General features: G+C 50.5%; 58 protein-coding genes, 2 tRNA genes and 1 pseudogene (2 of these 61 only partly in view). 27 read left to right on the top strand and 34 right to left on the bottom strand.

What is annotated here, in order from left to right; translation table 11 throughout:
• From dapD to prmB, 6 genes are all read left to right on the top strand, one after another.
• A protein-coding gene (dapD, locus tag ACFQ1T_RS07875) for a 2,3,4,5-tetrahydropyridine-2,6-dicarboxylate N-succinyltransferase (RefSeq protein WP_194748213.1) crosses the window boundary here: on the top strand, window positions 1-257 show its 3' end. Its footprint begins 571 nt before the window's first position; only the last 257 of its 828 coding nucleotides appear in the window; its start codon lies beyond the left edge, outside the window; the stop codon is at window positions 255-257.
• 269 nt (window positions 258-526) lie between these two features.
• Window positions 527-2,599 (top strand): bifunctional diguanylate cyclase/phosphodiesterase, encoded by a 2,073-nt coding sequence (locus ACFQ1T_RS07870; RefSeq protein WP_379075474.1) that lies wholly within the window; start codon window positions 527-529, stop codon window positions 2,597-2,599.
• A gap of 79 nt (window positions 2,600-2,678) precedes the next feature.
• Window positions 2,679-3,032 (top strand): ArsC family reductase, encoded by a 354-nt coding sequence (locus ACFQ1T_RS07865; protein ID WP_194748214.1) that lies wholly within the window; start codon window positions 2,679-2,681, stop codon window positions 3,030-3,032.
• A 5-nt stretch (window positions 3,033-3,037) separates the two neighbouring features.
• The gene (dapE, locus tag ACFQ1T_RS07860; RefSeq protein WP_379075471.1) at window positions 3,038-4,180 is read left to right on the top strand and encodes a succinyl-diaminopimelate desuccinylase; all 1,143 of its coding nucleotides are present in this window, start codon (window positions 3,038-3,040) and stop codon (window positions 4,178-4,180) included.
• A gap of 21 nt (window positions 4,181-4,201) precedes the next feature.
• A complete protein-coding gene (locus tag ACFQ1T_RS07855) occupies window positions 4,202-4,591 on the top strand; it encodes a GxxExxY protein (RefSeq protein ID WP_275355863.1) in 390 nt (129 codons plus the stop codon).
• A 56-nt stretch (window positions 4,592-4,647) separates the two neighbouring features.
• Window positions 4,648-5,550: a 50S ribosomal protein L3 N(5)-glutamine methyltransferase gene (prmB, locus tag ACFQ1T_RS07850; protein ID WP_379075468.1), complete on the top strand. Its 903-nt coding sequence runs from the start codon at window positions 4,648-4,650 to the stop codon at window positions 5,548-5,550.
• 72 nt (window positions 5,551-5,622) lie between these two features.
• On the opposite strand, the gene thiD is transcribed toward prmB, so the two are convergent.
• A complete protein-coding gene (gene thiD / locus ACFQ1T_RS07845; RefSeq protein WP_228518763.1) occupies window positions 5,623-6,495 on the bottom strand; it encodes a bifunctional hydroxymethylpyrimidine kinase/phosphomethylpyrimidine kinase in 873 nt (290 codons plus the stop codon).
• Window positions 6,496-6,530: 35 nt separating this feature from the next.
• Window positions 6,531-7,637 carry a 23S rRNA pseudouridine(2605) synthase RluB gene (gene rluB / locus ACFQ1T_RS07840; RefSeq protein WP_313988459.1) on the bottom strand — a complete coding sequence of 369 codons (1,107 nt, stop codon included), beginning with the start codon at window positions 7,635-7,637 and terminating at the stop codon, window positions 6,531-6,533.
• A gap of 495 nt (window positions 7,638-8,132) precedes the next feature.
• Here rluB and ACFQ1T_RS07835 point away from each other — a divergent pair, with 495 nt between their 5' ends.
• Window positions 8,133-8,999 carry an AraC family transcriptional regulator gene (locus ACFQ1T_RS07835; protein WP_379075464.1) on the top strand — a complete coding sequence of 289 codons (867 nt, stop codon included), beginning with the start codon at window positions 8,133-8,135 and terminating at the stop codon, window positions 8,997-8,999.
• Between the two features lie 180 nt (window positions 9,000-9,179).
• Here the strand turns inward: ACFQ1T_RS07835 and recJ are convergent, their stop codons facing one another.
• Window positions 9,180-10,862, bottom strand: coding sequence for a single-stranded-DNA-specific exonuclease RecJ (gene recJ, locus ACFQ1T_RS07830; protein ID WP_379075461.1), 1,683 nt, complete (start codon window positions 10,860-10,862; stop codon window positions 9,180-9,182).
• On the bottom strand, window positions 10,859-11,854 hold the full coding sequence (locus ACFQ1T_RS07825) for a hypothetical protein (protein WP_379075458.1): 996 nt from the start codon (window positions 11,852-11,854) through the stop codon (window positions 10,859-10,861). The genes recJ and ACFQ1T_RS07825 overlap by 4 nt, the downstream gene beginning before the upstream one ends.
• A gap of 219 nt (window positions 11,855-12,073) precedes the next feature.
• Here ACFQ1T_RS07825 and ACFQ1T_RS07820 point away from each other — a divergent pair, with 219 nt between their 5' ends.
• Window positions 12,074-14,176, top strand: coding sequence for a bifunctional diguanylate cyclase/phosphodiesterase (locus ACFQ1T_RS07820; RefSeq protein WP_379075455.1), 2,103 nt, complete (start codon window positions 12,074-12,076; stop codon window positions 14,174-14,176).
• Window positions 14,177-14,788: 612 nt separating this feature from the next.
• Here ACFQ1T_RS07820 and ACFQ1T_RS07815 read toward each other — a convergent pair.
• The 10 genes from ACFQ1T_RS07815 to ACFQ1T_RS07770 form a co-directional block, all read right to left on the bottom strand.
• Window positions 14,789-14,865: transfer RNA gene (locus ACFQ1T_RS07815), tRNA-Pro, on the bottom strand.
• A 109-nt stretch (window positions 14,866-14,974) separates the two neighbouring features.
• The gene (locus ACFQ1T_RS07810) at window positions 14,975-15,403 is read right to left on the bottom strand and encodes a MerR family transcriptional regulator (protein ID WP_194748228.1); all 429 of its coding nucleotides are present in this window, start codon (window positions 15,401-15,403) and stop codon (window positions 14,975-14,977) included.
• Window positions 15,404-15,417: 14 nt separating this feature from the next.
• Complete coding sequence (locus ACFQ1T_RS07805; RefSeq protein ID WP_194748229.1) at window positions 15,418-15,732, bottom strand: integration host factor subunit alpha; 315 nt, start codon at window positions 15,730-15,732, stop codon at window positions 15,418-15,420.
• A gap of 137 nt (window positions 15,733-15,869) precedes the next feature.
• Entirely contained in the window at window positions 15,870-18,236 is a 2,367-nt protein-coding gene (gene pheT, locus ACFQ1T_RS07800; protein WP_379075452.1) for a phenylalanine--tRNA ligase subunit beta, read from the bottom strand.
• A 52-nt stretch (window positions 18,237-18,288) separates the two neighbouring features.
• Window positions 18,289-19,290, bottom strand: coding sequence for a phenylalanine--tRNA ligase subunit alpha (gene pheS / locus ACFQ1T_RS07795; protein ID WP_194748231.1), 1,002 nt, complete (start codon window positions 19,288-19,290; stop codon window positions 18,289-18,291).
• Between the two features lie 76 nt (window positions 19,291-19,366).
• Window positions 19,367-19,726: a 50S ribosomal protein L20 gene (gene rplT / locus ACFQ1T_RS07790; RefSeq protein WP_194748232.1), complete on the bottom strand. Its 360-nt coding sequence runs from the start codon at window positions 19,724-19,726 to the stop codon at window positions 19,367-19,369.
• 10 nt (window positions 19,727-19,736) lie between these two features.
• Window positions 19,737-19,934 (bottom strand): 50S ribosomal protein L35, encoded by a 198-nt coding sequence (gene rpmI / locus ACFQ1T_RS07785; RefSeq protein ID WP_018985786.1) that lies wholly within the window; start codon window positions 19,932-19,934, stop codon window positions 19,737-19,739.
• Window positions 19,935-20,002: 68 nt separating this feature from the next.
• Window positions 20,003-20,557, bottom strand: coding sequence for a translation initiation factor IF-3 (infC, locus tag ACFQ1T_RS07780; protein ID WP_275356385.1), 555 nt, complete (start codon window positions 20,555-20,557; stop codon window positions 20,003-20,005).
• Window positions 20,558-20,601: 44 nt separating this feature from the next.
• On the bottom strand, window positions 20,602-22,524 hold the full coding sequence (gene thrS, locus ACFQ1T_RS07775; RefSeq protein ID WP_379075448.1) for a threonine--tRNA ligase: 1,923 nt from the start codon (window positions 22,522-22,524) through the stop codon (window positions 20,602-20,604).
• Between the two features lie 103 nt (window positions 22,525-22,627).
• Window positions 22,628-22,704: transfer RNA gene (locus ACFQ1T_RS07770), tRNA-Val, on the bottom strand.
• Between the two features lie 96 nt (window positions 22,705-22,800).
• Here ACFQ1T_RS07770 and ACFQ1T_RS07765 point away from each other — a divergent pair.
• The gene (locus ACFQ1T_RS07765; RefSeq protein ID WP_379075445.1) at window positions 22,801-23,469 is read left to right on the top strand and encodes a 2OG-Fe(II) oxygenase; all 669 of its coding nucleotides are present in this window, start codon (window positions 22,801-22,803) and stop codon (window positions 23,467-23,469) included.
• A 1-nt stretch (window position 23,470) separates the two neighbouring features.
• Here the strand turns inward: ACFQ1T_RS07765 and ACFQ1T_RS07760 are convergent, their stop codons facing one another.
• From ACFQ1T_RS07760 to ypfJ, 4 genes are read right to left on the bottom strand one after another with little or no spacing between them, the layout of a single operon-like run.
• Window positions 23,471-24,694 (bottom strand): lytic murein transglycosylase, encoded by a 1,224-nt coding sequence (locus ACFQ1T_RS07760; protein ID WP_379075442.1) that lies wholly within the window; start codon window positions 24,692-24,694, stop codon window positions 23,471-23,473.
• A complete protein-coding gene (locus ACFQ1T_RS07755) occupies window positions 24,687-25,523 on the bottom strand; it encodes an NAD-dependent epimerase/dehydratase family protein (protein ID WP_379075439.1) in 837 nt (278 codons plus the stop codon). Before ACFQ1T_RS07755 ends, ACFQ1T_RS07760 begins: the two co-directional genes overlap by 8 nt.
• A gap of 9 nt (window positions 25,524-25,532) precedes the next feature.
• Window positions 25,533-26,123 carry an NUDIX domain-containing protein gene (locus tag ACFQ1T_RS07750; RefSeq protein WP_379075436.1) on the bottom strand — a complete coding sequence of 197 codons (591 nt, stop codon included), beginning with the start codon at window positions 26,121-26,123 and terminating at the stop codon, window positions 25,533-25,535.
• 51 nt (window positions 26,124-26,174) lie between these two features.
• Window positions 26,175-27,011 carry a KPN_02809 family neutral zinc metallopeptidase gene (gene ypfJ, locus ACFQ1T_RS07745; RefSeq protein WP_194748238.1) on the bottom strand — a complete coding sequence of 279 codons (837 nt, stop codon included), beginning with the start codon at window positions 27,009-27,011 and terminating at the stop codon, window positions 26,175-26,177.
• 79 nt (window positions 27,012-27,090) lie between these two features.
• Here ypfJ and ACFQ1T_RS07740 point away from each other — a divergent pair, with 79 nt between their 5' ends.
• From ACFQ1T_RS07740 to ACFQ1T_RS07710, 7 genes are read left to right on the top strand one after another with little or no spacing between them, the layout of a single operon-like run.
• Window positions 27,091-27,684: a riboflavin synthase gene (locus ACFQ1T_RS07740; RefSeq protein ID WP_379075433.1), complete on the top strand. Its 594-nt coding sequence runs from the start codon at window positions 27,091-27,093 to the stop codon at window positions 27,682-27,684.
• The gene (ribBA, locus tag ACFQ1T_RS07735; RefSeq protein WP_194748240.1) at window positions 27,684-28,790 is read left to right on the top strand and encodes a bifunctional 3,4-dihydroxy-2-butanone-4-phosphate synthase/GTP cyclohydrolase II; all 1,107 of its coding nucleotides are present in this window, start codon (window positions 27,684-27,686) and stop codon (window positions 28,788-28,790) included. The genes ACFQ1T_RS07740 and ribBA overlap by 1 nt, the downstream gene beginning before the upstream one ends.
• A gap of 25 nt (window positions 28,791-28,815) precedes the next feature.
• Window positions 28,816-29,421: a YqgE/AlgH family protein gene (locus tag ACFQ1T_RS07730; RefSeq protein WP_379075430.1), complete on the top strand. Its 606-nt coding sequence runs from the start codon at window positions 28,816-28,818 to the stop codon at window positions 29,419-29,421.
• Entirely contained in the window at window positions 29,414-29,917 is a 504-nt protein-coding gene (ruvX, locus tag ACFQ1T_RS07725; RefSeq protein WP_379075427.1) for a Holliday junction resolvase RuvX, read from the top strand. Before ACFQ1T_RS07730 ends, ruvX begins: the two co-directional genes overlap by 8 nt.
• A gap of 12 nt (window positions 29,918-29,929) precedes the next feature.
• On the top strand, window positions 29,930-30,463 hold the full coding sequence (gene pyrR, locus ACFQ1T_RS07720) for a bifunctional pyr operon transcriptional regulator/uracil phosphoribosyltransferase PyrR (RefSeq protein WP_194748243.1): 534 nt from the start codon (window positions 29,930-29,932) through the stop codon (window positions 30,461-30,463).
• Entirely contained in the window at window positions 30,456-31,412 is a 957-nt protein-coding gene (locus tag ACFQ1T_RS07715; protein WP_194748244.1) for an aspartate carbamoyltransferase catalytic subunit, read from the top strand. The genes pyrR and ACFQ1T_RS07715 overlap by 8 nt, the downstream gene beginning before the upstream one ends.
• Window positions 31,409-32,701, top strand: a complete 1,293-nt coding sequence (locus ACFQ1T_RS07710; protein WP_379075423.1) for a dihydroorotase — start codon at window positions 31,409-31,411, stop codon at window positions 32,699-32,701. The genes ACFQ1T_RS07715 and ACFQ1T_RS07710 overlap by 4 nt, the downstream gene beginning before the upstream one ends.
• A gap of 67 nt (window positions 32,702-32,768) precedes the next feature.
• Here ACFQ1T_RS07710 and ACFQ1T_RS07705 read toward each other — a convergent pair whose 3' ends face one another.
• The 10 genes from ACFQ1T_RS07705 to ACFQ1T_RS07660 form a co-directional block, all read right to left on the bottom strand.
• Window positions 32,769-33,581, bottom strand: a complete 813-nt coding sequence (locus ACFQ1T_RS07705) for a hypothetical protein (RefSeq protein ID WP_379075420.1) — start codon at window positions 33,579-33,581, stop codon at window positions 32,769-32,771.
• 2 nt (window positions 33,582-33,583) lie between these two features.
• A complete protein-coding gene (gene lpoB, locus ACFQ1T_RS07700) occupies window positions 33,584-34,153 on the bottom strand; it encodes a penicillin-binding protein activator LpoB (protein ID WP_379075417.1) in 570 nt (189 codons plus the stop codon).
• A gap of 13 nt (window positions 34,154-34,166) precedes the next feature.
• Window positions 34,167-34,547, bottom strand: a complete 381-nt coding sequence (locus ACFQ1T_RS07695; RefSeq protein ID WP_379075414.1) for a YcfL family protein — start codon at window positions 34,545-34,547, stop codon at window positions 34,167-34,169.
• 12 nt (window positions 34,548-34,559) lie between these two features.
• Window positions 34,560-35,969, bottom strand: coding sequence for a hypothetical protein (locus ACFQ1T_RS07690; RefSeq protein WP_379075411.1), 1,410 nt, complete (start codon window positions 35,967-35,969; stop codon window positions 34,560-34,562).
• Window positions 35,970-36,074: 105 nt separating this feature from the next.
• Window positions 36,075-36,632 carry a hypothetical protein gene (locus ACFQ1T_RS07685; RefSeq protein ID WP_379075408.1) on the bottom strand — a complete coding sequence of 186 codons (558 nt, stop codon included), beginning with the start codon at window positions 36,630-36,632 and terminating at the stop codon, window positions 36,075-36,077.
• Window positions 36,633-36,708: 76 nt separating this feature from the next.
• Window positions 36,709-37,350 carry a PEP-CTERM sorting domain-containing protein gene (locus ACFQ1T_RS07680; protein WP_379075405.1) on the bottom strand — a complete coding sequence of 214 codons (642 nt, stop codon included), beginning with the start codon at window positions 37,348-37,350 and terminating at the stop codon, window positions 36,709-36,711.
• 60 nt (window positions 37,351-37,410) lie between these two features.
• The gene (locus tag ACFQ1T_RS07675) at window positions 37,411-38,295 is read right to left on the bottom strand and encodes a PEP-CTERM sorting domain-containing protein (protein ID WP_379075402.1); all 885 of its coding nucleotides are present in this window, start codon (window positions 38,293-38,295) and stop codon (window positions 37,411-37,413) included.
• Window positions 38,296-38,499: 204 nt separating this feature from the next.
• Complete coding sequence (locus ACFQ1T_RS07670) at window positions 38,500-39,246, bottom strand: Lcl domain-containing protein (protein ID WP_379075399.1); 747 nt, start codon at window positions 39,244-39,246, stop codon at window positions 38,500-38,502.
• Between the two features lie 294 nt (window positions 39,247-39,540).
• Window positions 39,541-40,695, bottom strand: coding sequence for a helix-turn-helix transcriptional regulator (locus ACFQ1T_RS07665; RefSeq protein WP_379075396.1), 1,155 nt, complete (start codon window positions 40,693-40,695; stop codon window positions 39,541-39,543).
• A 31-nt stretch (window positions 40,696-40,726) separates the two neighbouring features.
• Window positions 40,727-41,647 (bottom strand): helix-turn-helix transcriptional regulator, encoded by a 921-nt coding sequence (locus ACFQ1T_RS07660; RefSeq protein ID WP_379075393.1) that lies wholly within the window; start codon window positions 41,645-41,647, stop codon window positions 40,727-40,729.
• Window positions 41,648-41,825: 178 nt separating this feature from the next.
• Here ACFQ1T_RS07660 and ACFQ1T_RS07655 point away from each other — a divergent pair, with 178 nt between their 5' ends.
• Window positions 41,826-42,449, top strand: coding sequence for a helix-turn-helix transcriptional regulator (locus tag ACFQ1T_RS07655; protein WP_379075390.1), 624 nt, complete (start codon window positions 41,826-41,828; stop codon window positions 42,447-42,449).
• A gap of 57 nt (window positions 42,450-42,506) precedes the next feature.
• Here ACFQ1T_RS07655 and ACFQ1T_RS07650 read toward each other — a convergent pair whose 3' ends face one another.
• Together ACFQ1T_RS07650 and ACFQ1T_RS07645 are read right to left on the bottom strand one after the other, a co-directional pair.
• Complete coding sequence (locus ACFQ1T_RS07650) at window positions 42,507-43,670, bottom strand: PilT/PilU family type 4a pilus ATPase (protein ID WP_379075387.1); 1,164 nt, start codon at window positions 43,668-43,670, stop codon at window positions 42,507-42,509.
• Between the two features lie 9 nt (window positions 43,671-43,679).
• Window positions 43,680-44,723 (bottom strand): type IV pilus twitching motility protein PilT, encoded by a 1,044-nt coding sequence (locus ACFQ1T_RS07645; RefSeq protein WP_194748247.1) that lies wholly within the window; start codon window positions 44,721-44,723, stop codon window positions 43,680-43,682.
• 65 nt (window positions 44,724-44,788) lie between these two features.
• On the opposite strand from ACFQ1T_RS07645, the gene ACFQ1T_RS07640 reads away from it, so the two are divergent.
• The 3 genes from ACFQ1T_RS07640 to ACFQ1T_RS07630 are packed head-to-tail and all read left to right on the top strand — an operon-like array spanning window position 44,789 to window position 46,889.
• Entirely contained in the window at window positions 44,789-45,505 is a 717-nt protein-coding gene (locus tag ACFQ1T_RS07640; protein WP_379076895.1) for a YggS family pyridoxal phosphate-dependent enzyme, read from the top strand.
• Window positions 45,506-45,510: 5 nt separating this feature from the next.
• Window positions 45,511-46,341 carry a pyrroline-5-carboxylate reductase gene (gene proC / locus ACFQ1T_RS07635; protein WP_379075384.1) on the top strand — a complete coding sequence of 277 codons (831 nt, stop codon included), beginning with the start codon at window positions 45,511-45,513 and terminating at the stop codon, window positions 46,339-46,341.
• An 11-nt stretch (window positions 46,342-46,352) separates the two neighbouring features.
• A complete protein-coding gene (locus tag ACFQ1T_RS07630; RefSeq protein WP_338654838.1) occupies window positions 46,353-46,889 on the top strand; it encodes a YggT family protein in 537 nt (178 codons plus the stop codon).
• A gap of 71 nt (window positions 46,890-46,960) precedes the next feature.
• Here the strand turns inward: ACFQ1T_RS07630 and rng are convergent, their stop codons facing one another.
• On the bottom strand, window positions 46,961-48,433 hold the full coding sequence (rng, locus tag ACFQ1T_RS07625; protein ID WP_228518766.1) for a ribonuclease G: 1,473 nt from the start codon (window positions 48,431-48,433) through the stop codon (window positions 46,961-46,963).
• A 40-nt stretch (window positions 48,434-48,473) separates the two neighbouring features.
• Window positions 48,474-49,040, bottom strand: a complete 567-nt coding sequence (locus ACFQ1T_RS07620) for a Maf family protein (protein WP_194748476.1) — start codon at window positions 49,038-49,040, stop codon at window positions 48,474-48,476.
• A gap of 165 nt (window positions 49,041-49,205) precedes the next feature.
• Here ACFQ1T_RS07620 and ACFQ1T_RS07615 point away from each other — a divergent pair, with 165 nt between their 5' ends.
• Window positions 49,206-50,063 carry an ATP-binding protein gene (locus ACFQ1T_RS07615; RefSeq protein ID WP_379075380.1) on the top strand — a complete coding sequence of 286 codons (858 nt, stop codon included), beginning with the start codon at window positions 49,206-49,208 and terminating at the stop codon, window positions 50,061-50,063.
• Between the two features lie 3 nt (window positions 50,064-50,066).
• Window positions 50,067-51,026 carry a Nudix family hydrolase gene (locus tag ACFQ1T_RS07610; RefSeq protein WP_379075377.1) on the top strand — a complete coding sequence of 320 codons (960 nt, stop codon included), beginning with the start codon at window positions 50,067-50,069 and terminating at the stop codon, window positions 51,024-51,026.
• Between the two features lie 5 nt (window positions 51,027-51,031).
• Here ACFQ1T_RS07610 and ACFQ1T_RS07605 read toward each other — a convergent pair.
• Window positions 51,032-51,688: pseudogene (locus ACFQ1T_RS07605) on the bottom strand (phage integrase N-terminal SAM-like domain-containing protein).
• Window positions 51,689-51,809: 121 nt separating this feature from the next.
• Between ACFQ1T_RS07605 and ACFQ1T_RS07600 the strand changes: the two are divergent.
• Together ACFQ1T_RS07600 and ACFQ1T_RS07595 are read left to right on the top strand one after the other, a co-directional pair.
• Complete coding sequence (locus ACFQ1T_RS07600) at window positions 51,810-52,328, top strand: class IV adenylate cyclase (RefSeq protein ID WP_379075374.1); 519 nt, start codon at window positions 51,810-51,812, stop codon at window positions 52,326-52,328.
• A gap of 65 nt (window positions 52,329-52,393) precedes the next feature.
• Window positions 52,394-52,699 carry a hypothetical protein gene (locus ACFQ1T_RS07595; RefSeq protein ID WP_379075371.1) on the top strand — a complete coding sequence of 102 codons (306 nt, stop codon included), beginning with the start codon at window positions 52,394-52,396 and terminating at the stop codon, window positions 52,697-52,699.
• Window positions 52,700-53,097: 398 nt separating this feature from the next.
• Here the strand turns inward: ACFQ1T_RS07595 and ACFQ1T_RS07590 are convergent, their stop codons facing one another.
• A complete protein-coding gene (locus ACFQ1T_RS07590; protein WP_379075368.1) occupies window positions 53,098-54,123 on the bottom strand; it encodes an IS110 family transposase in 1,026 nt (341 codons plus the stop codon).
• Window positions 54,124-54,247: 124 nt separating this feature from the next.
• Here ACFQ1T_RS07590 and ACFQ1T_RS07585 point away from each other — a divergent pair, with 124 nt between their 5' ends.
• From ACFQ1T_RS07585 to ACFQ1T_RS07575, 3 genes are all read left to right on the top strand, one after another.
• Window positions 54,248-54,796 (top strand): GIY-YIG nuclease family protein, encoded by a 549-nt coding sequence (locus tag ACFQ1T_RS07585; RefSeq protein WP_379075365.1) that lies wholly within the window; start codon window positions 54,248-54,250, stop codon window positions 54,794-54,796.
• A 170-nt stretch (window positions 54,797-54,966) separates the two neighbouring features.
• Window positions 54,967-55,380: a hypothetical protein gene (locus ACFQ1T_RS07580; RefSeq protein WP_379075363.1), complete on the top strand. Its 414-nt coding sequence runs from the start codon at window positions 54,967-54,969 to the stop codon at window positions 55,378-55,380.
• Window positions 55,381-55,768: 388 nt separating this feature from the next.
• Window positions 55,769-55,846: the beginning of a VF530 family protein gene (locus ACFQ1T_RS07575; protein WP_379075361.1), read on the top strand. It continues 144 nt past the right edge of the window; 78 of the gene's 222 nt are visible here — the first part of the coding sequence; its start codon is at window positions 55,769-55,771; its stop codon lies off the right edge, out of view.

Raw genomic sequence — 55,846 nt, 5'->3', positions numbered from 1 at the left:
AAGTGGTTGAAGGCGTGGTGGTTGAAGACAACTGCGTGATTTCCATGGGCGTTTACATCGGCCAATCCACTAAAATCTATGACCGCGAAACCGGCGAAGTGCATTATGGTCGCGTGCCTGCAGGTTCTGTGGTCGTTTCAGGCAACCTGCCTTCCAGCGATGGCAAGTACAGCCTGTATTGCGCCGTCATCGTGAAAAAAGTGGATGCCAAAACCTTGGGTAAAGTTGGCATCAACGAGTTGTTGCGCGGCATTTAATACGCCTGGCGACATAAAATAAAGAGTCACTTCAACCGGCATGCTCAAGTTATTGCGCGCCGGTTCCGATAAAGGAGTGACTCTCATTACCGTAAAGATGTCCCGCAAGCAAGACAGCGTGAGCATTCTTGAATAGTTGAGTGTTAACCCGTTGGAGAGTCAGTAGTCCGAGCAATCCCAGCAGTAAAGCAATGAGCAATACAGAGCAAGCACAAAGAACAAGTAGTCGTGCCACACATTAAACAATCAAAATAAACGTGCAATTACTTATGATAACAACGCAAATGCTATTGGTCGCACTCTTTACATCCAGCGTCGTTGGATGCTTTTTTGCGTTCAAACTGGTTGATCGTTTGCGTGTTGCCACTCCCAAAGAGCATGACTTCATGCTCAAAAAATATGCCGTCGTCATGGCAGCTGGTATCTTCAGCCTGCATGCTGGCTACCAGTTTCTCGCAGATAATATCCCTAAGGTTAGCCAACATCCTATCGACCTGATTGGCTGCATGCTGTGCAGCTATCTGTTGGCGGCCGCTATCCTCAAAACGGTCCATAAAAAAAGACTGCCCTTACGTGATCTGCTCTCCGCTTCTGCGGCCACCGGCATCAGTGGCTACCTGCTGTCTTATTTTTATCAGATCAGTGCCGGGGCCATCAATATCCGCATAGACAGCTGGACCGCCCTGTTTTCCCTGTTCCTGGCTTGCCTGACCGCGGCCCTGGCAATTGTCACCATCCTCTGGCTCAAAGGTTATAGCGGCAAACTCGAAAAACGTTTGAAGTGGATGTTTTCGATAGAAATTGCACTGGGTTTTTTGGCCTCGCACACGGCCATCAACCTCAGTATTGTGCATAACAATATGCTGATTGGGCAGCCCAGCGATCAAGCCGATAATTATTTAATGCTGCTGCTGGTTCTGGTCCCGGTCTTTTTATTTATCACCTCGTTTATTCTGGTGATTTTTTATGAGCGCAATATCGATCTAGCGCAAAGCAAACTGACCTTCCGCAATACGCAAACCGTCAATAAAAAATTCCTGGCCTATGATCCGCTCACACACCTGCCCAACCGGGATGCTTTAAACCAGCACCTGATCCTGAGTGCCAAGCGCTGTGATCGTAACGGGGAATCGCTGGCCCTGGCTTATATCGACCTGGATCACTTCAAACCGGTCAATGACCAGTTTGGTCACCATATTGGCGATTTGCTGCTGATTGAAGTCTCCAAGCGTATCAGCAATGCCATCCGCAATTGTGATTATGTGGCACGTGCGGGTGGCGACGAGTTTATTGCCGTATTGAGTGAGATTGAAAATCACCAGAGCGTGGTCACCGTGATTCAGCGTGTGGTGGATGCGTTACGCGAAACCTTTGTGATTGAAGATCACGTGATTGAGATTTCGTGCTCGGTGGGCGTATCGATGTATCCACAAGACGGCAACCTGCAAAAACTCAAACTGAATGCAGACGCCGCCATGTACAAGGCTAAGGAAAACGGCAAAAACCAGTATCGATTCTTTGATGCCGAGATCGAGCAAGCCTCTGACGAGATGCAACAAACCCGTATTGAGCTCAAGCAAGCCATTAGCGAGCAAGAGTTCAGGCTACTGTTTCAGCCCAAAGTGGATGCCATCACGCGCATGGTCCATGGCGCCGAAGCGCTGTTACGCTGGCAGCATCCGGCGCGCGGACTGCTCTCCCCCAACAGTTTTATTGAAGCGGCTGAGCGCTTTGGCATGATTGAAGAAATCAATGCCTGGGTCATCTCCCAGGCCTGCCGCACAATTAGCCAGGCGCGCGATCGCGGCATAGACCTAAGCATTTCAGTCAACATGTCCAACCAGCAGTTCCGCAACAAACAGTTGGGCGCGCTGATTCAATCGATTCTTGAAGCGCATGCCGTAGAATCCCGCAACCTCATTCTGGAAGTGTCTGAAACTAACGCCATTCATCATCAGGGCCAGTTCAAGGACACATTGCGCCAATTTAAACAGCAGGGCCTTAAAATCTCGCTGGATGATTTTGGCTTGCATCCGTTCAGCCTCACACATTTAGAAGACCTGGAAGTCAGCGAAGTCAAACTGGATCGCTCCCTCACCAAAAACGTGGCGGTTTCGCACACCTCGCTCTCGATTGTTGAGGCTATCGTCAAACTGGCGCATGCCCTCAATCTGAACGTCGTCGCCGAAGGCGTGGAAGACGAGGAGCAGCGTAAAGCGCTGGTCAACATCGGCTGTGACCAAATGCAGGGTTTCCTGTTCTCAAAACCGGTAGAGCAACAATACCTGTTTGATTTATTTAGCAAACTGCAATCGCAGTCAGCAACCCAAAACCTGTTCTGAGGTTATGTGAACACCGCAATAAATGGCGACGCCATCTGCCGTGGCTGGTAAAATAAGTTTTTTAGCTTGATGATCAGCCATGAAACTATACGGCATCCCCAATTGCAATACCGTCAAAAAAGCGCGTGACTGGCTGGACCAACACGCCATTGCATACGAATTTCACGACTTCAAGAAACAGGGCCTGGATAGCGTCACCGGCCAAGCCTGGCTGCAACAATATCCTTGGGAAAAACTGGTGAACCGCAGCGGGATGACCTGGCGCAATTTGGCCGAACCGGAAAAAAATAGCGTAGTAGATGCTGCCTCTGCACTTACCCTGATGCAGTCCAAAACCTCGGTGATTAAACGCCCGGTATTGGTCAACGCCGATAAAATCATCGCCCTCGGTTTTAATGAAGCCGATTACCGCCAACTGTTTGCTCAAGAATAACCACTATGTCAAAAACACTGGATCTTGCCATTGATTTGCTTAAACGCCGCTCGCTGACGCCAGAAGATGCTGGCTGTCAGGAGGCCATGATTGCCCGCCTGGCGCCACTAGGGTTCAAAATTGAGCGCATGCGTTTTGGCGAGGTCGATAACTTTTATGCCAGACGCGGCACCACCGGCCCACTGATCGTGTTTGCCGGCCATACCGATGTCGTCCCCACTGGCCCGTTGGACCAATGGCATACGCCACCGTTTGAGCCTACGATTAAAGACGGCATGCTGTATGCACGCGGCGCGGCAGACATGAAAACCTCGCTCGCTGCGTTTATCACCAGCATCGAAGAATTTATCGCCGAACATCCTGACCATCCTGGTTCGATTGGCCTGCTGATCACCTCAGATGAAGAAGGTATTGCGATTGAGGGCACCGTCAAAGTGGTGGAGGCGTTGCAAGCCCGCGGCGAAAGCTTTGATTACTGCATTGTGGGTGAGCCCACCAGCAACAAAGTGGTCGGTGACATGATTAAAAATGGCAGACGCGGCTCCCTGTCCGGCAAACTCATCGTCAAAGGCATTCAGGGCCATATTGCCTATCCGCATCTGGTGAAAAACCCGATTCATCTGGCAGCTCCGGCCATTAAAGACATGGTTGAAACCGTATGGGACAACGGCAACGAATATTTTCCGCCGACTTCCTGGCAGATTTCTAACATCAACGGCGGCACCGGCGCGACCAATGTGGTGCCTGGGCATGTCGAGATATTGTTTAACTTCCGCTACTGCCCTGAAGTCGATGGGCAAGGCAGCTCTGAACAAAGTTTGCGTACGCGCGTCCACGCGATTCTGGACAGCCACGGCTTTGAATACAGCCTGGACTGGGAACATAACCAGTCCTATATCACGCCACGCGGCAAGCTGGTAGAAGCTATCAGCAACGCGATTGTGCAGAGTTACGGGGTCACGCCCGAGCTGTCTACCACTGGCGGTACCTCCGATGGGCGCTTTATTGCCGATATCTGCAAAGAAGTGATTGAATTCGGGCCGTTGAATGCCACCATCCATAAATTGAACGAATGCGTCGCCGTGGCCGATATTGAGCCACTCAAAGAAACCTATAAGCGCACCATGGAATTATTGTTGCTGGGTTGATTTAACCGCCGATAAACGCTAATGAACGCCGATCAAGAAAGACTGGCACTTGACGCACTCACCGGTAGAGTTATCGGTTGTGTATATGCAGTCAGTAACTATCTTGGGTGTGGTTTTTTAGAAAAAGTGTATGAAAATGCTCTGCTATTGGAATTGAGGAGTGCAGGCCTGACTGCAAAAGCTCAATATCCGGTCGCGGTTTATTACAAAAATACTATGGTTGGTGAGTATTTTGTCGACATCTTGGTGAATGAATGCATCATTTTAGAATTGAAAGCATGCAATGCACTCTCACCAGAACACCAGTCACAATGCATGAATTACCTTAAAGCGACCCATTTGAAAGTATGCCTACTTATTAATTTTGGCAGAGCAAAAGTGGATATCAAGAGAATCGTCAATCAGTTCTGAATCGACACCTCTTCGTATCGGCGTTTATCTGCGTTTATCGGCGGTAAATTAAAACCATGACAACTAACCTACACACCATCCGCGACTGGCTGCGCTATGCCGTCAGCCGTTTTGAAAACTCTGACATTTTTTATGGTCATGGCACCGATAACAGCTATGACGAAGCTGTCTGGCTGATCATGAGCGCACTGCATTTGCCGCATGACACCCTGAATAACTTTCTGGATGCGCGTTTAACCACAGAGGAAAGCCAGCACCTGGCAACCTTGATCGACAAGCGGGTCACAGAACATACGCCAACCGCCTACCTGGTGAATGAAGCCTGGCTGCGCGGGTTCAAGTTTTACGTCGATGAGCGGGTCATCGTGCCACGCTCATTTATTGCCGAATTGCTTGAAGATGGCTTGCAGCCCTGGGTAGAGTTTCCGGAAATGGTGGAATCCGCGGCGGATATTTGTACCGGCTCGGGCTGCCTGGGCGTGTTACTGGCCGAGGCCTTTCCCAATGCGCATATTGATGTGGTGGATATCTCCCCGGATGCCATTGAGGTCTGTAATATCAACATCCAGCGCTACGGCCTTGAGCATCAGGTGCAAGCCGTGCAATCGGATATGTTTACCGCGCTCAAGGGCCGTAAATATGACGTGATTATCAGCAATCCGCCTTATGTAGATGCCCCTAGCATGGCTGAGTTACCAGAAGAGTACCGCAAAGAGCCGCAACTGGCTTTGGGCAGCGGTGTTGCCGGGCTGGACCATACCCACGTCCTGCTGACGCAGGCAGCTGAATATTTGAATGATGGCGGCGTGCTAGTGGTAGAAATCGGCCACAACCGTGACGCCTTGCATGAAGCCTATCCAGACTTACCCTTTACCTGGCTGGATACCAGCGGCGGCGACCAGTTTGTGTTCATGCTCACTAAAGAGGACTTGCTGGAAGCCGGGCTGCACACTGACTAACGTTTTATCCGAGCAAGCACACAGCAATACTGAGGTCTACGCTGTTCTTCTTGGCTTGGTAGCGATTAAACGCTATTCGCCGTAAACCTTCATTGCTTCGGGTGCAAAGCCATGATTGAGTGGTCCGACGCCCTCGCCTGTGCGCACATGCGAGCCCGCATATAAGGCACCGCGCACATAGGTTCTGGCCGCCAACACAGCCTCTGACAGGTTACAGCCCAAGGCAAGATAGGCAGCGATCGCGGATGAAAGCGTACATCCGGTGCCATGCAAGTTATGGGTAGAAATACGCACTGAATGCAAGCGCTGGATTACATTGTCCTGCCCATTGGCATGGGCTTGCACCAGAATATCCAGCACTTCATGGCCAGGCAGATGCCCCCCTTTGAGCAGGATGGCATGTGCGCCTTGTGCAAGCAAGGCTTGCGCGGCCTCGGCAAGTGCATCGCTTTGCGTCAGCGGACGGCCCAGCAACAACGACGCCTCATCCAGATTCGGGGTCACCACCAAAGCCCGTGGAAACAACTCGGACACCAGCACGGCAATCGCCTCATCAGAAATCAGTTTGGCACCATTGGCTGCCACCATCACCGGGTCCAGCACCACTTGCTTGAGACCATGGGCATCCAGCGCCTGGGCCACCGCCTCCACCACTTCAGGAGAATGCAGCATACCGATCTTGACGGCATCGACACCGATATCTTCGACCACCGCATCAATCTGGTCACGCAACATGCTGACCGGCACGCTATGAATAGCGCGCACCCCTTGCGTATTTTGCGCCGTCAGCGCGGTAATGGCCGTCATGCCATAGCAACCAAGGGCAGAGAATGTTTTGAGGTCGGCCTGAATCCCGGCACCACCACTACTATCAGAGCCAGCGATGGACAGCACACGCGGATATCGATGCGTGACCAGAGATTCTTGCATACGACTGTCAGTCATGCGATCGGCTTTTCCGTCAACACACGACGCGCAGATTAACCACGCCCCCGATTACGGTCAGTGCGTTTTTTAGCACCGCTATTGATACGCGCATTTTGCATGGAGGCCTGCTTCAAATCTGAATCCTGACGAATACGACGGTTGCCAGTTGGCGCGCGTGCAGGACGCTCTTGCTGCGTATCAACGGGATTATTCACAGTATCCAGCAAGCTACGGCGCTGCTTGCGTACTTTAGGCGTAAACACGCGCGTCGCACGGTCACGGTCATGCGGGCTCATTTGCTTGAGCGGTTTGCGCGGCACAGGCAAGCCTGCCCACTCCAGCAAAGCCACCACCTGTTTTTGTTCCAGCTTGAGCATGGTGCCGCGCTTGAGGCGGGGCGGCAACGCAACTGGGCCGAAACGCACACGCATCAGGCGGCTCACAGGCAGGTGAAATGCCTCAAACAGGCGACGGACTTCACGGTTACGGCCCTCTTTAATCACCACCTGATACCACTTGTTGGCGCCTTCGCCCCCGTTAGGGAAAATACTTTCAAAGTTGGCTGGGCCGTCTTCGAGCTCAATACCGTGTTTGAGTTGCGCCATCTGCTCTTCAGTCAGTTCCCCCAGAATACGCACCGCATATTCGCGCTCCACCTCATAGCGTGGATGCATAAACCGGTTGGCCAACTCGCCGGAGTTAGTAAACATCAGCAAACCGCTGGTATTCATATCCAGACGCCCCACGGCAATCCACTTGCCCTGTTTGATGCGTGGCAGCTTGTCAAATACCGTCGCACGCCCTTCCGGGTCATCCTGACTCACAATCTCGCCTTCCGGCTTGTGATACAGCAACACCTGCGGCAACTCTGCCTCAAACGGCAGATGCAGAATCCTGCTATCCATGCGCACCACATCATGCTCATCGACCACCGCGCCCACCTGCGCCACCTGGCCATTAATGGTAATGCGGCCAGTTTCGATCAAAGCCTCCATGTCGCGACGTGAGCCAAACCCGGCCATCGCCAGCAGTTTATGCAAGCGCTGCCCTTCACGCGGCGCAGGCACCCCTTCTTCGCCGTCCTCTACTGCGGGCGGAGTAACTTTGGGCGCACGTGGCGGACGAATCGGACTTTTGGGAGCTTTAAACGGACGGGCCATACTTCAACCTCTTGAATGAAGGCTCTATTTTAACTGATTTAGGGTAAAGGGCCTAAAGCTGGTTTAACGTAGCCACAGCCCCCTACCCAGAAATGATACCAGCGGCTTTAGCAAGATAATTAGAGGCTTTACACCATATGCATTTCGCACTTAGTGCGTAAACTAAGACGCAACACGGCTGGTATCGCATTATGCTTAGGACAGACAGTTGGGCAAATGCTTGGGTCATTGAACTGACGTTGAGTAATGATAAAGAAAGCTTCATTTTACTTAGATTCCAATGACTGTTGACTAAAGCAAAGTAACATTCAGCGCCCTGCGCCTTGTGCAAGTGTCGCCCTACTTGGTACAGGTTACGCTTGCTGGGTTGTTGACATGTACAAGCCTGCGCCAAGATTGAAATCAGCTTATAAAAAATATTGTGAAGTTAGCAATTTTCGTCAGGCTTTACTTCATATAAATAAGCATACTCCTGTTCGTGGATAAGGAAAAAACATGAACAAGCAAAAAGAAAAGTTGTACGCTGCACGATTTCAAGAGGTACTCAATTACATTGAGCATAATCTTGATAAGCCGTTAAATGTGGATCAACTTTGCGCTATTGCTCACTTCTCTAAATTCCATTTCCATCGGCAATTTGCCGATTATGTAGGTATTAATGTCGCTCGGTATGTATTACTGCTTCGATTAAAACAAGCTTCGTTTAAGGTCGCTTTTCAAGATTCAGTAACAATTATTGATGTCGCACTGAATGCCGGTTTTGAAACCCCAGAGTCATTTACCCGTGCTTTCAAAAACACATTTGGACAATCCCCATCTGCTTTTAGAAAAAATCCAGATTGGGATAGTTGGCACAAGGTATTTGATTTTCGGTTACCAGAAAGGAATAACCAAGTGAAGGTTGATATTATAAATGTTGAAATGACACGCATTGCAGTCAAAGAACATATTGGCCCTGTAGAAAAGTTAAACAACGCAGTGAGTCAATTCATCGAATGGCGCAAAGAAACCGGCTTATCTCCCAAAAACACGAGTAGGACATTCGGTATTGCATACGATAATCCAGACACAACCGAGCCTATGCAGTTTCGTTTTGATATTGGAGGAGAAGTGAAAAGTGACATTCCAGAAAACTCCTACGGAATTGTCACTAAAACGATTCCTGGTGGTCGTTGCGCAGTGGTTAGACATTTAGGTTCTCACGCCCGTCTCGGGGAATCAATTTACCCAATATACAGAGATTGGCTGCCCAAGAGTGGTGAAGAGTTACGTGATTTTCCTCTTTACTTTCACTATTTGAATCTACTGCCGGATATTGCTGAAGCTGACCTCATCACAGATATTTACCTGCCGTTGAAATAAGTAAAGTCAGTCGATTAAGCAGAGTTGATTACTGAAAAATTCGTCATTAGGATTCACTAATCAACTCTATCTCTATTAAATTTCATATTTATTTCTTGGGCGCAAAGAAACTATATATTTCGAAATTTAATTTCACATAAGCTATTGGTTACTTTCACTTATTTGAATCACCAAGTTTCTTCAAACGACTGCATGCACCACTTGCAATTGCACGCTGCGGTGACCGTTGTACTCATTCACTTGTAGCGAGTATGCCAGTGCGACCTGTTCTGGCAACGGTTCAGCGTGCTGAAAATAAATCGCATCAAATTGCTGGTTATGTTTTTGCAGGCGCAGTTTTAAATGTTTTTCTGCCAGCAGCTTTTGTGACAAGACGTCAAACTGATCATAAAACACCGGTTGCGGAAAGCCTTGGCCCCAGACATGCTGGGTCAGTAATTCTGCCGTGTGCAAAGACATCTCATTTGGCGCAAGGCCGCCATCGGTTTCCAGCATCTCTTGCAAGACTTCTGCGCTGATCAGGCTTTGCACGACCTGCTCAAATGCCTGCTGAAAGCGTGCAAAATCTTCAGCGCGGACACTCAAGCCGGCCGCCATGGCATGGCCACCAAATTTGACGATGAGATCGGGTTGCTGTTTGGTGACCAAATCGAGCGCATCGCGCAAATGCAAGCCGGCGATAGAGCGGCCTGAGCCTTTAATCAAGCCGTCTCCGGCATCGGCAAAGACAATGACGGGGCGGTGAAAACGCTCTTTGATGCGTGATGCCAGAATACCGATGACCCCCTGATGCCAGTCTGGCTGGAATACGCTAATCGTGTACTGCTCTGGACGAAAGTCCTGATTCAAATCAGCCATGGCGTCGAACTGCATCTCGGCTTCAATCTGCTTGCGTTCAGCATTGAGGCGATGTAACTGCTGCGCATATTGCATGGCTTCTTGCGGGGTCTCGGCGAGCAAACAGCGAATGCCGATGGTCATATCATCCAGGCGACCAGCAGCATTCAGACGTGGGCCAACATAAAAGCCCAGATCTTGCGCACTCACTTGTTGCGGATCACGCCCGGCGAGCTTAAGAATGGCCTGAATGCCAGGGCAGGCTTGGCCCTGACGGATACGCTTGAGGCCTTGCCTAACCAGAATACGGTTATTGGCATCCAGCCGCACCAGGTCTGCGACGGTGCCCAGCGCGACCAGATCGAGCAAGCGCCCCAAGTGAACTTGGTCTTCAGCCAACTGGCCGCGCTGCTTGAGCTCAGCACGCAAGGCAATCAGCACATAAAACATCACGCCGACGCCAGCCAGATGCTTGCTAGGAAAACCGCAGCCACGCTGGTTGGGATTCACGATGCAATCTGCAGCAGGCGTTTGCTCGGCGGGCAAATGATGATCGGTAATCAGAACACGTAGGCCCAGTGCCTTGGCCGCGGCCACGCCGCCTATACTGGCGATGCCATTATCCACGGTCAGCAGCACCTGCGGCTGCCGCGTGGCCGCCAGTGCGACAATTTCCGGCGTGAGTCCGTAACCATATTCAAAGCGGTTAGGCACCAGAAAGTCGACCTCGGCGCCCATCATGCGTAAGCCGCGCATGGCAACACTGGTCGCTGTTGCACCATCCGCGTCATAATCGCCGATGATTAAAATGCGCTGTTGTTGCGCAATCGCATCAGCCAATTGCCTTGCCATTTCCGCTGCGCCGGTCAAGGCCTCCGGTTTAAGCAGATGCGGCATGTCTTGCAAGCCCCAGTCAGCGCTTGTCACGCCTCTCGCTGCGAGCAATCTCGCCATCAATGGCGGCAAGCCCTGCGCTTGCAAGCCTTCCAGCGCAGCGATGTCATAAGTTCTCTGTTGAATCTTCATGGGTTGAATCCCGCTTGCTCAGTGGCGGAAGATAGCGATTGCTCGAGTTGCTGCAATAGTTTGTTTAACGTGGTGGGCTTGCGCCAGAACTGCCAGCGCGGACGTTTCTGGTAATGAATCTGTACACTGCGTTCAGCAAACGGGAGCACGATGTGAAGTGCTTGAAGCGTGCCAGCTTGCAAGGCCTGGTTGAGCGCAGGCCAATCCAGCGTTTCAAGTTCATCGGTGATCCACAGCGCCTGTTGTGTACGCGGCAGTTGCATCACCTCAGCCAGCGTGGTCGCTTTGCATCTGGGTAATTGCAAGGCACTCAACCCAGCAAAGACCTCGCCTTGCCCGGCAACCAAATCAAACCCATGCTGCCAATCTGGCACAGGGCCCACGCTGGCAAACCAAAGGCTGTTGAGCGCTCCTGGCCAGTCAGCCATGGATGGCTCGGTGGCCAGTTGATGCAGCAGCATTTGCATCTCGTTGGCCCATTGCCGGATCAGGCCGGCATCAGGCCCTTGCGGCTGCCAGTGCATGGCTTGCTGAAACAAACAATCCTGTGGCCAGCGGCACTGTGCCTGAACCTGTCGCAAAGGTTGTACCCACCAGTACCGCTGACCTGCATCAATATGCAGCTCAAAATCTGCTGCAAAATGGGCTTGTAGCCGCGTTGTGAGCGCTTGATAAATCGCTGACGACAAGGGCACAATTGACTGCAAACTAAACGTATCACGTCGCATTGCCAAATGGACAGGCAGCAGACAAAAGGCCGGCAGGACAGTCTCCTCCACTCTTGACGACAATACGCGACTGACTGGAGCGTGTGGTGCGCGGGAATCAGGCGCGACCAACTGCGTAAATAAGGCATTTAAGGGTGGCTGTGCAACTGTTTGCCAGCTTGCATATTGCAACGACGGACACTGATTCAAGAGTGATTCAACTTGCGCAACAGGCTGCGCAGCCGCTCCAGACAAGTAATCTGTGATATAAATTTGCTGAATCATGAGAAAACCAATACACTAGAACGAATCGAAAACTTGAATGCTTGCGGATGTCACCGGAACGAGTCAAACCTAGGCTGAACACGCGTGAGTAAGCAATTTTTGCAGCGACAAACATTAAACTTATACACGAAATTGGGGGGGATGTCATGAATCACCGGCGACGGCAGTGCAACCCATTTGTATTTGTGCTGATGTTATTTAGTATTTGACCTGGAATCCATGCAATTCTTCCAAAACCTGAGTATACAGTCCAGACTACTGCTTCTAGTCATCGGCCCCGTCTTCGCGCTTTCCTGCATTTTTCTGTTGTTCGACTTTAAAGAACAACTGCAACATGAAGAAGAAAAACTCAGTCAGCATGCCTTGACCACTGCAAAATTTTTGTCTGCGGTCATCCATAATCAAGATCAATTACATGGCAAGCCTTATATTGATCGCTTGCTCAAGGCAAGCCAGCTTAACCGCGAGCCCTATCTTTCACTGATCATTGCAGACGCCAATAAACAACCGATCGCCAATGTAGGTGCAGTCTTCACTATGCAAGACGGCCTGCTCCAGCAAGACACGATGGTGATGCAGCAAGCCACGCACGACATCACCATGGTGAAAGTGTTTTCCACCACGCCCGCGCATCAGCTTTTGGGGTATGTATTTGTATCCGTAGACAAAGCCGCCCTCATCGAAGACCATAGGCAGGCATTTATTAAAAATGTCGGCTATATCACGCTGACCCTGATCTTGTGTTCCATCCTTGTCAGCTGGGTCAGCCGCTCTATCAGTCAGCCAATTCGCGATATGACCGCGGCACTCAAGCGCTTTGTGATCGGTAGCCAGCAGGTCAGCCAGGTTAAAAACACCCTGCCAGAGATCAAATCCTTACAAAGTACAATCAACCAGATCTCGCGTGAGATGCAGCACGTCGAGGCAGACATGCGTCACCGCATTCAAGATGCACAGGCGCAATTGCGTTATCAGGCGCGGCACGACGCCTTAACCGGGCTGGTCAATCGACAGGAACTCGAAAGACGGTTGCAGCAAGCCTTGCAAGACGTCAAACAGCATCGTGCCAATCATGTCTTCTGCTACATGGACCTCGACCAGTTCCGCGTCATTAACGACACCTGCGGTCACCTGGCGGGCGACGAAATGCTACGGCAGATCAGCATGATACTGAGCCAACGCATTCGTGCCGAAGACACCTTTGCCCGCCTGGGTGGCGATGAATTTGGCTTGTTACTGAGTTATTGCCAGGTTGAAAAAGCCATTGAAATTGCTGCACAACTGCGGCAAATGGTCGAGGCCTTTCGTTTCATGCACGAAGGTCGGCTGTTTCAAACAGGCATTAGCATAGGCATCGTTGAAATCACCGCAGACCTCAAGGATGTTGGCCAGATTACGCGCCATGCGGATGCCGCCTGCTACGTTGCCAAAGACAACGGCCGCAACCAGATTCACCTGTTCCATAATGAAGATGACGTGATGCTCAAGCGCCATGCAGAAATGGAGTGGGTACTGCGCATCAACGAAGCCATCGAACACAACGAATTTGTATTGTATTGCCAAGGTATTTTTCCGCTACAGCAAAAAGAACTGCCCCCCTTCTATGAAATCCTGATCCGCAAGCGTGACGAAAACGGCGGCATTATCCCGCCTGCCGAGTTTCTGCCATCGGCAGAGCGTTACAATCTCATGACCAAAATTGATCGCTGGGTCATTCAACATGCCTTTATGGCATTACAACCCCTGTTCAAACTGCAATCCAGCATCAAACCGTTTATTGTCAGCATTAACCTCTCGGGCATGTCTCTTGGAGATCCACAGCTACTGCCCTACATCAAAAACTGCTTTGAAACCTACGAGATTTCGCCCGGCCATGTCTGCTTTGAAATTACTGAAACCTCGGCAATTATCAATATCGACAACACGATCAAACTGATCAAAGAACTACAAAAAATGGGCACACGTTTTATGCTGGATGACTTTGGCAGCGGCATGTCCTCGTTCAGCTACCTCAAGCACCTGCCCGTCAACTTCCTCAAAATGGATGGTGCCTATGTCAAAGACATCACCAGCAACAAGGTAGACTTAGCCATGGCCAAAGCCATTCAAAGCGTTGCCCAATCCATGGAAATCAAGACCATTGCAGAATATGTTGAAGACCAAGCCACCTTGGACTGCCTCAAAGAAATGGGCGTCGCCTATGCACAAGGCTTCTACTTAAACCGCCCGATGCCACTCAACGAAGCCCTGGCCCGCCATATTGGGACCATCAGCCAACAACTTCAAGTACCCGTAACCATTACCCCCGATCTCGCAGTTTAATTGCACAACCAAGACGATCTGGATCAGACTTAAAGCCGCAATCTTCGCAGCCTCAGAGAGTTTGATCTCCTCACATGATCAACCTTGTTGACAGCTTGAAATGACGTAAATCTTCAGTATTAGGTGCTGCAGTACTCTTAAGACTTGAGGCATGCAGAAACAAGCCAGGATGAACTGCAAATGATGATTGGATGCAATCAGAATCACTATTTAAAAAGTACTCCCCCACCAACACTGTCGAATTAAACTGACCCTTGGATTGAACCCAATAAAAAGCCTCAGCTCCGCTGCTGCTCCAAGCTGGGATCCATGCCCTCAGCCACTAGCTTTATGGCTTCTTCACGCTCTTGATTGGCTTGCTATAGGGAGATATCTGGATAAGTACCTAGGGAAAGCAGCTTTTCTTTTGCTGCAAAGCGATACTAGAGCCGCCACCACTTGCTAATGTTGAGGTAACTCACACTGGGGCCAAGTGTTGTTACCCCGTCACTTACCCCACTTTACTCGTGGATATCAATGAACTACTTTGGATGGCTGATACGTAAAAATAGCCTTGAAAGGTCGTTTCAAGGCTATTCTTTGGATGGTATTGAACCACCTTGGATATGTGTTTGGTCGGGACGGCGGGATTCGAACTCGCGACCCCTTGCACCCCATGCAAGTGCGCTACCAGGCTGCGCTACGCCCCGAAGATTCAAAATCAAACGATAAAACCGTTTGAAAAAGAAGGTGGCATTATAAAGCAAAACCGCATATTCGCTAAGCAGAATATGCGGTTTTTATGGCTACGTTGTGCGCTTATGCAGGCACTTTGAGCAATTGCAGCACTTGTTGAATTTGTTCTCTAAGCGCCGCCACATCAATAGCGGATTGCGATATTTCTTCTGCCATCAAGCCCTGAGATTGTGGACTGCTTGAAACCGCTGATTCGGTGTTGCTGCGCGGTTTATCTGCTTTTTCTTCCACACCATCCAGGCGATTGCGGGCGCCACTGATGGTAAAGCCTTGCTCGTATAGGAGTTCGCGAATTTTACGGATCAGCAGGACTTCGTGATGCTGGTAATAGCGACGATTGCCGCGGCGTTTGACAGGCTTGAGCTGAGTGAACTCTTGTTCCCAGTAACGCAAGACGTGTGGCTTCACCCCGCATAGTTCGCTCACTTCACCAATCGTGAAGTAGCGCTTGGCGGGAATGGGGGGCAACGACACTTTTTGCGTTTCTAGCATAGGGTGTAATCAGATCAGGCTTGTGCTTGTAATGGATGTTCTGCGTAGTGTTCTTCTACGCGTAATTTCAATTTTTGGCTGGCATGAAAGGTCACCACACGGCGTGCAGAAATCGGGATTTCTTCACCGGTTTTTGGGTTACGACCTGGGCGCTCGGATTTGGTACGCAGTTCAAAATTACCGAAACCGGATAGTTTGACGCTGTCCCCTTCTTCTAGCGCATTCCGGACTTCTTCAAAAAACGCTTCGACCATATCCTTGGCTTCGCGCTTGTTCAGCCCGACTTGTTCGAACAACAAATCGGCTAAATCAGCTTTTGTGAGTGTCATTAACGATCCCCTGAACCTTCTTATTATGCGAGATGACGCTTGAGTTGTATCAACTGTTAATCCTTGGAGTAATGCAATGATGATTTAAATGGCATTATCCTGATGAATTACCTAAATGATGTTATCCCTAAGTGATACTATCTTAGTGATGCAGCAAAATTGGATGACCAGTTATTGAGGATTCGCGCCACGATGGTATCGACTTCCTCATCGACCATTGTCTTGCAAGTATCTTGCATAAGTACAAGAAATGCAAGGCTTTTTTTGTTTTCTGGCACCCCTTTGCCTTGATAAACATCAAACAATTTTAGGGTTTGTAATTGCGGAATTTGCTCGGCAATAATGGCATCAATCATGGTTTGTGCTGACACATTTTGATCAACAATCACGGCAAGGTCACGGCGTACAGGTAAGAACTTGCTTACCTCGCTATACGCCGGCACTTGCGTCGCCAGCGCAGCGGCGGCATCAAGCTCAAACAGATAACAGGCGCTGGTCAGGCCATACTGTTGTTGCCATTGCGGATGCAATTTACCTAGCCAGCCTACAGCTTGATCGCCCAGATAAATGCGTGCTGACTGGCCTGGATGTAAGGCGGGATGCTGCTCAACCACAAAACGCACGGTTTGTGCGAACAGCGACTCGACGTGGGCCTTGGCATCATAAAAATCAAAAGCGCGGGCTTCTGTCGCCCATTGTTCTGGCTGGACGCTGCCATAGATCAGGCCAGACAATGTCAATGTTTCGATAAAGCCCTGGTTACCTTGTTCATAGCGCGCACCGAGCTCAAACAGCATGGCACGGGTTTGCTGACGCTTGAGGTTGTAGTCCAGAGCATCCAGCAGACCGCCCCACAAACCGGAGCGCATCACGCTCAGATTGCTGGCAATCGGGTTTTTAAGTGCAATCGGTGCTTCATTCCCATACAAATCACGCTCCCAGCTTGCATCCACAAAGCTGTAGGTGACGACTTCCTGATAGCCTTGATTAACCATGACATCGCGCAACCAATGCTTGCTGCGCTGCGCTTCTGGCGAGGCCAGCATGCCTTGCGGTGCCACAGGGGTCAGTGCCGGGATATGCTCGTAGCCATGCAAACGGGCAACTTCTTCAATCAGGTCTTCTTCACGCGCGATATCAAATCGGAAGCTAGGCGCATTGACCTGGAACACACCATTGCTTTCGGTATAGCTGAAACCTAATTGTGTGAGCAACTGCCCTACACGCGCCAGGCTGATTTCTATGCCTAACACTGACAGCAGGTAGGCATAGCGCAAACTGACTTGCTTGCGTACCGGCAAGTCGGCAGTCACTGCGGTGACGGCGGCGGCCTGGCCACCACAAATTTCGAGCACCAATGCCGTCGCACGTTCAAGCGCATTCAGTGTGTTACCAAAATCCACGCCACGCTCAAAACGGTAAGAGGAGTCGGTGCTCAACCCCAAACGACGGGCTTTACCAGCCATCACATCTGGCGTGAAGAATGCGCTTTCTAAAAAGATCGCTTGCGTAGTATCGCTGACTGCGCTGGGGTTAGCCCCCATGATGCCTGCCAACGCCACGGGGCCGTTACTGTCGGCAATGACCAGATCATCGCCTTTGAGGGTGACTTCAGTGTCATTCAGCAATACCAGTTTTTCACCTGCCTGGGCAAAACGTACCTGAATATCGCCTTGCAGCAAGTTCAGGTCAAAGGCATGCAACGGTTGCCCTTGCTCCAGCAAAATATAATTGGTGATATCCACCAGCGCACTGATGCTACGAATACCACTACGCTCAAGGCGACGGACCATCCAGTCTGGCGTTTTAGCTTGTGCATTCACGCCTTCGATCACCCGGCCATAATAGGCCAGGCAAGCCGTACTGGCTTGCAGCGTCACGTTTTTGGTCAGGCTCCCTGTCACCGCAGCAGGTGCAACAGCTGGGGCAGTCATTGGCGCGCCAGTCATGGCGACCACATCGCGTGCAATGCCGACAATGCTCAGACAGTCTGCACGGTTAGGCGTGAGTTTTAACGTGTAAGTATGGTCGTTCAAATCCAGATACTCACGAATATCCTGACCAACCGGCGCGTCTGCTGGCAGCTCCAGAATGCCGTTGGCTTCTGTGGCAATGCCCAGTTCTTTGGCAGAACACATCATGCCAAAAGACTCAACCCCACGTACTTTGGCTTGCTTGATTTGAATGCCTGGTTGCCCATTGTTTTCTGGTAACTGTGCGCCAACCAGCGCACATGGGGCTTTCAAACCGGCACGCGCATTAGGGGCACCACAGACAATTTGCAAAGTCTCCTCGCCGACTTTCACCTTGCACACTTGCAGGCGATCAGCGTCTGGATGTTTGGCCGCCTCCAAAATCTCGGCCACAACGACGCGGCTAAACGCTGGCGCAACAGGCGTGAGCGCTTCAACCTCCAGGCCTGCCATCGTCAGCGCATGACCAAGCTGCTCGGTATCCATCGCTGGATTCACCATGGATCGTAACCATTGTTCGGAGAACTGCATATCTGTCTTACCTTGTCTTAATTCTGCTGTTTAAAGTGCGCGGGCGCTGAAATTACTTGATGAACTGCTGCAAAAAACGCAGATCATTATTAAAGAAATGGCGTAAATCATTGACGCCATAACGCAACATGGCCAGGCGCTCGACACCCAAACCAAAAGCAAAACCACGGTATTTGCTGCTATCGATATTGACGTGCTTGAGTACTTCGGGATGCACCATACCGCAACCACCGATTTCCAGCCAACCGCCATTCCAGCTCATGTCCATCTCGGCTGACGGCTCGGTAAACGGAAAGAAAGACGGACGGAAACGGACGGTTAAATCGTCACGCTCAAAGAATTTTTGCAGGAAATCCTGCACAACGCCTTTTAGGTTAGCAAAACTGATCTGCTCATCTACCCACAAGCCTTCCACCTGATGAAACATCGGTGAGTGTGTCGCATCCGAGTCCACGCGATACACACGCCCTGGCGCAATAATTTTTAAAGGCGGCGTATTGTCTTGCATGTAATGGACCTGCACTGGCGAGGTATGTGTGCGCAGCACGTATTCCATGTTATCCCCACCGGTTTCCACATAAAACGTATCGTGCATCGCACGCGCCGGGTGGTTGTCAGGGATATTCAAAGCGGTGAAATTATAAAAATCGGTTTCAATTTCAGGGCCATCGGCCACACTAAAACCGATAGAGTGAAACAGCTCTTCCACACGACGCAAAGTCAGCGTCACAGGATGCAGGCCCCCTTTGGACTGCGCACGCGCAGGCAAAGTCACATCAATGGTTTCGCTCGCCAGCTGCTTGGCCTGGGCTGCGGCCAAAATACTGTCACGGCGGTCATTCAAGGCTTGCTCGACCGCCTGCTTGACCACATTAATCGCTGCCCCGGCTGCAGGACGTTCTTCGGCACTCAACTTGCCCAAGCCCTTCAATGCCTCCGTAATAGCGCCTGACTTGCCCAAAAATTTGGCCTTGGCGTTTTCCAGTGCAGGGATATCATGACAAGCGGCAAAGTCCTGTGCTGCTTCTGCGATTAAGTGATTAAGATCAGCCATCGTCGGTATTCTTTTAGGGTTTAACTAGCATTAAAATAAAAAAAGAGGCCGCAGCCTCTTTTTTTGGTAGGTCTGATTAGGCGCTTAAACCTGTTTTAGCCAATTCTACAAACTTGGCAAAAGCAGCTTTATCGAACACGGCCAGATCAGCCAGCACTTTACGGTCAACTTCAACCGCAGCTTTTTTCAAGCCATTCATGAAACGGCTGTAGGTCAAACCAGCTTCACGGGCTGCCGCGTTAATACGGGCAATCCACAATGCGCGGAATTGACGTTTTTTCTGACGACGGTCACGGTATGCATATTGACCGGCTTTCATGACCGCCTGTTTGGCAACACGGTAGACGTTCTTACGACGACCACGGTAACCTTTAGCAGCATTTAATACTTTTTTGTGTTTTGCGCGTGCGATGACACCACGTTTTACTCTAGGCATGTCGGTCTCCTTATTGTGTTGGCATCATTGCGCGAACGCGTTTCACGTCGGTCGCAGAAATAATTGCGGTACCGCGCAGTTTACGTTTTTGCTTGGTTGTTTTCTTGGTCAGGATGTGGCGCAAGTGAGAGTGTGTACGCTTCACTTTGCCGTTACCCAAGAACTTGAAGCGCTTTTTGGCGCTGCTCTTTGTTTTCATCTTTGGCATTTTGGTCTCCTTAGAGGTTGAGTAAAGAGTGAGTAGGCAGCCAATTTAGCCATATCACTCCAAAAAACTTATTCTTCTGCGGACTTGTCCGCTTTTTTTGGTGGCACCTTTTTAGCGGGCGCCAGTACCATCACCATTTGACGGCCTTCCATTTTTGGGTATTGCTCCACCGCTGCATGCTCAGCCAGATCCGCTTCCAGACGCTTCAACAGCGCCAAACCGAACTCCTGATGCGTAATTTCACGGCCACGGAAGCGCAAAGTAATCTTGGCTTTGTCACCATCGCCCAAAAAGCGAATAATGTTACGCAACTTGATGTTGTAATCGCCATCATCGGTGCCAGGTCTAAATTTGACCTCTTTGATCTGCACCTGTTTTTGTTTGAGTTTTTGCTCGTGTAGACGCTTGCTCTCGGCGTATTTGAATTTGCCATAATCCATCAAACGGCACACGGGCGGTGCAGCATTTGGTGCAATTTCAACAATATCAATATCAGCTTCTTCCGCTTTGGCAAAGGCCTCTTTGAGACTCATAATGCCTAACGGTTCGCCATCTACACCAATCAGACGCACTTGTGGCGCGGTAATATCGCCATTAATGCGTGTATCTTTATCCTGAGCTATAACAATCCCCTAACAATAAACAAAGCCGCACGGCACCTAAAAAATTAGACCCGGTTTTGGATGTCTTGCTGTACACGCGCAACAAACGCATCTACCGACATCGCACCCAGATCTTCACCTTTTCTGGTACGTACGGCCACATGACCATTTTGCATTTCCTTATCGCCAACAACAATCAGATAAGGCAATTTTTGCAAACTATGTTCGCGTATTTTATAGGTAATCTTCTCGTTTCTCAAGTCAAAATCGCATCGAATGCCATTTTTCTTCAATTTTTCAACTACTTGGCGCACGTAATCGGCTTGATTGTCGGAAATATTAAGCACCATGACCTGCACAGGCGACAGCCAGACCGGCATGGCACCCGCAAAGTTTTCGATCAAGATGCCTAAAAAACGCTCCATGGAACCCACAATCGCACGGTGCAGCATGATAGGCCGTTGGCGCGTATTATCTTCAGCCACATACTCGGCGCCCAGGCGCTCTGGCAGGTTTGGGTCGAGCTGGATGGTGCCGCATTGCCACATCCGTCCGAGCGAGTCTTTGAGGGTGAATTCAATTTTCGGGCCGTAAAAAGCGCCTTCGCCCGGCTGATACTCGAACTCAAGGCCATTCGCCTTAATCGCGTTAGCCAAGGCATTTTCTGCCATGTCCCACGCTTCTTCCGTACCCACACGCTTTTCTGGGCGGGTAGACAATTTAACGATCACATCGTCAAACCCAAAGTCTTTATAGACTTCGTACAACATTTTGATAAAGTCCGCCACTTCGGCTTCGACTTGCGATTCCATACAGAAAATATGGGCATCATCTTGGGTGAAGCCACGCACGCGCATCAAGCCATGCAAGGAACCAGACGGCTCGTTGCGGTGGCAAGAACCGAACTCCGCCAGCCGCAACGGTAAATCGCGGTAGCTATGCAAACTGCTGTTGAAAATCTGGATATGACCGGGGCAGTTCATCGGCTTCACGGCATAATCACGGTTTTCCGACTGGGTGACAAACATATTGTCACGGTAGTTTTGCCAGTGGCCGGATTTTTCCCACAGGGTTTTGTCCAGTACAGTCGGCGTACGTACTTCCTGGTAATCGTACTCCCTGAATTTGGCACGCATGTACTGCTCGACTTCTTGCCAGATGACCCAGCCTCGCGGATGCCAGAACACCATCCCAGGCGCATCCTCCTGCATATGGTAAAAATCGAGCTGCTTGCCGAGCTTGCGGTGGTCGCGCTTCTCAGCCTCTTCCAGCATATGCAGATAAGCTTCCAACTCTTCTTTATTGCGCCAGGCAGTGCCATACACACGTTGCAGCATTTCATTATTGCTGTCACCGCGCCAGTAGGCGCCGGCCAGCTTCATCAATTTAAATGCCTTGAGCTTGCCGGTATTCGGCACGTGCGGGCCACGGCACAAGTCGGTAAACGCACCTTCTGAATACAGCGAAACATCCTCATTGCTGGGAATGCTGGCAATGATCTCGGCTTTGTAGTGCTCGTTAATGCTTTTGAAGTAAGCCACCGCTTCATCACGCGGCAGCACTTTGCGCTCGACCTTTTCGTCTTTCTTTGCCAATTCAGCCATTTTTTTCTCAATGGCCACCAGATCATCCGGCGTAAATGGGCGCTTATAGCTAAAGTCGTAATAGAAGCCATTTTCAATGACAGGACCTATCGTCACCTGTGCATCAGGGAACAGCTCTTTGACCGCATAGGCCAACAAGTGTGCGGTTGAGTGGCGGATAATTTCCAGGCCCTCTTCGTTCTTGTCCGTGATAATCGCCAGCTCAACATCTTGCGCAATCTCATGACTGGTATCTACCAGCTTTGCTTCCTGACCGGGATAAGTCACCTTGCCAGCCAGCGCGGCTTTTGCCAAACCGGTGCCGATATTGGCAGCCACCTCCGCCACCGTTACAGCGTGTTCAAACTGTCTTACAGAACCATCGGGTAATCGAATATTTGGCATGCCAGATCCGTCAAAATTTTAGCGAACAACCTTGAAACAAGGCCTATACAAAGCATTTGATAAAAACAACAAAAGCCGTTAATTATAACGGCTTTTTGAATTTTGGTAGTCGCGAATGGACTCGAACCATCGACCCCCACCATGTCAAGGTGGTGCTCTAACCAGCTGAGCTACGCGACTATTTTAAGATTGATCACATGGACTGCAATCAATAAGGTTGCGCATTCTATCCGAAAGCCAGTCCTTAGGCAATGGGATCACGCTTATAATATTGCCATGCAGATTTTTCAGTTGCCCATGGGCGCACCGATCACCACATTGACTGACACGCTTGTAGAGTCTCTCAGTGAACACCAATATTGCCTGATCGATCAATGCTTGCCGTCCGACACCATCGCCGCATTGTGCAGGCTGGCACTGGCGCGTGACCAGCAGGGGCAGATGCATCAGGCGGGCACCAGCAAAGCCGCCATTACCAACCCCAATCTTCGTGCTGACCGCATTGCCTGGCTGGAAGCCGACGACCCCGACCCTGCCTTGCAAGCCTACTTTAGCCTGATGGCTGAGGTGCAACAAATGGCGAACCGTCACCTGATGATGGGACTGGCCACTTACGAAACCCATTTTGCCCTCTACCCTGCCGGTTCCAACGGCTACGCCACGCACATCGACCAGTTCCGCCAACACGCCACCCAAATACCAAGCGGCGTCCGCAGCTTGACCGCAATTATCTATCTCAATGAGGATTGGCCAGAACAAGCAGGGGGCGCCTTGCGCCTGTATCTGGATGAACATCACCAGCCCCCGGAGCAAGATGCCAGACATCTGGATATCTTGCCGCTAGGCGGCCGACTCGTGCTGTTTTTATCCGCCGGATTCTGGCACCAGGTATTGCCCGCCATCCAGCCAAGAGTGAGCGTGACGGGCTGGTTTAAAACACGCTAAATTACTGTGCAGTTTGCACGGGTGTCGTTAAACGGCTAAACAATTCGGCGCCTGCATAGCCATCTTGTGGCAACCCTTTGCTCGCTTGATATCGACGGATCGCGGCCTGGGTTTTGGCCCCTGGAAAGCCATCAGGGACCCCACAATCAAACCCTTGCGCGTTTAATGACTCCTGCAACAGCCACATTTGCTGATAGCTGAGCGCAGGTGGCTCAGGCGGCAGCTGTAAGGTATAACTGTCCTGACGCAACTGCTGGCTGAGCAAACTCACGGCCAGCGCATAATTAATGGAACGGTTCCATTGCATGATGACGTCAAAATTGGGGAATACCATATATACCGGACCATCAAAGCCCTGAGGCAATACAATCGACGCTTTTGGCAACGCCAGCGCGCTGGCTGGAACGCCCGCCACTCCGGCTTTCACCCACTCACTGACAGCTTTGGTCTGTTGCCATTGCGCCTGGCTGTAATCAAAGCCCGCAGGCAAGGCGACCTGAAAGCTCACCGGCTGGCCAGGCTGCCAGCCCGCCTGCGATAAATAATTGGCGGCAGAACTGAAGATATCTGGATAAGAGTCCCAGATATCAATCTTGCCATCCGCGTCTGCATCCACCCCATATTTGAGCAAAGTGGATGGCATAAATTGCATATGCCCGGTCGCGCCCGCCCATGACCCCACCACCGGGCTATCATAGCGTTGATCACGCTCGACCACACGCATCAGGTTCAGCAGTTCTTTTTTAAAGAACGCAGCGCGTCGCCCTTCAAATGACAGGGTCGCCAAGGCAGACGCTAACGGGATATCCCCGGTAAATCCACCAAAATTGGTTTCCAGCCCCCAGAAGGCCACCAGCACCTCCCTGGGCACCTGATACAACTCTTCGACCACATAGAGAACGCCACCATAGTCCTGCATCATGAGTTTGCCCTTGCTCACCACACGCGGATTAATGCGACGGTTCACATAAGCAGAAAAACTGGTGACGAATTCTGGTTGCTTGCGGTCAAGCTCAATCACCCTTGGCAAATAGACGACGCCTGTTAGCGTCGCGTCAACCGCGGCCGGCGCAATCTGCATCGTTAACGCTTCCTCGCGCAATGCCGTTAACCAGGGCTGGAAGCCTTCCGGCGACGCCTCTTGCGACGTACCTGCCTGTGCAGACAGGCCAAACGCTGTCAGCAGCAAGCCAAGAAACAGTGTGAGAATATTTTTTTTATACATGATCCATTTTAGAGAGTATGGCTGCATAGCCTGCCTGATAATCAGCAAATAAAAACGGGTAACCAGATTGCTGCAAAAACGGGTTGCGAATCCGTTTACCGCGCTGCAAGTCACCGGTCGGGGTCACAGGCCCTGGCCGCTGCAGTTGCTGCGCCAGCCATTGCAACACCTCATGTTGTGGCACTGGCGCACCATCCGTCAAAATAATATGCGCTGGCAACGGCAGTGCGTGTTCAATTTGGCGGTAAAAATGCACCACCGCACCGGCAACGTCCAACTCATGAATACGGTTGGTCCATTGGATATGTTGTGGCCAGCGCTCAGGGGTTTGCAGCAACTTGAGCAGGTAAAGCCGTTGCGGGCCGTAAATGCCAGATACGCGTAACGCAGTATGCGAGCAAGGCAAATCATCCAGCAATTGCTCGGCGGCCAGGATCGTCTGGCCATTTTCTTCAGCCGGCATGGCAGGCGTATCATCATCAACCCACTGCCCTTGCTGCTCGCCATACACACTGGTACTCGAAATAAAAAACACATGCTTTAACGCGCGCTGATCCACATTGGCCAGCACATGCCGCAAGCCATCGACATAAGTTTGCTGGTAGCTCTGCCCTGCCACGGGCGCCAGGCAATACAGCAGGATTTCCGGGGCCTGGTCTGCCAGGGCAGACAGGCCATTTGCAGAGACGACATCCAGGTAGAGGGCGGCTGCGCCGTCAGGCACAGACTGCTGAGAGCGCCTGACGATTGTCAATGCATGACCTTGGGCCAGGGTCGCCTGGGCAATCAGCTTACCCAATGCACCACAGCCTATCTGCAAAACACGCATCGTGGCCCTTTACAGCGCCAGGCCAGGCAAAGGACGCTTGCGCAAGTAACGCTCGGCCATCAGCATGGCGGACATCGTCTTGCTATCGGTAATTTCACCGTCTTCAATCGCTTGCATAATACGTTCAAATGGCCAGACCATCACATCCATCGCTTCATCGATATCTCTGGCATGATCGCCCAGTGAGAGGTCTGTCGCCAGGTAAATATGAATCACCTCATTGGAATAGCCGATGCAAGGATGCTGTATCCCCAGCTTGATCCAGTTGTTGGCCGCATAACCGGTTTCTTCAAGCAACTCACGCTGGCCTGTGGTCAATACCGGCTCGCCTGCATCGATCTTGCCAGCGGGTAACTCTATAAACACCTGCTTGAGGGGGTAGCGGAATTGGCGCTCTAGTACAACCTCACCAGCATCGGTGAGAGCGACTACGACGACAGCACCAGGGTGCACAACATACTCACGACCGCTGATCACGCCGTTTGGCAAGCGTGCTTCGTCGTAGCGGACAGTGAGCATTTTCCCCTGCGCCATCACCGCACTGGAAACCGTTGTTTCAATTAAATGTGCATCCTCATTGAGTACTGTTGCTTCTGTCATATTTCTCTTTACTGATTAACACTATTTTTATATTCAAGGTTGATTGAATGCTTAACTGTTGAAGGTATTGCACTGATTAAGGTCGCCAGACTGCAAGCCTTGCTTGAACCAATATACCCGCTGTGCAGAACTGCCATGGGTGAAACTATCTGGCACCACATAGCCTTGCGCCTGCTTTTGCAAGGCATCATCGCCAATAGCCGTTGCCGCCTGCAGCGCTTCTTCCACATCCCCGGCTTCCAGCACATGATACTGTTGATCAGCATAATAGGCCCAGACGCCCGCATAGCAATCCGCCTGTAGCTCTAGTTTGACCGAATAGGCGTTGGATGCGGCCTCAGACCCGGCCTGTTGCCTGGCCTGTTGTACCTTGGCTGAAGTCCCCAGCAGATTTTGCACGTGGTGCCCCACCTCATGCGCAATCACATACGCCTGTGCGAAATCTCCAGGCGCTTTAAATCGGTCTTGCAGCTCCTGATAAAAACTCAAATCAATGTAGACTTTTTGGTCTGCCGGGCAATAAAACGGCCCCATGGCCGACTGCCCCTGACCACACGCAGTGCTGGTCATGCCACTAAACAGTTGCAGATTGGGCGCCGTATATTGCCGTCTACTGGCGGAGAACTGTTGCTGCCAGATTTTCTCGGTACTCCACAGCACCTGAGAAACAAACTTCACCTTGGGGTCCTGGCTTTGCTCAGGAAGCTGCGGCGACTCGGCCACAGGTTGGGCTTGCTGCGCCAGATTTAACACCAGCTGGGGATCGACGCCAAAATACATGGCGACCAGCACCAGTGCAATGGTGCCTATGCCGATACTGCGCCCACCAAAGCCGCCACCGCGGCGGTCTTCAACATGCTGACTTTCTTCCAAATCGTCCAGGCGCACAGAAATCCTCTATCCGTATGAATGAAAAATGTTGCGGGAATGTGATTACTTTAGCATGCAGCACTGATAAAATCACACCATGTTTACTGGGATTATTCAAACCGTCGGCAGGATTGCCGAAGTCGTTCCACATGGCGAAGATTGTGCATTACGCATAGAAGCGCCGTCTTTGGGCATGGAAGATGTGCAGTTGGGAGACAGCATCGCCGTCAACGGTGTCTGCCTCACCGTCACTGACTTTAATTCACGCAGCTTTCAGGTCATGGTATCCAAAGTCACGCTAGAGGTCACCACCGGCCTAAGCCAACCTGGGCCTGTCAACCTGGAAAAAGCCATGCGACTGGCTGATCGTCTGGGCGGCCATCTGGTGACCGGGCATGTGGATGGTATAGGCAGCATCACGGCACTGGAGTCCGTCGGCGAATGCTGGCTACTCAAAGTGCGCGCGCCTCATGCCATCAGCAAATACATTGCCAAAAAAGGCTCACTCTGCGTGAATGGCATCAGCCTCACCGTCAATGAGATTCAGCAGGATGAGGTCAGTATCAATTTGATCCCGCATACCATGCAACACACCATGATGCAGCATGCCAAAGCGGGCGACCCGGTGAACCTTGAAATTGACGTAATTGCGCGCTATGTCGAGCGGATGCAAGTTTGGGAGCAGGAATAATGTCGGCGCAAATCAGTCCTATCGAGGCCATTATTGCCGATATCCGTGCTGGCAAAATGGTGATTCTGGTCGATGATGAACACCGTGAAAACGAAGGTGACTTTGTCATCGCCGCGGAATTTGTCACCGCTGAGCATATCAATTTTATGGCCAAATATGGCCGTGGCCTGATCTGCCTGACGTTGACCGAACAGCGTTGTCGTCAATTAAACCTGCCCCCTATGGTGCAAAAAAATGGCACGCGCCTGGGCACCAACTTTACCGTCTCGATTGAGGCTGCTGAGGGCGTCACCACGGGTATTTCGGCCGCAGACCGCGCCACCACCATCCGTGCCGCCATTGCCAAGCAGGCCAATGCAAGCAGCATTGTTAGTCCCGGGCATATTTTCCCGTTATCGGCGATGAATGGCGGTGTACTGGTGCGCGCAGGCCATACCGAGGCAGGCTGCGACCTGGCGCAACTGGCAGGCTGTGAGCCCGCCAGCGTCATCTGCGAAATCCTCAAAGACGATGGCGAGATGGCAAGGTTACCTGACCTGATGCAGGTCGCCGCCGAGCACAATATCAAAATCGGCACCATTGCCGACTTGATCCACTATCGTGCTGCACACGAAAGACTGATAGAACGTAGCGCAGAACGCGAAATAGAAACCGTGTTTGGCACTATGCGACTCATCGCCTATCGCGACCACATTGCCCAGGAAACCCATCTAGTGCTGATCAAGGGCCAGCCTGAGCAAAGTGATGAAGTGCTGGTGCGGGTCCATGAGCCGCTGTCGATGATAGACCTGCTTGATAGCAGCCACCAATCACATAGCTGGAATCTGCTCCAGGCCATGCGTACCATCAGCACGGCCGCGTGCGGCGTCATCGTACTCATCAACCATGATGAAGATGGCCTCGGCCTGACTGACCGTATTTTGCGGGCAGACCAAAAACTGGTCCTCAATCAGGAATTACGTAATTACGGTATCGGCTCACAAATCTTGCTCGACCTTGGCGTGAAAAAAATGCGCCTGATGGCTGCCCCGCGCAAAATGCCGAGCATGGATGGCTTTGGTTTTGAAATTACCGGATATTTGAGCGCTGAGGAAGCGCATGCATGAAACGCAGCCATAAAGCCTATCCCCAATGAGTGAGCAACTGACTTTGAATGACCAGACAAGCCGTCTGGACCTGACCGGCCAAATCCTGATTGCCATGCCAGCCATGCAGGACCCCTACTTCAGCAAAAGCGTGATTCTGATCTGCAATCATGACGAAGATGGCGCCATGGGCATGATCCTCAACCACCCCTTGCAACTGAATGTGGGTGACCTGTTTGAACAGCTGGAGATGGAGTGCCATGTTGCGCAACAACAGGTGCGCCCGGTGCATTTTGGCGGGCCGGTTCAAGTAGAGCGTGGCTTTGTCCTGCATGCGCCAGCCACTGAATTTAATACTACCATGGGCTTGTCCGATAGGCTGGCCATGACCTCATCCAAGGATATCCTCGAAGCCGCCGCCCGTGATGAAGCGCCACAAGACATGTTTATTGCGCTCGGCTACACCGGCTGGGCAGCCGGTCAGCTGGAACAGGAAATCCAGGCCAACGCCTGGCTAACCTTGCCATTGGCAGATCACCACCAGCTGCACAAGTTGATTTTTAAATTACCCAGTGATGACAAGCTGTTCTGGGCCATGCAACAATTAGGGGTGGACTTTGCCACCTTGTCCGAGGTTGCCGGGCATGCCTGATGCAACCAGGCTTGGCAAACAGCCACTTAACCAAAGCCATTTACCGATCACCCAGCGTCGCTATCCCGATATCACCGGCACCCTGCTGGCGTTTGATTTTGGGGAAAAACGCATCGGTGTCGCCGTCGGTGACACCCTGCTCAAACTGGCACACCCACTGCTGACCATAGAGGCTGAAGAAAACGCCGCCAAGTTTGCGCAAATTGAATCCTTGCTAAAAGAATGGCAACCGGCGCTGCTGGTGGTTGGGCTACCCATGTCCCTGGATGGCGAGGCCCATGCCATGACGGCCTTGGCGCAAAAGTTTGCCCAGCGTCTGGAGGGCCGCTTTAACTTGCCTGTGGTGATGGTGGATGAACGCCTGTCGTCGGCGGAGGCCTCACAATCCCTGCGCGAAGCAGGCATTCGTGGCCGCGCGCAAAAGCAGATGCTGGATCAAGTTGCCGCCCAAACTATATTACAATCTTATTTTGATGCTTATCATGGACGTAAGTAGCACAGGATACTCATGACTTTACCTGATCCCGAACAATTACTTGATCATCTGTACGCTCAACTCAAACCGCGTATTCAGGCGGAAACGGCTCTGGTTGGCATTTATACGGGCGGCGTCTGGCTCATGCAAAAACTGTTGCAGCGCTTGCAGGCCGAGCTGGGGCAAGACATTGTGCATGGCAAGCTGGATGCAGCCATGTATCGCGATGATTATGCGCAACGTGGCCTCAAAACCGCTGCGCAGCCCGCGCAAATTCCGTTTGATGTAAACGGCAAGCACATCATCCTGATTGATGACATTTTTTATACCGGCCGCACCACACGTGCCGTCATGAATGAATTATTTGATTATGGCCGTCCGGCTTCGGTGCAATTGGCGGTACTGATTAACCGTGGTGGCGCCCAACTACCGATCCGCCCCGATATGACTGGCGCCGATCTGCCATTGCAGGCCAATCAATCGTTTGAACTGGCAATCAATACTCAGGGCAAACTGCACCTGAGCATTGCCACCTCGGCAGCGAATGGAGTGGATGCCAATGTATAACCCGCAACTCAACGCCCAGGGCCAGCTGCAACACTTGCTAAGCATCGAAGGTCTGCCCAAGCGCATTCTGACCGATATTCTGGACACCGCCGAAAACTTTGTCGGCGTTGCTGAACGCGAAGTGAAAAAAGTGCCGCTGCTGCGTGGCAAAACCGTCTGCAATATCTTTTTTGAAAATAGTACGCGTACGCGCACCACGTTTGAAATCGCCGCCAAACGCCTGTCGGCCGATGTGCTCAACCTCAATGTCAGCACCTCGTCACAATCCAAAGGCGAGACCATTCTTGATACGGTGAACAACCTGATTGCCATGCATGCGGATATGTTTGTGGTCCGTCACCAGCAAAGCGGTGCCGCGCATTTCATTGCGCAACACGTGCCGCCACACATCAGCGTGATCAATGCCGGCGATGGCCGCCATGCGCACCCGACCCAAGGCTTGCTGGATGTATTCACCATCCGCAAATACAAGCCAGAGATGCACAACCTGCGCGTGGCGATTGTGGGTGACGTCTTGCATTCACGCGTCGCCCGCAGTGAAATCCATGCGCTGACCACGCTGGGCGTCCCAGAAATCCGGGTGATCGCACCGCGCACCCTGTTGCCTGCCGATGTGGAAAAGCTGGGCGTGCAAGTGTTCCACAATATGGAGCAAGGCCTCAAAGACGTAGACGTCGTCATGATGCTGCGCCTGCAAAACGAGCGCATGTCCGGCGCCTTGTTACCCAGCTCACAGGAGTTTTTCCAGACCTTTGGTTTGACCCCTGAGCGCCTGGCACTGGCCAAGCCGGATGCCATTGTCATGCACCCAGGCCCGATGAACCGGGGTGTGGAAATTGATTCGGCAGTGGCGGACGGCAAACAATCCGTGATCCTGCCACAGGTTACGTATGGAATTGCAGTACGCATGGCGGTGATGGCAATTCTTGGAGGAGGCAACGCCGCATGAATATCCTGATTACACAGGGCCGCTTGATGGATGCCAGCCAGCAGCTGGATCAGGTGCAAGATCTTTATATCAGCGCAGGTAAGATTGTTGGCATGGGTGCAGCGCCCCAAGGTTTCCAACCAGACCAGACATTGGATGCCGAAGGCAAATGGGTGTTACCTGGCCTGGTGGATTTGTGTGCGCGCCTGCGGGAACCGGGCAGCGAATACAAAGCAACCTTACTAAGTGAGTTACGCGCCGCCATGGCGGGTGGCGTCACCAGTCTGGCCTGCCCGCCAGACACTGACCCGGTACTGGACGAGCCTGGCCTGGTCGAGATGCTCAAGCACCGAGCGAAATCGCATGCCCTCGCCCATGTCTATCCACTGGGCGCAGTCACACGGCAACTTGAAGGCCATTTACTCACAGAAATGTTCGCCCTGACCGCTGCCGGTTGTGTGGGCTTTTCACAGGCGGATACAGCGATTGTTGATACCCAGGTTTTGTGGCGGGCATTTGAATATGCCGCAACCTTCGGCTATACACTGTTCATGCGTGCCGAAGATCCGTACCTGGCAAAAAACGGGGTCGCCCATGATGGCGAAGTCGCCTCCAGACTGGGGCTCAAAGGCATCCCGGCGGCGGCAGAAAGCATTGCGCTGCAAACCATGCTGCGGATCGCCCAGGCCACAGGCGCCAAATTGCATATCGCCCGGGTCTCCACGGCTGAATCGGTTGAATTGATCAGGCAAGCCAAACAGACTGGCATGGCAGTGACAGCTGATGTCAGCATCCAGCACCTGCACCTGACCGATATGGATATCGGCTTTTTTGACAGCATGGTGCATCTGAAACCGCCTGTACGCACCCAACGCGACCGTGACGCACTACGTGCTGGCTTGCTGGACGGTACGCTAGATGCAATTTGTTCGGATCATACGCCAGTCGATGATGACGCCAAAGCATTACCGTTTGCCGAGTCGCACCCTGGTGCCTCAGCGCTTGAGCTCTTGCTGCCACTGACCTTGAAATGGTCTGCGCAGGCCAAACTGGCCCCCTTGCAAGCCCTGGCCAAAGTCACGCAAATCCCCGCGCGGATTCTAGGTGTTAATGCAGGCACTTTGCAAACGGGTGCCACGGCCGACGTGGTGATTTACGACCCGGAAATGGAATGGCGCGTAGATGGTCGCGCCCTGCTCAGCCAGGGCAAGAATACGCCATTTGTGAATCACAGCCTGACCGGCAAGGTCACTGCCACCATTACGCAGGGCAATCTGGTGTTTCAGCAGGAAACCTTGGCACTAGCATAACGCGAGTATTAAATTGCTTACCGACTTGCATTAAAGTTTCGCCCGTATCAAGTGGTAAGCCTGATCATTAATAATAAACAGTAACCTCGCTGTTTTTGCTTGGTTTGGCTTTTGAGTCCTCATCTGAACGCTTGCCAGGCTCAACGGGGCCAAGTTGCTGATGGATTTGCCGGATGACATCTGCTGCAAAATCCTTGGATAAATCAGAAATTAATCTTGCATGATTAACCCGCACAACATCATGCTTTTCTTCGTCAGACAAAATGGTCTGCTGGGCATTGCCCACCGATGAAAATGCGGCAATCACTTTGAATGTCCTGGTGTCAATCAAAGAAAAATCCGCTTGCAAATTGACAAAATACTGGAGACTATTGGTCGTCGTACTTTTTATTTCAACCACATTTTCATCGGCCTGCACGCTATTCAACACACCAAATAATACATAATCTGCACCTTTAAAGTTTTTCATTTTGATGCGTTGAATCACATCATAAATTTTCTCGTTATTGGCGGTATAAGGCGGTGATTCGATGACAGTAAAATTGCCTGACTTGATTAACTCGCCCTTGATGTCAGCCATGAACTGCTTGAGTTCTTTAAACTCGGTTTTGGTTTTGATGCTGCTTTTTGATCTTGTAGAAAACTCCACTTCATTTTTATAGCTCTCTGACTGCCGCAAACGATTTGCATTCTTTCTAGCTTGTGTTTTAGCCTGAAAGTCACTTTGGCTCTCAAAGAAATAATCCTTCACTTCTCTTTTGTAAGCGAGATTTGAAACTGCTATTTTTGGCAGTCTAGGTTCACCGTCCATACTGAAAACTGCAGAAGTAAACAGCATCACTGCAAGGCTCAGCAGCAATATGGGTATGTGTTTTTTCATGATTACCTCTTGGCAGTTTTACGGATGTCTTTTTCTTCTTGCCATTCAATGATGTTTTGCTCCAGGTCGCGCAATTTAAGCGTGAATTTGTAGTAAACATCTTTTTCACTGCTGTTCTTTTTAACGATAGAGGTTAATTCACCATCCAACAGATATTTGGCGCCCAACATGCCGCCAATCTTGGGCGCAGTATTCTTTTTATACAAACCATTCTGGTTTTGGTGTGCCAGCTCTTCAACAATCTGCTGGTTATCTTCATTAGAGGCGGCAATCCGGACTTTTTTACTCTTAGTCAGATGCGTGGAAATCGAGCTTAAAATGTTGTTGGTATCTATATACTCGCTAGTTTTGTTTTTGATATATCCCAGCTTGATCACCGGTTTATTGGCTAACAACTCCTGCTCAGTGAGTAAAGAAGAAACCATTTTCTCGGTAATCATCAACAAATCTGTTGAACCAAAATCAATGGTCACCACTTCAATGTCTTTGCTATCCTCATAATTAATCTTCTCTGCAAAACACCAGCTCGAACTCAACACCAGTAAAAAAACACCTATCAATAACCTGTTCATGTATTTAATCCTGTTATTCTGGGGTCACTTTAATTTCATACTTGAAATCGACCGCCTGCGGGCTGGTAGCGACTGACTCAAGCAACTTTAATTGTCCGGGGCCAACGTTCACTGGCTTCCATACCTCACCGTCACCAATCTGAAACCCGCCGTCATTGAGCCAACGTACGCGCCAGAACACATTCGCGTTTTGATTGAGCTTATTCTGGACCTCGGCCTGCACATGTAACAGCCCATTTCTCGTTTGGCTTCTGAGGCCATTCAACACGACGCCATGACGTGGGCTTTGGTAAATAAAGCGTTGATTCTCCACAGGCACGGTCACCTCTTTAATCATTTCTTTTTGGCATCCCATCAAGATCAAGGCGCCCAATAAAAAAGTCTTTTTGCTCATTCAAAATCCTTATCAGTCATTTAACGGTTTCTTTTTCTTAGCGGGCTTTCTAGGCTGGCTGTTTTTCTTGCCTGGTTTAGTCTTCTGCTCACTCGGCTTAAGGAGAAGCTGGCCAATATAGGTGACGTTGCCAACGCGAAAACTGTTTTTTAGCAATCGAACAGGAAGAATCATGTAAGCACCCTTCACCTCCACTTTTTCAGGTCCTTTCTGCGCGAGGTTGCCGTCAATCAATAGGTCATACCCCCCAGGTGGCAGACGCAGCCTGGCAATGGAAATCTGCTCAGGTAACGTTTGCCAACTGCGGTCATCCACCCCCTCGCTCAGCATGGCACCGGCTGCGCCTACCAATGATCCAGCAATGCCAAGCTGACTGGCTAGCTGATCTTGCACCAACCCCTTCACGGCGCCGCGCGTGATGATTCTGGTGATGACGCCAGGCATTTCATCCTTAAGTGTGCGTCTGGCCATGGCATTAAAATTGGTGAGAGGAACCAGCATTGCCTCAGTACCAGCCAACTTCACTTTTGGCATTTGTCCAGGCTCTGAAGGATAAATAACAGGGTAAGAAATGGTGATCGTGTTCAAGCCGGTTGGCGTGGGTACAGGCACAGTGAAAGTTTTATCATTGATTTGCGGCGCATTTCCTGACTCAAAAACAATGAGTACATCGGTGGTATCCGCCCGCCCGCGATTCGCCATCCGGCGATCCAACCCAGCCAGGGCATCGTCCAGATCATTTTTGAGACCGCCCAACTCAATTGACTTTCTGTATCCCGCAGCGGCCAACCCTGGCTCACCCATCGCCTCATACAAATACCCGGACAAATAATGACTAAAGGCGTTTTGATAACCGTTTTTTAGGGCAAGCACCTCTGGTGAATTGATCGTATCGACAGGATAACCATCCAAGACCTTAGGTGACTCCTCTGTTTTTGCTTCTTTTTTGAGTGCCTGAAGTTCTTCTTCTTTCTTGGAAATGCCTGCTTCAATCAATGCTTCCCGCTCATGAGAGCGCTTGATATCCACTCGCGCCTCATCGACCTGTTGCAGGGCTATCTTGGCTTGTGCCAGCCTGACATTGGTCATCACCTTTTCGTAATCCTTAACGGGATAATCCTTGAGTTTTTCGCTGATTAAAGTGGCAGCGGCCATACTCTTGATTTTATTTTTCGTTTGCTGACTGTCTTCATTATTTCGAATCAAGGCATCAGCCGCTTCTATACTTTGTATCGCGGCTTCATACTTACTATTGATGAAATTTAATTCACCTTTTTCCAGCAAAAATAAAACATCCGGCTTGAAATTCTGTGTTGCCTCTTTTTGCTCCAGTTGCGCCAGGGCAGCGACCGGATCATCATCCTGCATGGACTTTACAGAATCACCGACCTGATCCTGGTGATTCGGGATGACTTGCGGCATTTGTGCACAACTGCATAACATCAGTGAGAGCGCGATGATCAATACATCAGGGATGATTGCCTGTGCCATTCTTGTTATAAGCCTCTGCATTTCAAACAAATCCCTTTAAAACGGCAGCACATCCGGACAAGGCGAGGCGTTTGACACGCCCATTTGCTTGAGTAAAGCCGCAGTTTTAGCCGCATACGCATCGCCGTCAGCCTGACTCATGGTGCTGCGTGAATACGCGGTGGTTGCACACATTGTCCATGCCTGCGTATTGGCAGGATCACTCTCAGCGAGATGCATATACTTATCCGCCAATCCTGCCCATTGTTTGTTGATATCAACCACCCGCTCCAGCGCCCTACCCTGTTGCAAAACCAAGCGCGTTGGCGCAGCATCGGTATCGGGCTTCGAGGCTTCCAAGGTACGGTCATCAATCACCGTCATCCAGTAACGAATATTGCGATTATTTTGATTGATAAACTCATAAGTGTCTGGCTTCACTTGCCGATAAACACTGGTTCGGTTTGGCTCTATGGTGGTCAAAGTATTCTCACCAAACTCAACCTTGAGCGAATAACTACTACCCTGTAAAACATACACACCATTCGTGCCCGCATTTGCAATCGAAATCACCAACCACAGAAAAACACTGCATACACTTTTAAAGCTTTTCAACATCATCTCCAATTTGTGAGCACAGATCCGAGGCAGCACAATTAAACTTTTTCTGCACTGCCTTGGGAGACAAATATTAAGCAGCAGGTTTACGACGCGTTATTACGCCCATCAAGCCCAAGCCAACCAGCAACAAAGCGGCACTCTTTGGTTCCGGCACCGTGGTGACCGTAAATTTAGAAGTCAAGGTTTCCGTCATGGTGGTGTAATCATCTACGCCGCTATAAGTGCCAAAACCAGTTGCACCTGCAAACAAGCCAGTACCGCCTTTAATCAAAAAACTTCCAGTAAACCCTATTTGGTCAAATGCTCTAGATGATGGATCTGTGCTCGGGACAAGAAAACTGGCCCCGTTGGATATTAATGTGCCAAAAAAAGTATCACCATTTTTCAGGGTCTCAACAAATGTGCACTCACCAGCACAACTCGCTTTATCTGTCGCTACATTGTATAAAATCTCAGTGATCGTACTTAGCGAGCTTGAAAACAAGCTGGCATCACCACTGATGAGATTTGTAGGCGTGAAATCAACTGTGCTTTGATAGAAAATATTGTTACCGCCCTGCCCATTGGGTATCAGCGTTTCGGTTTGCACTAATGTACCGCTGTAGCTTTGCTCAACTTGATAGGTTGCCGCTTGTGCACTCATGGCGAATACACTGCATACTGACAAGCTGGCAATGGCAAGCAATGCACGTAACGTTTTTGTGATTTGCATAAAATTCTCCTCGATTGATAAAAGTGAGGGGAATGATGACCATCCCCGTGAAACAAACATTTAAACGGCTGTTTGACGACGACGAATCACAGCGCCTAGCAAGCCCAAGCCAGCGATTAACATGGCGTAGCTATCAGCCTCTGGCACGGGTGTAACCTCATAGGTAGTGATGACACTGTCTAACACTTTAGGCGCAGCGGGGGTTATTTCAGACTTGCGATCGTAAGCGTATGAGGTGTATGAGTAGTCAAATCGACTCATTTGAAAGTCCTGGTTTGTATAAACCAAAAACGAAACATTTGCCGTTGAGTCAGGTAATAAATTGCCAACCAGAGAATATAAATCGATGCTAGCCCCCGAACTGAAGGAATTAGCACTGAGACTTAACGAGGTAGCTAATTGTTGATAAGCCCCGCCATTAATAGAAAACGCCCAAACGGGTGCTTGATAAGAAGTTAAACCAGGTACTTCACTCAGTGACGATCCAGCCCCAACCACGCTGCCCCCAATACTCATCGAAAAACTACCCGTTGAATAACCATACTCATTTAGCTTGGCAAGTGCTGGATCAAAAGTGACCGTGGTGTTTAGTCTAAATACGCTTGAGCCAGGCGCAGTGGCATTCATATAAAATATACCGCTTGCATCGTCGGTTTTATAACTAGTTGTTCTTGTTAACTGATTTTGCAAGATTTCAGACTTAATCGTCCCTTTTTTGTCATCAGTGATTTTTAAATAAGGTTTACCAGTATCATACGTGTACAAATCGCTGTAGGCATCCGTCGCAAAAGGTGTTTTGCTCTCAGACCACAGGCTAAGATTAGTCAAATTGGATGCAATTGGCGTTGACACCACCACATTTGTCACTGCAATCGCGTGTGCCTGCGAGCATGCTAAAAACAGCATACTGGCCGCTAATGGCTGGTATTGCTTGGTCTGCTTCATATGTTTTCCCTTTCAGAGGATTTAAAATAGAAAAGTCTTTAAAAAACGATTGATTAAAACTTGTCTGCGCCTCTTTTTGTTCTTTTGCTTACGCAGACGATCGATAAGTTAATGGGCTTTAATTATTGGTTTGTGCAAGGGCTATATGCGCACAACATGAGTGTCCCCACCTATCAATATCTAATGACTCAAACAACCAAGATATCAACCGCGACGGCGGCGCACGACGTTACCCATCACACCTAAACCCAACAACAGCATTGCCAACGAATCAGGCTCAGGCACTGACGTGATTTGTCCTTGAGTTATTGCCCACACAAAACCTTGGAGCTGTTTACCACGGTTATTCTGCTCACCCAACTGTGAATAAAACATCCACGCAGTGTTTGGATTTAAGTTATGCTCTTTTCCTGTCCAGTAACCTCGCATTTGCTCATTGTCAAAAAACACGGAGTCTGGAATATTATTGCCAGTGGCACCATTTAACTCTTCATAAAAAAGTTCAAAATACTCATTGCCGAATGCAATATTATTTCCACGGATTACACCTTCAGTCTCAACGATGACCGATGGTAAACGCCATTGATTGTTACCTGCATAGCTTATTTTGTTGAGGTAATTTACAAATGCCAGAGCACCAAACCAAGTAACCCTGCCATTGTCAACAAAGTCATTATCGCTAAGAGTATAGATGCCGCTGGGGTTAGCATAATGTGGTGTATTGATGGTCGGATTAGCAGCAATAATGGCGTTCACCACTGCATTAAAGCCTTGGCTGGCGAACATACTGCCTAATAAATTTGCATCTTTGGTCCAAGTGACATTACTCACCGAGCTGTAGACGACCTCTTGACCACTGGCGGTATAGTTAGTGAGCGTGGCGTGTGCATGTGTGGCGACCAGCAACATCACGCCCGCAAGTAGCGGTTTGGTTGTTGTAATCAATTGCATGGTGTGTACCCTTAGGATAAGAAGCCTGTAAAGCGGGCGCCAGTCGTTTTTATTTAGTTTTCACGGCAGCAGTGACTGGTCGCGTGTTATGTGAGCTATGGTAGTGAGGGTTAAAACATCACACATCACCCAAATGGGTTAAAAACCAACTTATTGGATAAAAATAATGTGCGTGGTAACGAAATAGACAAAGATGGCTCTTACTATCTTGCGCCTGAGTAATGGGGGGAACTGCAGTATGTGAGCTTGATGAAATGCCCCATCGCTTAAAGCAGGGATGGGGCATGATTGGAACTAGTCCGTGGCTAATGCCATGAGAACCTTCATCAGCTCTGCCCGATGGTGGATGCCGCATTTTTGGTAGATGCTGGCGAGCTGGGTTTTGATGGTGTTTTCGCTGAGGTTGAGTGCAGTGGTGATGGCGGGCATGCTGTCGTTGACGAGGCATTGCTGGGCAAGTTTGACTTCGGCCTCTGTCAGACCATAGGTGGTTTTCAATAACTCGGCAGAAACTTTAAGTGGCTGCTCGGTATCGGTGATAAACAGCATGGCATGTGCAGAACTAGGCTGTGCAACAAAGTCATTGTGCTCAGGTAGCCTGGAAAAGAACAACTTGTAGGCAGCTTTGCCAGAAGGCCTGTCAATGGCGATAGATTGCGAAAAATGCGGGACCTCCATCAGGTCATGTTGAAGACAGGTTTGCAGAATCTGTTGAAGCGCAAATTGAGTCTCTGCACATTGGGTGATGAGCGTATTATTTTCGCTGGCGGTCAGTCCGTCCTGACTTTGCAAAATACGCTGTGCAGTCCGATTAGCTAAAAGAATTTCAGCCTGTGCATTGAGTAATAACACGCCACTCCGCAGACCATCCAGCGCGGTGCGTGAGGCTGCGATTTGAAGATCTGCATCCCGCAATTGGAACATCACCCCCAGTGCTCGCGAAAAATGCCTGAGCAAGCGCTGTAGCTTTTGCCGGTCTTGTTCATCAAAGGGTGGTTCATCTACTCCACGAAATAATGATACCCCTACCGGCATTGCATATTGATTATCCATGCCAAATACTATGCCTGTGCATAGCCTTGCCATATCTGCCTGCACCAACAGCTCTCGCCAGATTTTTGACTCCAGAAACTGTTGATGCGGCACCAACTCAGTCCCGAGGGTGACAACGCCTTCACAAAAAATGCCTTTTTGTATACCCACTTGTGTCCAGACATCATAGGGCTGGTAGTGATCTACATATTGCTGCGTCACTGCTTGCGGGATACCCCAGGTAAAATAAAATCCACCTTGCGAAGGCAGATGTAGATTCGTAAATAAGACGACTTTACTTGATTGCGTGAACTGACCAACTTTTTGCAGAATATCAGGCCATTTTTCAGGATTCAAAGCAGCGTCATAAATCTCGCCTACAAGTTCGAGATAATGCGCATCTGTGGTTGTTTGCATAAATTACTTTCATAAGGATATACAAAACGGATTAATCAAAGCGCAACAGCAATTGCATTAACTCGGCTTGCCTGCTGGTGTTGGTTTTTTTATAAATAGCTTTGAGTTGGGCGCGGATGGTATTGGCACTCAATTGCAACAGGTCCGCGATTTCATTTACTTGCAGCCCCTCTGCGACCAATCCTGCAATATTCAGCTCCGCCTTGCTCAACTGGTAAGCAGACAACAATTGCTCCTTGGCATGGCTTGAAAGCCCTTGATTGAGGTCTGTAATCTGCATCATCACAATGGCTTGGGCTTCCAGTAATTTCTGGATTGATGGCACCGTATTGGACTGATTTGAAATGATAGAGAGATACATATAAAGTGCATCTTTATGATGACGGATGACCAGATGGCTATCAGTTTTCCCTGAGTGAGTGGCATCTTTTAACGCAATCATTCTGTTGATTGTCGATTTGAGTTGCTGGTATTTTTTTGGATTGGGTGACCAAATACGGTTCGCGCGTATCGACAGTAAATTGTTGGCTCTAAGCAGCCCGCGTGCAGCAGGATTGATATGTACAATTTCACCCTCCTCCCGCAACATCACCACACAAGGCCTGACTAGATCAAGCATACGGACACTCGTTTCTGCTTGCTGTTTGCGTTTAGTGATTAATTGCTTTAAATAAACAACGCGACGGATATGCGCATCTAGATTTTGTAGGAGAGCGTGATCGCTGGAACTGCTTCCCTCTATATTGAACAAAGGTTGATGACTGCTTAGCGAAAAGCGTTCAGACGAGGTCATATCATTCCCGATGGTGGAAAGTATTGAAGAACTCGCAATGACATTCAAGCCAAAACAGTTCGATATACGATCAAATACAGCGTCCCATAGCGCAGGGCGCTCCAAAGTTTCATAAATCAGATCAACCAGCTCTTCGATTGCGCTTGATGTATTCAACATTAGGGTCAGGATTTCAAAAGATTAAAGCGAATTAAAAAATCTTACATGAGTGCTTTTTTTTAAAATACTACACAAATGTGGATTTTTTTTATTTTTTAGCCGACTGACGATTTACACTTTGATGTCATAACTTGACCGTTATATGATGATTCACAGATCAGTAAATGTGATATCAAACATGGCAAATGATGATGACTTATATAAGTCACTACTAGAAACCACCTTGGCCATTCCGTGGAAAATTGACTGGGCATCCCAACGTTTTGTTTACATTGGACCCCAAATTGAACCATTATTGGGATGGGCTCGAGAAGATTGGCAAACGGTGGAGGATTGGGTAAAAAAAATCCACCCGGATGACCGGCAGTTAATTACGGATTTTTGTGTGTCTCAAATCCTGGCGGGATTGGATCATGAAGCGACCTACAGAGCACTCACTGCTGATGGACACTACCTGTGGATCAGGGATGTTGTACACGTCATTCGAGACGAGCATCAGCAACCGTTAGGATTGCAAGGGTTTATGTTTAAAGTTCAACATCCGCCCCTCTCCTCCTCTATCCAGCATAGTGGGATCCTGACGGAAAAGTATGAGCTAACACGGACAGAACAACAGATAACCAGCTATCTCTCTGAAGGCCTGTCGCAAAAAGAGATCGCGTTCAAGTTAGGCATCAAGCACGACACCATTAGAAAAAATCTGCACGGCATTTATAAAAAAACCAACACGAGTAATCAGTCGCAGCTCATTAAATTATTATTAACGCTACCAGCGGCCAAGATAGATTATTTAAACCACTAGCATGCCATGCAACGCAGCGGTAATGCACTTGGGCGCATTTGTAGAAAGCGTGAGTGCCTACAAAATATCCAGATCCGAAATCTTGCTGCGTTCCTGATTTTCCGGGTTGGCAACTTTGCTGTTGAGTTTAAATTTGAGGCGCAGGTCATTGACCGAGTCGGCGTTGCGCAAGGCGTCTTCGTAACTGATCTGACCGGTTTCAAACAGGTCAAACAAAGCCTGGTCAAAGGTTTGCATCCCTAACTCACGGGATTTGGCCATGACTTCTTTAATGCCATGGACATCGCCTTTGTAAATCAGGTCTGAAAGCAGGGGGGAATGCAGTAACACTTCCACTGCAGCCACCCGGCCAGAACCATCCACTTTAGGAATCAACCGTTGTGAGGCAATACAGCGCAGGTTGAGTGACAAGTCCATCAGCAATTGCTGCCGGCGTTCTTCGGGAAAAAAGTTGATAATGCGGTCCAGCGCCTGGTTGGTGCTGTTGGCGTGCAAGGTGGCCAGACACAAGTGGCCGGTTTCAGAAAAGGCAATCGCGTAATCCATGGTTTCACGGTCGCGGATTTCGCCGATCATGATCACATCCGGCGCCTGGCGTAGCGTGTTCTTGAGCGCGGCATGCCAGTTGTCCGTATCCACGCCCACTTCGCGCTGGGTGACAATGCAGTTGCGGTGGCTATGCACAAACTCTACCGGGTCTTCAATGGTGATAATGTGGCCATAACTGCTTTCATTGCGGTGCCCCAGCATGGCGGCCATTGAGGTCGACTTACCTGATCCCGTGCCGCCAACAAAAATAATCAGGCCGCGCTTTGCCATCACCACATCCTTGAGTACGGGCGGCAAGTTCAAATCATCAAATTTGGGGATATTGGTATTGATCACCCGAATCACCAAACCTACGGCACTGCGCTGCACAAAGGCATTGACGCGGAAACGGCCCACCGATGGCATGCTGATCGCAAAATTGCACTCCATGGTTTCTTTAAACTCTTGCGCTTGCTTGTCATTCATGACAGTACGCGCAATTTCGGCCGTTTGCTGGGTACTCAAAGTTTGTGAGGTAATCGGTGTGAGCTTGCCATCAATCTTCATGGCCGGCGGAAAGCCTGCGGTAATAAACAAATCCGAGGCTTTACGCGTGACCATGAGCTTCAACAGGTCATTAATAAATTTCTCGGTTTGCGCGTGATCGGCACCGGTCTGCATGCTGCTATCCATCTTTAATATTTATCCGATAATGCCATCACGGTTAGCCGCTTTGGTACGCGCCTCATCGGCGCTGATGACGTTGCGTCGCACCAGATCTTGCAGATTCTGGTCCAGCGTTTGCATGCCCACACTTTGGCCCGTCTGAATTGCCGAATACATCTGCGCGATCTTGTTTTCGCGAATCAGGTTACGGATGGCGGGGGTTCCGATCATGATTTCATGGGCAGCCACCCGGCCCTGCTCGTCTTTGGTTTTACACAGGGTTTGCGAGATCACAGCGCGTAAAGACTCTGAGAGCATGGAGCGCACCATTTCTTTTTCTGCCGCCGGGAACACATCGACCACCCGGTCTATGGTCTTGGCCGCAGAGCTGGTATGCAGGGTCCCAAATACCAGGTGACCGGTTTCGGCCGCCGTCAGCGCCAGGCGGATGGTTTCCAGGTCACGCATTTCACCCACCAGAATCACATCCGGGTCTTCACGCAAGGCTGAACGCAGCGCATTTTCAAACGACATGGTATGCGGCCCGACTTCACGCTGGTTAATCAATGACTTTTTCGAGGTATGCACAAATTCGATCGGGTCTTCCACGGTCAGGATATGCGACATCTGGGATTCATTAATGTAATCAATCATCGCCGCCAGTGTGGTCGATTTACCGGAACCGGTCGGCCCGGTCACCAGCACAATGCCACGCGGCGTATCGGCCAGGTCCTTGAACACGCGTGGGGCGTTAAGCTCTTCCAGCGTCAACACCTTGCTCGGAATGGTACGGAATACCGCACCGGCGCCGCGCTGGTGGTTAAATGCATTGACCCGGAAACGCGCCAGGTCAGGGATCTCGAATGAAAAATCGCATTCCAGCTTTTCTTCATACACTTTGCGCTGGCTGTCATTCATGATGTCGTACAGCATGCTATGTACTTCAGCATGATCCATGGCGGGTAAGTTGATTTTACGCACATCGCCATGCACGCGTATCATCGGTGGCAACCCGGCTGACAAATGCAAGTCTGAGGCTTTGTTTTTAACTGAAAACGCTAATAAATCTGAAATATCCACAATCCACTCCAGTGATTATTTATATAATGTTATTTTTACCGCTACCCGGCACCGTGTTGCTTCCCATGACTGATATCGCTGACAATCTGGCACTCATCCGCCAACAACTGGCCCAGGCACGTGCAAGCTACCTGGCCACACAAACGGTCACTTTATGTGCGGTGAGTAAAGCACAACCGGCCTCAGCTCTCAGGGAGGCCTATCAGGCCGGTCAAACGGTGTTTGGTGAAAACTACCTGCAAGAAGCGCTCGCCAAACAACAGCAACTGCAGGACTGTGCGATAGCATGGCATTTTATTGGCCCGATTCAAAGCAACAAAACACAGCCAATTGCCTGTCATTTCGATTGGGTGCATTCGGTGGACCGCCTTAAAATTGCACAACGCTTGTCTGACGCGCGCCCTGCAGACATGGCGCCTTTGAATATTTGCCTGCAAGTCAATATTAGCCAGGAATCAAGCAAAAGTGGTGCCAGCGCTCAAGAGGTGCTGGATCTGGCTTTAAATATCAGGCAGTTACCGCGCTTGCATTTGCGCGGCCTGATGGCGATTCCGGCCCCCGTGGAAGATTTCGACCAGCAACGTGACCAATTTCGGCAGGTACGGGCCCTGTTTGATCACCTGAATGCGCATGGCTTGCAGCTGGATACCCTCTCCATTGGCATGAGCGGTGACTTTGCCGCAGCCATTGCCGAAGGCGCGACGCTGGTGCGCATCGGCACAGCCATTTTTGGCGCCCGCCCGCGCAAACCCGATAACGACTCAGTTAAAGAAGGAACTTGAATACCATGCAATCACTGTCAGCCACCCGCATCGCCTTTATTGGCGGCGGCAATATGGCACAAGCCCTGATGATAGGCCTGCAACAACGAGGCTTTGCCATGTCGCACATTACCGTGATTGACCCGGACACCAGCAAACATGCCGCGCTACAAGCCAAATTAGGCGTGCAAACCAGCGAGGCGCTGTCGGCACCCTCGCTGGCGGCTGAGGTTGTGGTGCTGGCGGTCAAACCACAGCAATTGCAGGCGGTGGCACACTCGCTGGCTCCCTACTTACAATCACAATTGGTGATCTCAGTTGCCGCCGGCATCCGCACTGGCGACTTGTGCCGCTGGTTAGGCGGCTACCAGACGCTGATTCGCACCATGCCCAATACGCCTGCGCAAATTCAGGCGGGCATTACTGGCGCTTATGCCCTGCCAGCCGTCTCAGCGGGCCAGCGTGACGTTGCCGACCAGTTGTTGCAAGCGGCGGGTGAAGTGGTTTGGCTAGAAGCTGAAGACCAGCTGGATGCGGTGACCGCGATTTCAGGCAGTGGCCCGGCTTATGTCTTTTTGATGATAGAAGCACTCACCGCGGCAGGGGTCGCTTTAGGACTCAGCGAAGCCCAGTCACAACAACTCAGCCTGGCCACATTCAAAGGCGCCAGCTTGCTCGCAGCCTCGAGCCCTACCCCAGTGGCGACGCTGCGTGAGCAAGTGACCTCCAAGGGCGGCACTACCGAACAAGGCCTGCTCAGTATGCGCGAGCACGATATTCATGGCATGATGCAACATGCCGCGGCACAAGCAGCACGCCGCGCCAAGGAACTCGGCGATCAATTGGGAGCACAATAATGTTGCAAAACATGACAACTTTTTTACTGAATGCAGTATTTGGTATTCTGACTTTTTTACTGGTATTGCGTTTTTTAATGCAGTGGACAAGGACCTCGTTCCAGAATCCGCTGGGGCAAATGGCCATGGCGCTGACTGACTTTATGGTCAAGCCTGCCCGCAAACTGATTCCCCCTGCCCGACAGCTGGATTTATCAACCCTGTTGCTGGCCTGGCTGGTACAAGTAATTCTGTTCGCCTTGCTGACCTTGCTTGTAGCCGCCCCAGTGTCCCCGGTGTTTTGGTTCTGGCAGGCCTTTGTCGCCGTCCTGGGGCAAATGCTGGATGTGTTTTTTTACGCCATTTTGCTCATGGCCATTTTAAGCTGGATCAATCCATACAGCCCGATTTATGGCGTGCTGAACCAGTTATCAGCGCCTATCCTCAATCCGTTGCGTAATGTCTTGCCTTCGATTCAGGGATTCGATTTTTCCGCGCTGGTTGCCTTGCTGTTGTTGCAAATGATCAGCCGTATCGTGCTGCCAGGGTTGGCGGGCGGCATGCTGTAACACGCATACGCAGTGCTGCGCATCTCGCGGACGGCCTTACCTCTGGCCGTCCTCTCCAGAACAACAATTTTCTAGACCCAAACGATATCAAACTCTTCGCGGCCGTATTGCGTATCCGGGTGCAGCGACACCGGCCGTTTGATAAAGTCTGATAAATTGGCCAGGCTTTGTGACTCCTCATCGCCCAGCATATTGATCACCTCGGGCGAGGCCAGAATCTTGAACTCTTTGGCATTTTTAAACTGCTTGGACTCACGCAATAACTCACGCATGATTTCATAGCAAATGGTCTGGGCGGTCTTGAGCTCACCACGTCCCTGGCAAACCTGACACGATTCACACAGTAAATGGGCCAGACTTTCGCGCGTGCGTTTGCGCGTGAGCTCCACCAGCCCGAGGGCAGAAAACCCGTTCACATTAATCCGCGCACGGTCCAGCGTCACAGCACTGCGCAGTTCTTCGAGCACCGCCGCACGCTGCGCATCTTCATCCATATCAATAAAGTCGATGATAATGATGCCGCCCAGGTTACGCAGGCGTAGCTGACGGGCAATCGCTTGCGCCGCCTCCAGATTGGTTTTGAAAATGGTATCAGACAGGTTTTTACCACTGACAAAACTGCCGGTGTTCACATCCACCGTGGTCAGTGCCTCAGTCTGGTCAAAAATCAGGTAACCGCCTGATTTGAGCTCCACCTTGCGCGCCAACGCCTTTTCGATTTCGTTTTCAATATCGTAAAACTCAAACAGCGAGCGTTCGCCTTTGTAGTGCGTCAGCGGTTTTACCGCATGCGAGACGTAGAGTTCGGCAAACTCTTTTAGCCGCTCAAACATCTCGCGCGAATCGACACGGATGCTTGTGGTTTCGGTACACACCACATCACGCAAAATGCGTCGCGGCAAACTCAGGTCATAAAAAATCAGCGAGCGTTCACCGACCTTGGTGCTCTCGGTCTGGATTTTTTGCCACACTTTGCGCAAATACTCGATGTCGGCCAACAATTCCTGATCGGTGGCATTTTCTGACATGGTGCGGATGATATAGCCACCTTCGCGTGCTTCAGGCAACAAGCCGAGCAAACGATTACGCAAAAACTCGCGTTCTTCTTCGTGATCAATGCGCTGCGATACGCCGATATGCTTCTGGTAAGGCAGATAGACCAAAAAACGGCCGGCAATGCTGATTTCAGTGGTCAGGCGTGCGCCTTTGGTGCCTATCGCCTCTTTAATCACCTGGACGATAATCGACTGGCCTTCATGCAATACCTCCTGAATCGGGCGGTCAGTCTTTACCGCGCCCTCCTCGGTATGACATTCCATGATATCGGCCGCATGCAAAAAGGCCGCACGCGGCAGGCCGATCTCGACAAAGGCAGATTGCATGCCAGGCAACACGCGCACAACAGTGCCACGATAAATATTACCGACAATCCCCAGCGAAGAGGCGCGTTCAATGTGCAACTCCTGGACGATGCCCTGCTCCAGAATTGCCACGCGCGTTTCCTGCGGCGTGACGTTAATCAATACTTCCTGTGCCAACGACATAGTGCTTATCCAATCCCGAATCTGTTTTTTTGATAGCAGTTTACCATGCGTTCAGCAGCTGCGCCGTTTCATGCAGCGGCAAACCCATCACCCCGCTATAACTGCCCTCAATGCGCGCAATCCAGGCCCCGGCACGGCCCTGAATGCCATACGCCCCGGCCTTGTCCATGGGCTCCCCCGAAGCCACATAGTCTTGTAGCACCGCCAATGGCACAGGCATCATATGCACCCGCGTGGTACTCAACAAGCACTGCGCTTTACCCTCGTGCATCACCGCCACCGCCGTGTGCACCTCATGCAAGCTGCCACTTAGCCGCGTCAGCATGGCCAGTGCTTCCGCCGCATCCGCCGGCTTGCCCAATATCTCGTTGCCTAGCGCGACCGTGGTATCTGCCGCCAGAATCGGCAATCCGCGCTGACCATGCTCTGCATGGATCGCTTGTGCCTTGGCTAGCGCCAGGCGTTGCACATAACGGGCAGGATCTTCACCCGGCCAACATGACTCATCAATATCCGCGGGCATGATGTCGCAGCTTATGCCCAATTGCGCCAGTAACTCGACGCGGCGTGGGCTACGCGAGGCCAAAATAATCTTGCGATTGTTCATCATTCTGTATCTTTATCAAATGCACGACATCCAGTGCTGGGTACCACAATTATTAAAACGGTATTATGGCTTATTCCAACCCTGGTTTAGCGAGACTTTGCAAGTTTCGCTAGCCCCGGCCGCTTTGTGTACAATACCCCCTCGTTTCACACTTGCAGCCTCGCCATGAATGCCATCGAACAGCTGATACAGCGCGCCGACCAACTGATTACAAGACTTGAGCACCTGTTGCCCACCCCACCTGCTGAGCCAAACTGGCAAGCCGTGGCCTGGCGCTGGGTCAAGCACAACGGACAAGGCCAGTTGCAGGCCGTCGGGCATCCACACCAGATTCTGCTCGACGATATCCGCTTTATAGACCGGCAAAAAAATGAGGTGGTGCGCAATACGCGCCAGTTTCTTCAAGGCCTGCCCGCCAACCACGTGTTGCTGACAGGCGCACGCGGCACCGGTAAATCCTCGCTAGTAAAGGCCGTGCTCAACGCTTACGCCAGTGAGGGCTTGCGTCTGATAGAAGTCGAAAAACAAGACCTCACAGACTTGCCGCAAATCACTCAATTGATACGCAACCGCCCGGAAAAGTTTATTATTTTTTGTGATGACCTCACCTTTGAAGCCAACGACATCGGCTATAAAGCCCTTAAAGTCATCCTCGATGGCTCGATTGAAAACGCCTCGTCCAACCTGCTGGTCTACGCTACATCTAACCGCAAAAACCTGATGCCGGAATATATGTCTGACAATCAACCGATTGTAGATAGCGGCGAAATCCGCCAGAACGACACCATAGACGAAAAAACCTCGCTGGCAGAGCGCTTTGGTTTATGGCTCTCGTTTTACAGTTTTGACCAGGACGAATATCTCAATATTGCCGCCCACTGGCTGCAGACTTTTGGCATCACGATGGATGAGACAGCCCGTCATGCCGCCCTGCAGTTTTACCATACGCGTGGCGCCCGCAGCGGCCGTGTCGCCTACCAGTTTGCCAAAGACTATGCCGGCCAACTGCAACTGAAATCCTGAGCCATGACAAAACTCGTCCAAGTCGCCGTCGCTATTCTGATCCGCCCCAATTGCGAATACCTGCTCGCCAGCCGTCCCAACGGCAAAGGCTGGGCTGGCTGGTGGGAATTCCCAGGCGGCAAAATCGAATCTGGCGAAACACCAGAAAATGCCTTGATCCGAGAATCGCAAGAGGAACTCGGCATTACCCCCACCCAGATTCAACCCTGGATCAAACGCCGCTACGACTACCCGGCCACGCATGACGCCGAAGCCAAAACCGTGTTGCTGCACTTTTTCTTTGTGCATGCCTGGCAAGGCGAATTACAAGCGCGCGAAGGCCAACAGTTTGCCTGGCAGCACCCACGCACACTCAACGTCAGCCCCGTGCTGCCTGCCAATGCACCGATCATGCAAGCCCTCAGCCTGCCGCCTGTGTATGCCATCAGCAATATCCAGGAAATGGGTGAACATGCATTCTTGCAAGCGTTAAAGCAGCAGCTCGACCATGGCCTGCAATTGCTGCAAATCCGCGAATCGCAGCTTGATGACGCAGCCCTCGCCAAATTGAGCGAGGAAGTATTACAGCCATGTGCGCCTTATGACTGCCGCTGCCTGCTCAATGGCAGCCCCGAACAAGCATTACAACTCGGCTACCACGGCGTGCATTTAAATAGCCAGCGCCTGATGGCGCTCACACAAAAACCGGATAACTTGTTAGTAGGTGCCTCTTGCCATAACCGCGTAGAGTTAGCGCAAGCACAATCATTACAACTAGACTTTGCAATGCTCTCCCCTGTGCTACCGACAAAAAGTCACCCTGAAGCAACTGGACTAGGCTGGGAGCAATTTGGTGAAATGTTAAGCGGGCTTGAGATTCCAGTGTATGCACTGGGTGGGATGCATTTTGAACATGTATCGCATGCGCAATCCTGTGGCGCGCGCGGCATTGCCATGCAACGTGCGATCTGGGAGCAACAATAAGGACTTCAATGTGACATCGCATCCAGCGGACTCATCACCCCGCGCCCGCCCTTATTCAACACATGGGTATAGATCATGGTCGTGGCCACATCGCTGTGGCCGAGCAATTCTTGTACCGTGCGAATATCGTAACCCTGTCTTTTGCGCCCTTGCCATTTCTGACCAAAATCTCACCCCGGTCAAAATCGATATCCTGTACCCGTAATCGACAGCACTCCATAATCCTCAGGCCCGTGCCATACAACAAACGTACCACTAAGCGATAAATCCCCTCCGGCATCGCCTCCAGTAACAAAACCACCTCTTGCTTGGAAAGCACAACAGGCAGTTTCTTCGGCTTCTTAACCCGAATCACATCCTCCATCCATGGTAACTCCTGCTCCAGCACAACCCGATTAAAGAAATAACAAAGCAGACAACGCCTGATTTTGTGTACTGGCAGAAACATTCCCCTCAACCGCCAAATAAGATAAAAAAGCTTCAACTTCTTTGCCACCCATCTCTTTTGGATGCCGCTTGTGATGAAACAAAATGTACCGCTTTGCCCATTGTAAATATTGCGTTTCCGTACGAATACTGTAATGATTAATACGTATCTTTTCACGCATTAACGCTAGTAACTTTGGCGGGTGTGTTTTCTGTTGCAGATGTGAACCAGTCATGTAAATTGACCAAGAAAAAACTAAGATAAACAATAATTTATTTGAATAATCAACAAAAGTAAACAAATGTTAATATTAAGTTATACACCGATTTCGGTGTCTACATTACGTTAGACGCCTCATGCCGCGCAATATCGAAATCAAGGCTCACATCGAGAGCGTCCAAGCACTCTTGCCGAAGGCGGCTTCCATCTCCGATGAAGGCCCGATCGAGATCACCCAAGACGACACCTTCTTCTCCTGCGAAAACGGACGAATGAAGCTACGCACGTTCTCTGAATCAGAAGGTGAACTCATCTTCTATCGTCGCTCCAACCAGCAAGGCCCGAAGGAGTCGTACTACGTTCGGTCTCCAACTTCTTCTCCACACATTCTGCGAGAAGCACTCACGCAGGCATACGGGCAAGTAGGGCGAGTCCAGAAGCTCCGCACCCTCTTTCTCGCTGGCCGCACTCGCATTCACCTTGATCAAGTCAAAGATTTGGGTCACTTCTTGGAGCTGGAAGTCGTGCTTCAAGAAGGAGAATCAGCCGAGCAAGGTGTCAAGGAAGCCCATGCACTCATGGTACAGCTTGGCGTGGAACCGTCGCAACTCATTGAAGGGGCGTATGTCGATCTCTTGGCCCAAAGAGGTGTCTAACCCTTCAATCAACCGGACATGCCCCGGCAAGCCGGGTCATGCCGGTTATCTCAAACGTTAGCCATATGACAAAACTCATACCTTTCAAATATCGAGTACGTACTTTTTTCAGAAAACTTTTTAGTTTTTTTGCCCTGAAATCAGTAAATAGTTTGTTGGTTTCAATATTTCTTACTTTCAATTTTTTCAGTGGTGTTTTTACAGGTGTTGTTGGGTTGGCGAGTAAAAGTGGATCAGGAGTATTTTCTATTGAACGTGAACCCGGTGCTTTTTGGTTTGTGATGCTAATTTGTGCTCTAGGTTTTTTATTCTTAATAGGTACAGCCTATGCATGGGCTCATGATCAAGAGTTGAGAAAGGGGCAACCTTGATAAATCACTTGGCTAACCCATCATTCAAGCGGGACTGGCTAAAGCCAGCCCCTTAATTCAAACTACAAGGGCTTCCACATTTTAAGCAATAGTTATCTGCAATATTTTTGTGTATTTGATTTTTCAGCGCATAAATATCCTTTTGCTGTAGCCAGTGTTAAGCGAGAAGGTGAAGGACTGCGGTACTACAACCAGTCATATTGGGCATGATTGGCCCGGACCCTGATGAAAGACGCGCGCCGGGGCCTCATTCGTTAGTCGGGAATATACGCTCCCCTAGAATTAAACAGGCACACCCGGCGCGGGTCCAACCCGCTACACATCAACGCTGGCAGTTCAGCTGTGATTCAATGTTCAATCGTTATTCAATCTGTTTTTAAACGTCATTCTGTTTTGCCTTAAACAGCCTTTGAATAGAGTTTAAAGTCATCCCCATATTTAAGCGCAGCCCAAACCAGTCTCAGGTTTTTGGCTGCAATGGCAATCGCCGCTTTCCAGTAACCTCTACGTTCCACCAGGCTGCGCACCCAACAGCTGAACCTGTCCTGTTTATCCCCCACACTCACCATCACCGCCCGTGCGCCCATCACCAGCAAGCTGCGCAGATAGGCATCCCCCGCTTTGGTAATCCGGCCTAGCCGGGGTTTGCCTCCACTGCTGTATTGGCCCGGCACCAACCCCACCCAAGCAGCTAACTGTCGGCCACTCTCAAAGTCATGCCCATTGCCCAGACTCGCTACCAAAGCACTGGCGGTGATGTACCCAATACCTGGAATCTGCATCAAACGCAGGCTGCGATCATCCTGTTTTGCGGCACGCTGAATCAAGGCGTCATAGGCGGTAATCCGTTCATCGAACGCATCCGCATGTGTCAGCAAATCCAGCACACAGCATCTAGCCAGGTCAGGCAAGGTATCAAGATGCAAATCAATCTCCCGGCGCAATCGCTCTACCTTCTGCGGCAGCACAACACCAAACTCGGCAATCAGGCCTCGTAAACGGTTGTAACAGGCGGTACGCTCCTCCACAAATCCCTGACGGGTTCTATGGATGGACAATAGTGCTTGCTGATGAGTATCTTTGACTGGCACAAAGCGCATATTGGGTCTGGTAACGGCCTCACAAATGGCGGCGGCATCTGCAGCATCGTTTTTACCGCGCTTGCCAGACATGCGATAAGGCGCAACAAATTTGGGCGCCATGAGTCGCACGGTATGCCCATGCTGACTAAACACTCTTGCCCAGTGGTGTGCGCCGGTGCAGGCCTCCATACCAATGAGGCAAGGCGGTAAGTTGGCGACAATGGAGAGCAGTTGATCTTTTGCCACGCGTGGCTTAATTAAAACCGCATGACCTTGGTTGTCAACGCCGTGCAAAGCGAATATATTCTTGGCTAAATCAATACCGAGTGTGACAATATTCATGGACTTCCCCTATCAATGGCGTGATGAAGTGTGGAAACTAAATCATTGCAGTTTTAACTGCTTGCGGCTTCCGCCGCAACCTCGGGACGGGGAAGTCCCTTTCATTCGTTAGGCTTTTAAAACCATGAGCAAAGCATCTCGTACAAAGAAGGCTCGAAACACAGCGTCCGCAGGAAGTGGCTGCGTTTACTACATCCACACAGGTGAAGGATATGTAGGCGCCGTTGCCAGCAGAGCCCAAGCACAAACCATAGATAAGCACTCCGTACTCATCTGCGACGAAGAGGAAGTAGCGCGGTTCCCCGAGTGGGGTAACGAAATAGCCAACAGCTACGTCCTTAACAAGGCCGTAGAACTTGGATTCAAGCGCATCAACGGTTCCGCCTTTTTTGAGCGTCTATCCACGGGAAAAGCCTATGTTTACTTCATTGAAGCAGTTGGCCTCACTCGCGTGAAGATCGGCTATTCAGCCTCACCAGAAAGTCGGCTCAAGCAACTAACAACGGGCTCACCTGTAACGCTGCGCATCCATGCGAAGATGCCAGGCAATCAAGCGATGGAAAGGGAAATTCACTCCCGCTTTTCTCACCTCAAGGTCGAGAATGAGTGGTTTCACTTCACCAATGAAATCGCTGAGTACATCAAGAAGAACTGCGCCGAAGAAGTCGCGTAAATTTCCGCTCGTGTATGCCGAAGTCAAACACTCCAACGAAATGCATTTCGCCCAACTGGCCGGCGACCGTGTTCTCAACACCCTCTACTCCGCACCCCACCATAACTGTAGGTTCAACGCGGACAAAAATGCTCCGCATTTTTGCCGGTTAACCTGGGCGTTAGGGTTATATGGGAAGAATAATAGCTGCAGTTGTATATGCACCCATCATCGGTCTTTTTTTTGGTGATATTTTCGTCAACATCATTTACTCATGGGGTGTTGGGCCACTGACTTTACTAAGTGCAGTTATTGTTTACCCCGTTGTCATAGTTTTGTCTTTTCCAATTTTATATGTCATGCGTCGTAAACAATGGCTATCTGTATGGTCGTTTCTACTGTTGGGTATTTTTTTGGCTGCTTTCTTTTGGACGCTAATATTCTTTCCATTTCAACAAGTTGAAACTGAGGCCTCTCCATTTAGCTATGGCATTTTTGGTTTAGCTTCTGGGCTAATTGGTTCATTTGTATTTTGGCTTCTGGGGATAAAAAGCAATCCAACCGTAACCCATCATTCAAGCGGGACGCCCAACGGCGCCCCTTAATTCAAACTACAAGGGCTTCCCCATTTTAAGCAATAGCTATCTGCAATGTTTTTGTGTGTTTTAAGTTTTTCAGCGCATAAGTATCCTTTGCTGTAGCCAGTGTTAAGCGAGAAGGTGAAGGACTGCGGTACGACAACCGGTCATATTGGGCATGATTGGTCCGGACCCTGATGAAAGACGCGCGTCGAGGCCTCACTCGTTAGTCGGGATGATCTTGCTCCCCCTAGAATTAATCAGGTACGCCCGGTGCGAGTCCAACCCGCTGCTTATCAACGCTGGCAGTTAAGCTGTGATGCAACCATTGCATTCAAAATAAGGATATTGAGGCTTTAAACATATAAAGTGCTACCATCGAACTATCGAATGACCTTGATATGGCTTTTATCAAATGAACACAGAACAACCGAACAATCCATTGCACGGCATCACGCTTGCAGAAGTGGTTGAGCAATTAGTGGCGCATTAC

It is taken from the genome of Methylophilus glucosoxydans, from assembly GCF_042676145.1.
In the GTDB taxonomy this organism is placed as follows: domain Bacteria; phylum Pseudomonadota; class Gammaproteobacteria; order Burkholderiales; family Methylophilaceae; genus Methylophilus; species Methylophilus glucosoxydans.
The sequence above is the reverse complement of the archived record's forward strand: the minus strand, read 5'-3'. Positions and strand labels throughout refer to the sequence as shown.

Bases quoted from the DNA above. Each gene is read 5' to 3' on its own strand.
- ACFQ1T_RS07870 (WP_379075474.1), top strand. From the start codon at position 527: ATGATAACAACGCAAATGCTATTGGTCGCACTCTTTACATCCAGCGTC.
- pheS (WP_194748231.1), bottom strand. From the start codon at position 19,290: ATGGCTGATCTTAATCACTTAATCGCAGAAGCAGCACAGGACTTTGCC.
- ACFQ1T_RS07820 (WP_379075455.1), top strand. From the start codon at position 12,074: ATGCAATTCTTCCAAAACCTGAGTATACAGTCCAGACTACTGCTTCTA.
- ACFQ1T_RS07705 (WP_379075420.1), bottom strand. From the start codon at position 33,581: ATGAAAAAACACATACCCATATTGCTGCTGAGCCTTGCAGTGATGCTG.
- ACFQ1T_RS07750 (WP_379075436.1), bottom strand. From the start codon at position 26,123: ATGACAGAAGCAACAGTACTCAATGAGGATGCACATTTAATTGAAACA.
- rng (WP_228518766.1), bottom strand. From the start codon at position 48,433: ATGTCGTTGGCACAGGAAGTATTGATTAACGTCACGCCGCAGGAAACG.
- prmB (WP_379075468.1), top strand. From the start codon at position 4,648: ATGACAACTAACCTACACACCATCCGCGACTGGCTGCGCTATGCCGTC.
- ACFQ1T_RS07665 (WP_379075396.1), bottom strand. From the start codon at position 40,695: ATGCAAACAACCACAGATGCGCATTATCTCGAACTTGTAGGCGAGATT.
- ACFQ1T_RS07865 (WP_194748214.1), top strand. From the start codon at position 2,679: ATGAAACTATACGGCATCCCCAATTGCAATACCGTCAAAAAAGCGCGT.
- ACFQ1T_RS07765 (WP_379075445.1), top strand. From the start codon at position 22,801: ATGCAGATTTTTCAGTTGCCCATGGGCGCACCGATCACCACATTGACT.
- ACFQ1T_RS07610 (WP_379075377.1), top strand. From the start codon at position 50,067: ATGACAAAACTCGTCCAAGTCGCCGTCGCTATTCTGATCCGCCCCAAT.
- ACFQ1T_RS07710 (WP_379075423.1), top strand. From the start codon at position 31,409: ATGAATATCCTGATTACACAGGGCCGCTTGATGGATGCCAGCCAGCAG.
- rluB (WP_313988459.1), bottom strand. From the start codon at position 7,637: ATGGCCCGTCCGTTTAAAGCTCCCAAAAGTCCGATTCGTCCGCCACGT.
- ACFQ1T_RS07655 (WP_379075390.1), top strand. From the start codon at position 41,826: ATGGCAAATGATGATGACTTATATAAGTCACTACTAGAAACCACCTTG.
- ruvX (WP_379075427.1), top strand. From the start codon at position 29,414: ATGCCTGATGCAACCAGGCTTGGCAAACAGCCACTTAACCAAAGCCAT.
- ACFQ1T_RS07755 (WP_379075439.1), bottom strand. From the start codon at position 25,523: ATGCGTGTTTTGCAGATAGGCTGTGGTGCATTGGGTAAGCTGATTGCC.
- ACFQ1T_RS07640 (WP_379076895.1), top strand. From the start codon at position 44,789: ATGACTGATATCGCTGACAATCTGGCACTCATCCGCCAACAACTGGCC.
- ACFQ1T_RS07760 (WP_379075442.1), bottom strand. From the start codon at position 24,694: ATGTATAAAAAAAATATTCTCACACTGTTTCTTGGCTTGCTGCTGACA.
- recJ (WP_379075461.1), bottom strand. From the start codon at position 10,862: ATGAAGATTCAACAGAGAACTTATGACATCGCTGCGCTGGAAGGCTTG.
- ACFQ1T_RS07630 (WP_338654838.1), top strand. From the start codon at position 46,353: ATGACAACTTTTTTACTGAATGCAGTATTTGGTATTCTGACTTTTTTA.
- thrS (WP_379075448.1), bottom strand. From the start codon at position 22,524: ATGCCAAATATTCGATTACCCGATGGTTCTGTAAGACAGTTTGAACAC.
- ACFQ1T_RS07810 (WP_194748228.1), bottom strand. From the start codon at position 15,403: ATGCTAGAAACGCAAAAAGTGTCGTTGCCCCCCATTCCCGCCAAGCGC.
- proC (WP_379075384.1), top strand. From the start codon at position 45,511: ATGCAATCACTGTCAGCCACCCGCATCGCCTTTATTGGCGGCGGCAAT.
- ACFQ1T_RS07580 (WP_379075363.1), top strand. From the start codon at position 54,967: ATGGGAAGAATAATAGCTGCAGTTGTATATGCACCCATCATCGGTCTT.
- ACFQ1T_RS07835 (WP_379075464.1), top strand. From the start codon at position 8,133: ATGAACAAGCAAAAAGAAAAGTTGTACGCTGCACGATTTCAAGAGGTA.
- dapE (WP_379075471.1), top strand. From the start codon at position 3,038: ATGTCAAAAACACTGGATCTTGCCATTGATTTGCTTAAACGCCGCTCG.
- ACFQ1T_RS07805 (WP_194748229.1), bottom strand. From the start codon at position 15,732: ATGACACTCACAAAAGCTGATTTAGCCGATTTGTTGTTCGAACAAGTC.
- rpmI (WP_018985786.1), bottom strand. From the start codon at position 19,934: ATGCCAAAGATGAAAACAAAGAGCAGCGCCAAAAAGCGCTTCAAGTTC.
- ACFQ1T_RS07660 (WP_379075393.1), bottom strand. From the start codon at position 41,647: ATGTTGAATACATCAAGCGCAATCGAAGAGCTGGTTGATCTGATTTAT.
- lpoB (WP_379075417.1), bottom strand. From the start codon at position 34,153: ATGAACAGGTTATTGATAGGTGTTTTTTTACTGGTGTTGAGTTCGAGC.
- ACFQ1T_RS07825 (WP_379075458.1), bottom strand. From the start codon at position 11,854: ATGATTCAGCAAATTTATATCACAGATTACTTGTCTGGAGCGGCTGCG.
- ACFQ1T_RS07680 (WP_379075405.1), bottom strand. From the start codon at position 37,350: ATGCAAATCACAAAAACGTTACGTGCATTGCTTGCCATTGCCAGCTTG.
- thiD (WP_228518763.1), bottom strand. From the start codon at position 6,495: ATGACTGACAGTCGTATGCAAGAATCTCTGGTCACGCATCGATATCCG.
- ACFQ1T_RS07715 (WP_194748244.1), top strand. From the start codon at position 30,456: ATGTATAACCCGCAACTCAACGCCCAGGGCCAGCTGCAACACTTGCTA.
- ACFQ1T_RS07650 (WP_379075387.1), bottom strand. From the start codon at position 43,670: ATGGATAGCAGCATGCAGACCGGTGCCGATCACGCGCAAACCGAGAAA.
- ACFQ1T_RS07600 (WP_379075374.1), top strand. From the start codon at position 51,810: ATGCCGCGCAATATCGAAATCAAGGCTCACATCGAGAGCGTCCAAGCA.
- ACFQ1T_RS07855 (WP_275355863.1), top strand. From the start codon at position 4,202: ATGAACGCCGATCAAGAAAGACTGGCACTTGACGCACTCACCGGTAGA.
- ACFQ1T_RS07675 (WP_379075402.1), bottom strand. From the start codon at position 38,295: ATGAAGCAGACCAAGCAATACCAGCCATTAGCGGCCAGTATGCTGTTT.
- ribBA (WP_194748240.1), top strand. From the start codon at position 27,684: ATGTCGGCGCAAATCAGTCCTATCGAGGCCATTATTGCCGATATCCGT.
- ACFQ1T_RS07595 (WP_379075371.1), top strand. From the start codon at position 52,394: ATGACAAAACTCATACCTTTCAAATATCGAGTACGTACTTTTTTCAGA.
- ACFQ1T_RS07615 (WP_379075380.1), top strand. From the start codon at position 49,206: ATGAATGCCATCGAACAGCTGATACAGCGCGCCGACCAACTGATTACA.
- ACFQ1T_RS07590 (WP_379075368.1), bottom strand. From the start codon at position 54,123: ATGAATATTGTCACACTCGGTATTGATTTAGCCAAGAATATATTCGCT.
- ACFQ1T_RS07585 (WP_379075365.1), top strand. From the start codon at position 54,248: ATGAGCAAAGCATCTCGTACAAAGAAGGCTCGAAACACAGCGTCCGCA.
- ACFQ1T_RS07670 (WP_379075399.1), bottom strand. From the start codon at position 39,246: ATGCAATTGATTACAACAACCAAACCGCTACTTGCGGGCGTGATGTTG.
- pyrR (WP_194748243.1), top strand. From the start codon at position 29,930: ATGACTTTACCTGATCCCGAACAATTACTTGATCATCTGTACGCTCAA.
- pheT (WP_379075452.1), bottom strand. From the start codon at position 18,236: ATGCAGTTCTCCGAACAATGGTTACGATCCATGGTGAATCCAGCGATG.
- rplT (WP_194748232.1), bottom strand. From the start codon at position 19,726: ATGCCTAGAGTAAAACGTGGTGTCATCGCACGCGCAAAACACAAAAAA.
- ACFQ1T_RS07730 (WP_379075430.1), top strand. From the start codon at position 28,816: ATGAGTGAGCAACTGACTTTGAATGACCAGACAAGCCGTCTGGACCTG.
- ACFQ1T_RS07695 (WP_379075414.1), bottom strand. From the start codon at position 34,547: ATGAGCAAAAAGACTTTTTTATTGGGCGCCTTGATCTTGATGGGATGC.
- ACFQ1T_RS07690 (WP_379075411.1), bottom strand. From the start codon at position 35,969: ATGCCGCAAGTCATCCCGAATCACCAGGATCAGGTCGGTGATTCTGTA.
- ACFQ1T_RS07740 (WP_379075433.1), top strand. From the start codon at position 27,091: ATGTTTACTGGGATTATTCAAACCGTCGGCAGGATTGCCGAAGTCGTT.
- ACFQ1T_RS07620 (WP_194748476.1), bottom strand. From the start codon at position 49,040: ATGAACAATCGCAAGATTATTTTGGCCTCGCGTAGCCCACGCCGCGTC.